At 45.4% G+C, this 54,486-nt stretch carries 42 protein-coding genes and 1 tRNA gene; 35 read left to right on the top strand and 8 right to left on the bottom strand.

Going from position 1 to position 54,486, the window contains the following annotated elements; all coding sequences use genetic code 11:
* Window positions 1-640: 640 nt before the first annotated feature.
* On the bottom strand, window positions 641-1,210 hold the full coding sequence (pdxT, locus tag ACLTL4_RS02010; protein WP_173867026.1) for a pyridoxal 5'-phosphate synthase glutaminase subunit PdxT: 570 nt from the start codon (window positions 1,208-1,210) through the stop codon (window positions 641-643).
* A complete protein-coding gene (pdxS, locus tag ACLTL4_RS02015) occupies window positions 1,210-2,091 on the bottom strand; it encodes a pyridoxal 5'-phosphate synthase lyase subunit PdxS (protein ID WP_022118464.1) in 882 nt (293 codons plus the stop codon). Before pdxS ends, pdxT begins: the two co-directional genes overlap by 1 nt.
* A gap of 169 nt (window positions 2,092-2,260) precedes the next feature.
* Here pdxS and ACLTL4_RS02020 point away from each other — a divergent pair, with 169 nt between their 5' ends.
* From ACLTL4_RS02020 to ACLTL4_RS02090, 15 genes are all read left to right on the top strand, one after another.
* A complete protein-coding gene (locus ACLTL4_RS02020; RefSeq protein WP_412290367.1) occupies window positions 2,261-3,625 on the top strand; it encodes a PLP-dependent aminotransferase family protein in 1,365 nt (454 codons plus the stop codon).
* Between the two features lie 7 nt (window positions 3,626-3,632).
* Window positions 3,633-6,800 (top strand): ATP-binding protein, encoded by a 3,168-nt coding sequence (locus tag ACLTL4_RS02025; RefSeq protein ID WP_412290365.1) that lies wholly within the window; start codon window positions 3,633-3,635, stop codon window positions 6,798-6,800.
* A gap of 103 nt (window positions 6,801-6,903) precedes the next feature.
* Complete coding sequence (locus ACLTL4_RS02030; RefSeq protein WP_412290364.1) at window positions 6,904-7,836, top strand: recombinase family protein; 933 nt, start codon at window positions 6,904-6,906, stop codon at window positions 7,834-7,836.
* A gap of 91 nt (window positions 7,837-7,927) precedes the next feature.
* Complete coding sequence (locus ACLTL4_RS02035; protein WP_022118460.1) at window positions 7,928-8,248, top strand: PadR family transcriptional regulator; 321 nt, start codon at window positions 7,928-7,930, stop codon at window positions 8,246-8,248.
* Window positions 8,245-8,868, top strand: a complete 624-nt coding sequence (locus ACLTL4_RS02040; RefSeq protein WP_412290362.1) for a DUF1700 domain-containing protein — start codon at window positions 8,245-8,247, stop codon at window positions 8,866-8,868. The genes ACLTL4_RS02035 and ACLTL4_RS02040 overlap by 4 nt, the downstream gene beginning before the upstream one ends.
* Window positions 8,861-9,754, top strand: coding sequence for a DUF4097 family beta strand repeat-containing protein (locus ACLTL4_RS02045; protein ID WP_022118458.1), 894 nt, complete (start codon window positions 8,861-8,863; stop codon window positions 9,752-9,754). Before ACLTL4_RS02040 ends, ACLTL4_RS02045 begins: the two co-directional genes overlap by 8 nt.
* Window positions 9,755-9,811: 57 nt before the next feature.
* A complete protein-coding gene (locus tag ACLTL4_RS02050; protein WP_022118457.1) occupies window positions 9,812-10,684 on the top strand; it encodes a S8 family serine peptidase in 873 nt (290 codons plus the stop codon).
* A gap of 505 nt (window positions 10,685-11,189) precedes the next feature.
* Entirely contained in the window at window positions 11,190-11,552 is a 363-nt protein-coding gene (locus ACLTL4_RS02055; protein ID WP_022118455.1) for a GntR family transcriptional regulator, read from the top strand.
* Window position 11,553: 1 nt separating this feature from the next.
* Window positions 11,554-12,270: an ABC transporter ATP-binding protein gene (locus ACLTL4_RS02060; RefSeq protein ID WP_215660941.1), complete on the top strand. Its 717-nt coding sequence runs from the start codon at window positions 11,554-11,556 to the stop codon at window positions 12,268-12,270.
* Window positions 12,264-13,004 (top strand): hypothetical protein, encoded by a 741-nt coding sequence (locus tag ACLTL4_RS02065; protein WP_412290360.1) that lies wholly within the window; start codon window positions 12,264-12,266, stop codon window positions 13,002-13,004. Before ACLTL4_RS02060 ends, ACLTL4_RS02065 begins: the two co-directional genes overlap by 7 nt.
* Window positions 13,005-13,106: 102 nt before the next feature.
* Window positions 13,107-14,132, top strand: coding sequence for a threonine aldolase family protein (locus ACLTL4_RS02070; RefSeq protein WP_412290359.1), 1,026 nt, complete (start codon window positions 13,107-13,109; stop codon window positions 14,130-14,132).
* A 145-nt stretch (window positions 14,133-14,277) separates the two neighbouring features.
* On the top strand, window positions 14,278-15,774 hold the full coding sequence (locus ACLTL4_RS02075; RefSeq protein WP_412290356.1) for a hypothetical protein: 1,497 nt from the start codon (window positions 14,278-14,280) through the stop codon (window positions 15,772-15,774).
* Window positions 15,775-15,971: 197 nt separating this feature from the next.
* Window positions 15,972-16,385, top strand: coding sequence for an IS200/IS605 family transposase (gene tnpA, locus ACLTL4_RS02080; protein ID WP_412320180.1), 414 nt, complete (start codon window positions 15,972-15,974; stop codon window positions 16,383-16,385).
* Between the two features lie 4 nt (window positions 16,386-16,389).
* Entirely contained in the window at window positions 16,390-17,508 is a 1,119-nt protein-coding gene (gene tnpB, locus ACLTL4_RS02085; RefSeq protein ID WP_173867089.1) for an IS200/IS605 family element RNA-guided endonuclease TnpB, read from the top strand.
* 131 nt (window positions 17,509-17,639) lie between these two features.
* On the top strand, window positions 17,640-18,356 hold the full coding sequence (locus tag ACLTL4_RS02090) for a hypothetical protein (RefSeq protein ID WP_412290354.1): 717 nt from the start codon (window positions 17,640-17,642) through the stop codon (window positions 18,354-18,356).
* 130 nt (window positions 18,357-18,486) lie between these two features.
* Here the strand turns inward: ACLTL4_RS02090 and ACLTL4_RS02095 are convergent, their stop codons facing one another.
* The 4 genes from ACLTL4_RS02095 to ACLTL4_RS02110 all read right to left on the bottom strand — a co-directional run bounded on the left by ACLTL4_RS02095 (window position 18,487) and on the right by ACLTL4_RS02110 (window position 23,834).
* Window positions 18,487-19,509 (bottom strand): LacI family DNA-binding transcriptional regulator, encoded by a 1,023-nt coding sequence (locus ACLTL4_RS02095; protein WP_173865948.1) that lies wholly within the window; start codon window positions 19,507-19,509, stop codon window positions 18,487-18,489.
* A 169-nt stretch (window positions 19,510-19,678) separates the two neighbouring features.
* Entirely contained in the window at window positions 19,679-20,434 is a 756-nt protein-coding gene (locus ACLTL4_RS02100) for a response regulator (RefSeq protein WP_022118449.1), read from the bottom strand.
* The gene (locus ACLTL4_RS02105) at window positions 20,431-22,158 is read right to left on the bottom strand and encodes a sensor histidine kinase (RefSeq protein ID WP_412290352.1); all 1,728 of its coding nucleotides are present in this window, start codon (window positions 22,156-22,158) and stop codon (window positions 20,431-20,433) included. Before ACLTL4_RS02105 ends, ACLTL4_RS02100 begins: the two co-directional genes overlap by 4 nt.
* The gene (locus tag ACLTL4_RS02110) at window positions 22,155-23,834 is read right to left on the bottom strand and encodes an extracellular solute-binding protein (RefSeq protein WP_022118447.1); all 1,680 of its coding nucleotides are present in this window, start codon (window positions 23,832-23,834) and stop codon (window positions 22,155-22,157) included. Before ACLTL4_RS02110 ends, ACLTL4_RS02105 begins: the two co-directional genes overlap by 4 nt.
* Before the next feature lie 211 nt (window positions 23,835-24,045).
* Between ACLTL4_RS02110 and ACLTL4_RS02115 the strand changes: the two genes are divergently transcribed.
* The 10 genes from ACLTL4_RS02115 to ACLTL4_RS02160 all read left to right on the top strand — a co-directional run bounded on the left by ACLTL4_RS02115 (window position 24,046) and on the right by ACLTL4_RS02160 (window position 44,223).
* Window positions 24,046-30,483 (top strand): Ig-like domain-containing protein, encoded by a 6,438-nt coding sequence (locus ACLTL4_RS02115; protein ID WP_173865944.1) that lies wholly within the window; start codon window positions 24,046-24,048, stop codon window positions 30,481-30,483.
* 223 nt (window positions 30,484-30,706) lie between these two features.
* Complete coding sequence (locus tag ACLTL4_RS02120; protein WP_412320181.1) at window positions 30,707-34,432, top strand: glycoside hydrolase family 2 TIM barrel-domain containing protein; 3,726 nt, start codon at window positions 30,707-30,709, stop codon at window positions 34,430-34,432.
* 77 nt (window positions 34,433-34,509) lie between these two features.
* Complete coding sequence (locus ACLTL4_RS02125; RefSeq protein WP_412320182.1) at window positions 34,510-37,833, top strand: Ig-like domain-containing protein; 3,324 nt, start codon at window positions 34,510-34,512, stop codon at window positions 37,831-37,833.
* Window positions 37,834-38,158: 325 nt separating this feature from the next.
* Window positions 38,159-38,232, top strand: a tRNA-Pro gene (locus ACLTL4_RS02130).
* A 416-nt stretch (window positions 38,233-38,648) separates the two neighbouring features.
* Complete coding sequence (locus ACLTL4_RS02135) at window positions 38,649-39,221, top strand: transglutaminase-like domain-containing protein (RefSeq protein ID WP_412290350.1); 573 nt, start codon at window positions 38,649-38,651, stop codon at window positions 39,219-39,221.
* Between the two features lie 15 nt (window positions 39,222-39,236).
* Window positions 39,237-39,746, top strand: a complete 510-nt coding sequence (locus tag ACLTL4_RS02140; protein ID WP_412290348.1) for a hypothetical protein — start codon at window positions 39,237-39,239, stop codon at window positions 39,744-39,746.
* 17 nt (window positions 39,747-39,763) lie between these two features.
* Complete coding sequence (locus ACLTL4_RS02145) at window positions 39,764-41,170, top strand: MBOAT family O-acyltransferase (RefSeq protein WP_412290346.1); 1,407 nt, start codon at window positions 39,764-39,766, stop codon at window positions 41,168-41,170.
* Window positions 41,171-41,179: 9 nt separating this feature from the next.
* Window positions 41,180-42,586 (top strand): alginate O-acetyltransferase AlgX-related protein, encoded by a 1,407-nt coding sequence (locus tag ACLTL4_RS02150; RefSeq protein WP_412290344.1) that lies wholly within the window; start codon window positions 41,180-41,182, stop codon window positions 42,584-42,586.
* A gap of 98 nt (window positions 42,587-42,684) precedes the next feature.
* Entirely contained in the window at window positions 42,685-43,365 is a 681-nt protein-coding gene (locus ACLTL4_RS02155) for an SH3 domain-containing protein (RefSeq protein ID WP_412290342.1), read from the top strand.
* A 48-nt stretch (window positions 43,366-43,413) separates the two neighbouring features.
* Window positions 43,414-44,223 carry a transglutaminase domain-containing protein gene (locus ACLTL4_RS02160; RefSeq protein ID WP_412290340.1) on the top strand — a complete coding sequence of 270 codons (810 nt, stop codon included), beginning with the start codon at window positions 43,414-43,416 and terminating at the stop codon, window positions 44,221-44,223.
* A 114-nt stretch (window positions 44,224-44,337) separates the two neighbouring features.
* Here ACLTL4_RS02160 and ACLTL4_RS02165 read toward each other — a convergent pair whose 3' ends face one another.
* Window positions 44,338-45,279 (bottom strand): transketolase family protein, encoded by a 942-nt coding sequence (locus tag ACLTL4_RS02165; protein WP_412290338.1) that lies wholly within the window; start codon window positions 45,277-45,279, stop codon window positions 44,338-44,340.
* Window positions 45,267-46,103: a transketolase gene (locus ACLTL4_RS02170; RefSeq protein WP_022119482.1), complete on the bottom strand. Its 837-nt coding sequence runs from the start codon at window positions 46,101-46,103 to the stop codon at window positions 45,267-45,269. The genes ACLTL4_RS02165 and ACLTL4_RS02170 overlap by 13 nt, the downstream gene beginning before the upstream one ends.
* Before the next feature lie 445 nt (window positions 46,104-46,548).
* Between ACLTL4_RS02170 and ACLTL4_RS02175 the strand changes: the two genes are divergently transcribed.
* From ACLTL4_RS02175 to ACLTL4_RS02220, 10 genes are all read left to right on the top strand, one after another.
* Window positions 46,549-46,884, top strand: a complete 336-nt coding sequence (locus tag ACLTL4_RS02175; protein ID WP_022119483.1) for a hypothetical protein — start codon at window positions 46,549-46,551, stop codon at window positions 46,882-46,884.
* Window positions 46,885-46,899: 15 nt separating this feature from the next.
* On the top strand, window positions 46,900-47,373 hold the full coding sequence (locus tag ACLTL4_RS02180) for an acyl-CoA thioesterase (RefSeq protein ID WP_226911813.1): 474 nt from the start codon (window positions 46,900-46,902) through the stop codon (window positions 47,371-47,373).
* A gap of 24 nt (window positions 47,374-47,397) precedes the next feature.
* Entirely contained in the window at window positions 47,398-48,444 is a 1,047-nt protein-coding gene (locus tag ACLTL4_RS02185; protein ID WP_215660935.1) for an L-threonylcarbamoyladenylate synthase, read from the top strand.
* Window positions 48,445-48,447: 3 nt separating this feature from the next.
* Window positions 48,448-48,909: a phosphotyrosine protein phosphatase gene (locus ACLTL4_RS02190; RefSeq protein WP_147631887.1), complete on the top strand. Its 462-nt coding sequence runs from the start codon at window positions 48,448-48,450 to the stop codon at window positions 48,907-48,909.
* Window positions 48,903-49,334: a ribose 5-phosphate isomerase B gene (gene rpiB / locus ACLTL4_RS02195; protein ID WP_147631888.1), complete on the top strand. Its 432-nt coding sequence runs from the start codon at window positions 48,903-48,905 to the stop codon at window positions 49,332-49,334. The genes ACLTL4_RS02190 and rpiB overlap by 7 nt, the downstream gene beginning before the upstream one ends.
* Before the next feature lie 35 nt (window positions 49,335-49,369).
* On the top strand, window positions 49,370-49,999 hold the full coding sequence (gene upp, locus ACLTL4_RS02200; RefSeq protein WP_147631889.1) for a uracil phosphoribosyltransferase: 630 nt from the start codon (window positions 49,370-49,372) through the stop codon (window positions 49,997-49,999).
* 42 nt (window positions 50,000-50,041) lie between these two features.
* Window positions 50,042-50,524, top strand: a complete 483-nt coding sequence (locus tag ACLTL4_RS02205) for a deoxycytidylate deaminase (protein ID WP_147631890.1) — start codon at window positions 50,042-50,044, stop codon at window positions 50,522-50,524.
* A gap of 70 nt (window positions 50,525-50,594) precedes the next feature.
* A complete protein-coding gene (locus ACLTL4_RS02210; RefSeq protein ID WP_022119489.1) occupies window positions 50,595-51,536 on the top strand; it encodes an AAA family ATPase in 942 nt (313 codons plus the stop codon).
* Window positions 51,537-51,548: 12 nt separating this feature from the next.
* On the top strand, window positions 51,549-52,643 hold the full coding sequence (locus ACLTL4_RS02215; RefSeq protein ID WP_412290333.1) for a DUF58 domain-containing protein: 1,095 nt from the start codon (window positions 51,549-51,551) through the stop codon (window positions 52,641-52,643).
* A 3-nt stretch (window positions 52,644-52,646) separates the two neighbouring features.
* Window positions 52,647-54,486, top strand: a 1,840-nt coding sequence (locus ACLTL4_RS02220) for a transglutaminase-like domain-containing protein (RefSeq protein WP_412320183.1), incomplete at its 3' end; no start/stop codon positions are given.

Below are 54,486 nucleotides of genomic sequence, written 5' to 3' on the forward strand. Positions count from 1 at the left end.
CTATTTCTTATCATAAAGATTTACTTTCCATAGACACAAGAATTTTTACACCCTCGAAAATAAAAATTGACCGTTGGTTTCCCGGCAGGTGTAAAGAACTGAAATGCCGCACATTTTAAAATAGTGTTTGCAAAAGAATAGTATTGCATGTGCAAATGAACGAATTCCCCGAAGGGCACGTAAAAGTGCCTTCTTGGGAATTGTTCATTTTGCACATTGCTGTACGTTTTTGAACGGCCATAGTTTTTAAAAACACTTCATATCATATTTTACACGCTGGCAGGAAACAGCCTTTTGCCACGCTGGTGCACGCAGAAAGTTTTTAGAATCAAAACGTTCCGCATCAAGATAGTAAAAAAGCAGAGGCACCGTGACGGAAATTTACTACCGTTACAGTATCTCTGTTTTTTCGTGTTTTGTAATTTGGCCTGAAAGGACTGTTCCGCTTAAGCACCCCCCGGCAAGCCAGGAGCTTTTAGCAATGTGCAAAATGAACAATTCCAGAGAAGGTACTCGAACATGGCCGGTACTTAGCAACCGTATTTTGGTTGCTTACGTACCGCTGCCAATGTGAGGTAGCGAGAGCGTGCCTTCGGGGAATTCGTTCATTTGCACATTTATACAAACCTCCGTAAATTTTTTATTTGTCTCGAACCATCGCTGCAAACTTCTCATGAATCCTGGTATCGTTATCCAGTTCCGGGTGAAATGCAAATGCCATTTGATTTTTATACTGCACACCGACAATTTTCCCATCGACCGTGGCAAGGACTTCCACGCCATCTCCTGTCTCTGCGACATATGGTGCACGGATGAAGGTCATCGGGACTTCTCCAACGCCTTTTACTTCAGCGACGGTATGGAAGCTTCCAAGCTGTCTGCCATAGGCATTGCGGCGAACGCACATCGGGATTGTTCCAAAGTGACATCCTTCCTGGCCTTCCACCTCTGAGGCAAGCAAAATCAGCCCGGCACAGGTTGCAAGGACCGGCATGCCGTTTTCTATCTGTTCTTTTATCGTATCAAACATGCCCAGTTCTTTTAAAAGCTTTCCCTGGACGGTGCTCTCGCCGCCGGGAAGAATGATGCCGTCATAAGGTGTTTCCAGGTCTTTTGCCTGGCGAAGCTCGATACAGTCGACACCGAGACGTTTCAATACATTTTCATGTTCTGCGAAAGCACCCTGAAGTGCCAAAACTGCAACGGTCATTATTTTCCTCTTTCTGCCATCAATAAGGCGATTTCCTGTTCATTGATGCCGACCATAGCTTCCCCGAGGTCTTCGGAAAGTTTGGCGATCAGTTTTGCATCAGTATAATTAGTAACAGCTTTTACGATCGCAGCTGCTCTCTTTTCTGGATTTCCGGATTTGAAGATACCGGAACCTACAAAGACACCTTCCGCACCGAGCTGCATCATCAGAGCAGCATCAGCAGGAGTAGCGACACCGCCGGCTGCGAAGTTTACAACCGGAAGTCTGCCGTTGTCATGTACATAGGCAACCAGTTCATAAGGAACCTGCAGTGTTTTTGCAGCTTCAAACAGTTCATCTTCACGCATACTGGTCAGCTTTGCGATTTCACTGTTCATTTTTCTCATGTGGCGTACGGCCTGCACGATATCCCCGGTTCCCGGTTCCCCTTTGGTACGGATCATGGAAGCACCTTCGTTGATACGTCTTAAAGCTTCTCCGAGGTCTTTTGCACCACAGACAAACGGAACACGGAAGTTGCGTTTGTTGATATGATAAACATCATCGGCAGGGGAGAGTACTTCACTCTCATCAATGTAGTCGATTTCGATCGCTTCGAGAACCTGAGCCTCCACGAAATGTCCGATACGGCATTTTGCCATAACCGGGATAGAAACAGCATTCTGGATGCCCTGGATCATTTTCGGGTCGCTCATACGGGAGACGCCGCCCGCTGCACGGATATCAGCCGGGATACGCTCCAGAGCCATGACTGCACATGCACCTGCAGCTTCGGCAATCTTTGCCTGTTCTGGTGTGGTGACGTCCATGATAACGCCGCCTTTTAACATCTGTGCCAGTTCTTTGTTCAATTTATATCTTTCATTTGTTGTATTCATGTTTAAACCTCCTGCTTTGTTTTTTGCAATCTTTACTTTTTACTGGTTTCGAATTATAATGGAAAAGTGACTATTATAAAATTGCCAAAATAGATATATTCAGTAAGGTCAGATTGGAGAAAATAATCAGATGCTGACATACAGTTTTACAAATACAGGGTCAGATTCGATGTATGAATATTTATATAAATGCATTCGAAACGACATAACACAAGGGAAGATTAAGGCAGGGGAGAAGCTGCCGTCAAAGCGTACTTTTGCAAAAAATCTGGGCATAAGCGTGATCACAGTGGAAAATGCCTATGGACAATTATTAGCAGAAGGTTATATTTATTCCATGCCAAAGCGGGGATTTTATGTCTCAGATCTGAGCAGTGCGACCATGGAAAAGAAGAAGGTCAGAAAGGAACAGCTGACGCTGACAGGGGGAGCGACTTCTTATTTTGCAGATTTTTCCAGCAATCAGACGGACAGCGAGATCTTTCCGTTTACCATCTGGTCAAAGACGGTGCGGGAAGTTTTAAATGACAATCAGAAGCAGCTGATGATCAATCCGCCCTGCGGGGGGATCCTGGAGCTGCGACAGGCGATTGCCCGGTATTTAAAGGAGTTCCGTGCCATGCAGGTCGAGCCGGAACAGATCATCATCGGAGCCGGGACAGAATATCTGCATGGACTTCTGATACAGCTTCTTGGAAATCACCGGATCTATGGAGTAGAGAATCCGGGCTATCATAAAATTGCCAGGATTTATGAAAATATGAAGGTAGAATATGCCAAAGTTACGCTGGATCAGGATGGTGTATCCATCCGGGAACTGGAAGAAAAAAGAGTGGATGTCATTCACACATCACCGTCGCATCATTTCCCAACCGGGATCGTGATGCCGGTCAGCAGGCGTTACGAATTGCTTGGCTGGGCGGCCAAATCGCCGGATCACTATATCATTGAAGATGATTATGACAGCGAACTGCGGCTGACCGGGAAACCATTTCCGACGCTGCAGAGTATTGATGTGTCAGATCGTGTTATCTATATGAATACGTTTACGAAAACGCTGGCATCAACCGTGCGTATCAGCTATATGGTGCTGCCGCTGACGCTGACGGAGATCTTTTATCAGAAACTTTCGTTCTATTCCTGTACTGTTTCCAATTTTGAACAGTATACATTGGCAAAATTCATGGAAAACGGCAGTTTTGAAAAGCATATCAACCGGCTCAGGAACTACTATCAGACAAAGAGAGATGCGATTCTGCAAGTATTTCAGAAAGAGCCGCTTGGAAAATATGTCACCATCCGGGAAGAAGGGGCTGGGGTACATTTTCTGATGCAGATCCGTACAGAAAAAAGCGAGGAAGAGATCGTAACGGAAGCAAAGGGAAAAGGCATCAAACTGGCACCGCTGTCCCACTATTTTGATGGTGAAAGAGATGGGAATTTTGAAAACACGTACGTGATCAATTATTCTTCGGTGGATCTGACAAATATTGAAAAAGCAGCACAGATACTGGGCAAGATTGCGGGGGCATAGGAGAAAAATGGATAAAAATAAAGACAAAAAGCAGACTTATGTGTTGCGAGTACTGATGATGATATCCACTGTTGTCCTGATCATTCTGTTTTTTGCCACGATGTCCATGGTAGGGAAAATTCAGGGAACAGCACGCGTGGTCAACTATGCAGGGCTGGTACGTGGAAAGACGCAGCGTATCATTAAAATGGAAGATGCAGGTCAGGAAGAAGATGCGATGATAGATGATGTGGCAGCGTTTATTGACGGGCTGAGAAACGGAAGTGATTCGCTGAATCTGGTTCGTCTCGATGACTATGCTTTTCAGAGCAAAATGGAGGAACTGGATGACTATTTTCAGTCTCTTGAGCAGGAGATTTATCTGGTACGTGAAAAAGGCTATGAAAATAGCGAAATCATCGCCAAAAGTGAACAGTTTTTCCAGATCTGTGACGAAGCGACCGGACTGGCGGAGGCTTATTCGCAGAGAAAAGCATCTGCCCTGAACATTCTGGAAAAGATTGTTATGGCGGATATCGCGATTCTGATCGGGATTCTTGGCATCGAACTTTTCAAGGCTCTGAGGTATGCCGCCCAGAACCGGATTTTACAGAAAAAGGTTTATCTGGATGAAGCAACCGGACTGCCAAACAAAAACAAATGCGAAGAGATTTTAAATGACGAAACGGTTTTGGATGAGAAATATGTGACGGCGGTCTGTGTGTTTGATCTGAACAATTTAAGGACGATTAACAACAATCTCGGACATGATAAGGGAGATGAATATATCCGTAGTTTTGCACAGCAGATGCGTCTTGCAGTCCCGGAGCAGTATTTTGCCGGACGTAACGGTGGGGATGAATTTCTTGCAGTGCTGACGGATGTCAATCATACAGAAGTGGAAGAATGCCTGGAGGCGATACGCAGGCAGACGGAAAAATATTCCAGACTTCATCCGGCAATGCCGATCAGCTATGCGGCGGGATATGCACTGTCGAGTGATTTTAAGGATGCCACGATGCGGAGTTTGTTCCGGCATGCAGATAAAAACATGTATATTGATAAAAACCGTGCCAAGATGCAGGAGGCTGCAGAAAAGCAGAAAATGAAGCGAAAGCTTCTGGAAGAGGTCCGAAAGAAGGGGTACCATTTTTCGGACTGTCTTTACTGCGATGCCCTGCTGGATCAGTACGAAGTGCTCCGCTCCGGCGATGGATTTTTTCTGGCACAGGACGGCAATTATTCCGGTGCGGTGGAGCAGATCGTGAAAGAATTTTCAACAGAAGAGACAAGACGCCAGATCTGGTCAGGACTTCAGCTTGCACATATCAGTGAAACACTGACAGGCGAAAACCGGAAAACGGAAATTCTGTACTGCAAAGAGCTGGAAAATGGCAAGGTGAAAAGAGGCAGACTGACCTTATTGTTTGGCAATGACACGGGTGAGGGAAAACTGCATCATTTTCTGCTGGTATTTGAGACGTTCAGCGACAGCAGAACGGAAGAAACCAATGAAAAGTCACAGCTGATGCGTTATTATGAGCAGATGAAACAGTCCATTTTGGAAAACGGCAATTATGTGGATGCCCTGATGGAGACAGCACAGGCCGTTTATATGGTTGACCTGACACATGACCGGCTGGAAAAATTTTTTGAACATTCAAAAGAAAAAGAATTTAAGCTGGATCAGGAAACGCCGTGTTCTTACGGGGAATACTGCAAAAAGAGAAGTGCCTTTGTTACAGAAGAGACACTGGAAAATTACCGGATCGTAGATTCATCGGAAAAGCTGCTGAAGCGTTTTGGAGAAGGAACCAAACAGGTGACCGTAGAATACCGGGAAAAAGGTGTGGCAGAGGTTCTGGTGTGGCTACAGAAAACGGTTCTGATGTCACAGGAACTGGTATTTGATGAGAAAACAGGACAGGAAAGTGTGATGATCCGTGGTATTATTCTGTTCAAAAACACCTCTGCTTTCCATGAAAAAGAAGAGGAAGAAAAAGAACGTTTGCAGTCCGCTTTCGAGGCGGCTGATTCGGAGAGCAAGGCGAAGACCGAATTTATGAACCGCATGAGTCATGATATCCGCACACCGATCAACGGTATTATGGGAATGCTGCATATCATCCGCAAAAGTGAGAAAGAGCCGGAAAAAGTAGAAGAATGTCTGGGAAAAATTGAACTTTCCACCAGTCATCTTTTGGCACTTGTCAATGATGTGCTTGATATGAGCAAAATTCAGGCAGAAGAAGTCGAAGAATCAGAGGAGGCATTTGATCTTGTTGAGTTGATGGATGAAGTGGCAAGCGTGATGGATGCCCAGATCACAGAAACCGGGATTTTACATAAGAAACATCGTAAAAATATCCGCCATACGCATCTGATCGGAAATCCGCTGCACCTGCGTCAGATCATGCTGAATCTGTTCAGTAATGCCGTGAAATACAACAAGACAGGCGGGTGTGTAGACACTTATGCGGAAGAAATTTCAGACGATGGAACCACAGCCATGTATGAATTTAAGATTGTGGATACCGGGATTGGTATGAGTCCGGCCTTTGTGAAAGAAGAGCTTTTCAAGCCATTTACGCAGGAAAAATCAGCAGATGCCAGAACACAGTACAAAGGCACCGGGCTTGGCATGTCGATCGTGAAAGGGCTGGTTGAAAAAATGAACGGAACGATCCGGGTTGAGAGCGAGCCAGATCAGGGAACGACGTTTATTTTCCGGATGCCGTTTCAGATTGATACGAGTGTATCCGGTCAGATGGGTCCGGAGAAAAAAGAGGAAAATGTAGATTTTTCCGGTATGAACATTCTGCTTGTAGAAGATAATGAGATCAATATGGAAATCGCACAGTTTTATCTGGAAGAGGCCGGGATAGAGGTTGATCCGGCGTGGGACGGACAGGAGGCAGTGGAGAAATTTGCACAGTCGGAGCCGTATGCTTATGATATGATTCTGATGGATATCATGATGCCGGTGATGGGCGGACTTCAGGCGACAGAAAAAATCCGCAGCATGGAGCGTGCGGATGCAAAAACCGTTTCCATTCTGGCAATGACTGCACAGGCTAATGCAGAAAGCAGCAGTGAATGTCGGAAGGCAGGAATGAATGATTATATCGAAAAACCGATAGAGGCCGAAAAACTGTGGGAGATTATTTCAAAAAATCTGACCGAAAAAACGTTATGATGGGCAGAAAAGTGACTGCACGGAGTACAGATCCATTTGCATGGCATCTTTTGGGCATGATATCATATTTATAGTAGAAATATCGTTTTTCGGGGACCGCAGAATGTTATATCGTATGGCCGGATATTGCCGTCTGTCTAAAGAAGACGGGGAAAACAGAATAAGTGAAAGTATCGAAAATCAGAAAAAACTGATTTTGGAATATGTGGATAAAGCCGGGGATATGCAGCTCGTCCGAATGTATGTGGACGATGGATATTCCGGGCTTTATTTTTCGAATCGACCACAGTTTCAGCAGATGATGGCAGATATTTACAGGGGGGAGATCCAGGGCGTGATCACAAAAGATATTTCCAGACTGGGACGTGAACATATCGAGACAGGCCATTATATCGAGCGGGTGTTTCCATCGCTGGGGATTCGTTATGTGGCGATTCTCGATGGCGTGGATTCGCTCTGTCACAGTAACGAAGAGCTGGCACAGTTCAAGGCACTGCTCAACGATATGTACAGCAGAGATATTTCAAAAAAAATAAGAGGAGCCTTTCAGGTGCAGAAAAAGCAGGGAAAATATATGTCCGGTTTTGCACCTTATGGCTATCGAAAAGACCCGGCTGACCGTCATCGCTTTCTGATTGATGAGGCAGCAGCGGAAACAGTGCGTAACATCTATACTCTTTATCTGGAAGGCGTTTCCGTACAAAAGATAGCAGAACGGTTGAACAGACAGCAGATTTTGCCGCCGACCGAGTATAAAAGAAAAATCCAGAAATTAAGTTATGTAAACCGTCAGGGAAAAAATCAGGTGCAGAAATGGAATACACCAACGATTTATAACATTTTGAAAAATCAGGTATATACGGGTGCAATGGTTCAACATAAAACAGAGAAAATATCTTATAAAATTGAAAAATGCAGAAACATTCCGATGGAAGAACGTTATGTGGTGGAAGGAATGCACGAGGCGATCATTTCAAAAGAATTATTTGCAAGGGTACAGGAAAAACGGCAGAGATTTAAAAACAGAAATTCCTGAAAAACAGTTATTGACAAATGGTAAAAGTATGGTAACATATATATAAAATAATTATATATAAAAATTTTATATATACAAAAGGGGTGAGTATATGTACTATTATCCGGTGTCAGCTGTTCTGACGGAATGTCTGATCCTTTCGGTCGTGGAACAGCAGGATTCCTACGGTTATGAGATCAGCCAGACGGTGAAGCTGGTTGCGGCGATCAAGGAATCGACGCTATATCCTATTTTGAGAAAGCTGGAGACGGGCGGATATCTGACTACTTATTCCGAGGAATTCCAGGGGCGGAAACGAAAGTATTATTCCATCACGGAAGAGGGACGCAGGCAGCTGGCATATCTGAGGAAAGAATGGCGGGAATATCGCAATACTGTAGATGATATTGTGGAAGGGAGAGTGAAAAAATGACGAGACAAGAATATATGGAAGAGCTGAAGAAATATCTGAAGCGGCTTCCGCAAGAAGATTTTGACAATGCCATAGAGTACTTTTCGGAATATTTTGAAGAGGCAGGTCCTGAGAAGGAACAACAGGTTATGAGAGAACTTGGTGAACCAAAAGAGGCAGCAAGAGAACTGTTTCTCAATCTTTTGCAGGAGAGCGTAGAAAAGGATCAGGATATTGTGGAAGAGAAAGCACCGGTCTTAAAAGGAAAGAGACGTTCTCCGGGCAAGATCATTCTTCTTGTATTCCTGGTTCTATGTGCATCACCGGTCAGCCTGGCACTTCTGGCATTTGTTTTTGCAGTGCTGTGTGCGGTGATCCTCACTGTTGCGGCAGTGATTTTTTCGATTGGTATTACCGGCATTGCGGCGATAGCCGGAGGTATTGTGACCATCGGGGTTGGGGGCTCTTTGATCCTGAAATCTGCTGCAGCAGCCTGTATGATGGTCGGAGGTGGATTCCTGATGACGGGAATTGGAATCCTCGCAGGTCTTTTGACTGTATATATCTGCAAATGGTGTGCAAATGGGACCGGACGTCTGGTCAACAGACTTGTAAGAAAGAAGGTGCATAAGAATGAATAAGACTGCAAAAACAGCAATGATAACAGCTCTAACGCTCTGTGTGGTGGGAATGGTTCTTTCAACAGCAGGATATTTTGCAGGTGGAAAGGATTTCAACGATAGTTCCGGACATGTATATGTATCCGGTGGAACAGATTCTGCAAGGAAAAATCTTGAGGTTATGGAAAAGCAGCAGATAAATGCTTTTACAAAACTGAATGTAGATTTTCAAAATTTTGACCTGGATATCAGAAAATCAGGTGATGACTGCTATTACATGGAATATCGAATGGAAAAAGGCGGTAATGAAAATCCACTGACATGGGAAAACAAAGATGGTGAGCTTACGCTTCAGGAAACTTCCGGCGGAAAAGGAAGTTATTATATAAGTTATGATCTTGGAAATCTGCTGCATCATACCGAGACGCAGAAACAGGAAGAAATCAATACAGTGATTCTCTATGTACCGCAGGATGCACGGTTTTCCGAAGCCAGGATTCAGCTTGCCGATGGAGATCTGACTGCAGAACAGTTCTCATGCAAAAATATGACAGCAAACTTTTTGGATGGAGATATGATACTGGATCAGGGAAAATTTGCAGATGGAGTCATTACACTTGCCGATGGCGATCTGAAGACAAATCACAGCAGCTTCAGCGGTAATCTGGAAATAAACAATTCAGACGGAGATGTTTTCATACAAATGGAAAACGGCAATGCAGCAAAGATGAATATTCACCTGAAAACCACAGATGGAGATGTGATCACAGACAATCTGCCGCAGGGCAAATCGGAACGCAAAGAAGACAGCTCTCTTTACGAAAACAATGTCGATGGTGCCACATCAACGCTGAATGTAATATGCAGGGACGGAGATATTACTTTGATCGAATCTGCAAAACAATAAAAGTTATCTCTATATGGCTCACATGACGGGACTTCACTTCTGGAAACATACATCGACATGATTTCCGGTATGTGGAAGAATGTGATCTGTGTGGGCACCGGAAATGAAGGGAACACAGGCGGGCATATTTCAGGAAAGCTTGGTCAGCAGGAAGAGAGAATCCTGGAATTCGGGATTTCGCAGCAGGAGCCGGTGATGAACATTCAGCTCTGGAAGTCGTACGTTGATCAGTTTCAGATTATATTGATTCATCCGGATGGTGAAAGCTTCGGACCGCTTCAGGAGCGTCTTGGAGCACAGAGAATCCTGGCCGGGAATACAGAGATTCTGATCTATTACGGAGAGCCGAAGCCCTACACTACCGCTCAGGAGATTTATTTTGATTTTATCCCAAAAGGTTCTTATGTCGATGACGGCGTCTGGAAGATCCGTCTGATTCCGCAGAAGATCGTGGAAGGAAATTATCATCTGTGGATGCCGTCTGCCGCTCTTTTAAATCCATTGACGCACTTTTTTTCGCCAACGGTTGACACGACTCTGACCATTCCTTCAACGGCAAGGAATGTGGTTGCAGTCGGAGCTTACAATGCACGCCTTATGACATATGCTCCGTTTTCCGGCCGTGGTTACACAAGAGGAAACACACAAGTAAAGCCGGATATCGTGGCACCTGGCGTAGATATCGTGACAACCGCTGTGGGAGGTTCCTACACAGGTGTGACCGGAACCTCTTTTGCCACGCCGTTTGTGACAGGGTCAGCGGCACTGATGATGCAGTATGGCATCGTACAGGGAAATGACCCGTTTCTTTATGGAGAGAAAATCCGGGCATATCTTCAAAGAGGTGCACAGAGATTAACAGCACTTGTGGGATATCCGAATGAGATTGTGGGGTATGGGGCATTGTGCGTAGCGGAGAGTATTTTATGATATCGTTATCAGTCTGAAAGAGGAAACGCTCGTAAGGATTTGTTGAAGCTATGGGATGGGTTGGAGATGTTTGGAGTATGGAACAGGTGGAAGAAGCAAAAGAACATCATACTCTTGTTTACATCACAAGAATGTGCTAAAATAAACCAGAATTATAGAAGATATGCAAAACAGAAACTGCTTCAGTATTTTTACCGGTACTGCTTATACAGCACGCATCCTAGAATGTGGTATTGTTCCGGGATACGGAGATTGCAGCCAATTTCCTGATTCTTGGATTTTCAGGTAAGTTAAAAACAGAATTACAGTAAATGATCAAAAGAAAAGATGGCATGAAAAATATGCTGTCTTTTCTTTTTTTATGATAGCAGGGGCAAAAGCCTGAAACCAAATTGTGGTAGTAAGAAACAATTTGCATGTTATCTTTTCGTTTTTATATTGACAAAACCAGAAAACTAGTGTACTATATAGCTATGACAGTGATACAAGAAAGAAGGAAGAGCTTATGGAATACAATTCATCGCTGCCAATCTATCTGCAGGTAGCTAATTTGATCAAACGTGATATTGTCACAGGGAAACGGGAACTTGGGGAAAAGCTTCCCTCCGTACGGGAACTGGCGGTGTCTTACACCATCAATCCGAATACGGTCAGCCGTGTATACAAAGAGCTTGAGACGGAAGGTGTCTGTTTTACCAGACGTGGCATGGGAACTTTTGTGACAGAAGATTCAGAGAAGGTGAAAAATATGAAAGAAGAGATGGCGGGGACGCTGATCCATGAATTTTTAGAAGGAATGCAGCAGCTTGGATTTACCAAAACGGATGTGATCCGGATTCTGAAAAAAAAGGAAGAAAGTGGTGAATGATATGGAAAATGTACTGGAAAGTATTGGAGTAACCAAAAACTATGCCGGTAAGGCAGCGGTTGAAAATGTATCGTTAAAACTGGAGACAGGGCTTGTCTATGCGATGCTCGGGCCGAACGGAAGCGGCAAGACTACCTGGATGAAGATGGTGGCAGGCCTTGTCAAACCTGGAAAAGGGGAGATTTTATATAAAGGCAAAGCCATCGGAAAAGAGAGCAAGAAAGAGATTGCCTATATGTCCACGGAGCCATATTTTTATAGCTGGATGACGGTTGCAGATGTCGGCAGATATTATCAGGACTTTTTTGAGGATTTTTCAATGGAAAAATATCATCAGATGCTCAAAAGAATGGAGCTGACAGAAGAGCTGAAAACCAAAAAACTTTCCACCGGTATGATGGCAAAGTTAAAGATCGCAGTCACAATGGCAAGAAATGCAAAACTGTATCTGCTGGATGAGCCATTAAACGGCATTGATCTTCTGGCAAGGGATGAGATCATGAAAAGTATTCTGGAAGTCATTGATCCGGATGTCACACTTGTGATCTCCAGCCATCTGGTAGATGAACTGGAGCGAGTGGCAGATGCGGCCATCTTTATGAAAGAAGGAAAAATGGTCAGACAGTGTATGGTTGAGGAACTGAGAAGCAGCGAAAAAAAATCTGTTGTTGATCTGTATCGTGAAATTTACGGACATGGGGGAGAGGAACTATGTTAAAATTAATGAAGTATGAATTCCGGAAGAGTGCATCTTCCAAGCTTATTCTGCTGGTGCTTACAGCAGTTTTTGAACTGGCATTTCTGGGGGGCGTATTTTTTAAAGGATATAATCTGATGGGGACAGGTATGATGTTCCTGATCTTGTGTGCATTTTTCGGTGTGTTTTACATTGGACTGGAAGGTATCATGACACTGTATCGGGATCTGAACAGCAAACAAAGTTATATGCTGTTTCTGACACCAAAGAGCAGTTATGAGATTTTAGGTGCCAAAATCCTGGAAAATGGCATTTCAATCCTTATGGCAGGAGCATTTTTTATCGTACTTGCCGTGTTTGACCTGACTGTGGCAACGCTCTGTATCGGCGGGGCAAAAGAACTCATGGATACCATAAGACAGATTATGGATATAAGACTGAACATCAAGATAGCATCAGATGCAGTGATCCTGTCCGTCTTTGCATCCCTGGTTAGCTGGATCAGTATTGTTGTGATCGCCGATATGGCAGTGATTCTTTCGGCGAGCGTGCTTGCAGGCAAAAAGGGAAGCGGGATCGCGGCATTTGCACTGTTTCTGATCCTTTCCTGGCTGTTCAGTCAGATGCTGAACCTGGTGCCGGCATTTGACAATATGAACCTGACCCTGTTTCTGGAAATCGCAGTATCTCTGGTACTGAGTGTGATTTTCTACTTTATCAGCGGATGGATCATGGAAAAGAAACTGAGCGTCTGAAACAGAAGAATGATAGGTTGACCTTTATCTCCTGTCATCGTAGAATAGTGGTAGAGCAAAAAGCTTTCTATTGATACTGAAAATCTGACAGGAGAAAAAGATATGTTATCATTTGAAAATGATTATTCTGAAGGAGCACATGAAAAGATCCTTCAGAGATTTATGGAAACAAATCTGGAGAAAGTATCCGGATACGGATCTGATCCATACTGTGAAAGTGCAAAACAGAAAATCCGGGAGGCGTGCGAATGTCCGCAGGCAGATGTTTATTTCCTGACGGGCGGTACGCAGACAAATGCCGTTGTGATCAGCTCCATGCTGGAATCTTATGAGGGCGTGGTCGCAGCACAGACCGGCCATGTAGCCTGCCATGAGGCGGGAGCCATTGAGTACAGCGGCCATAAAGTGATCACAGTTCCGCAGTACGAAGGCAAAATGAAAGCAGAAGATCTGAAGAACTGCCTGAAAACATTCTGGGATGACGAAAGCCACGAACATATGGTATTTCCGGGGATGGTTTATATTTCCCATCCTACGGAGTACGGTACTTTGTATACAAAGGCGGAGCTGGAAGAGATCAGCAGCGTGTGCCGCAGTTATAATATCCCACTGTTTCTCGACGGAGCAAGACTTGGCTATGGTCTGATGAGTGAAGAAACCGATGTAACCCTTCCGATGATTGCAAAATACTGCGATGTTTTCTATATCGGCGGGACAAAAGTCGGAGCACTGTGTGGAGAAGCCGTCGTATTTTCGGGCAACAGAACACCGAAACATTTCCTGACGCTGATCAAACAGCGGGGAGCACTGCTTGCAAAAGGCAGACTGCTCGGAATCCAGTTTGACACACTGTTCACAGATAACCTGTACTTTGAGATCAGCAGACATGCGATAGCAATGGCAGATTATTTAAAGAAAGGACTGGCAGAAAAAGGCTGCCGTTTCTATCTGGATTCACCGACCAATCAGCAATTTGTCATTCTCGAAAACCGGAAAATGGCAGAACTCAAAAAAGAAGTAAAGTTCAGTTTCTGGGAAAAATACGATGAAAACCACACCGTAGTACGCTTTGCGACAAGCTGGGCAACGAAAAAAGAAGAGATCGATCAGCTGCTGGATCTGTTCTGAGATTTTAGCAGCACACAAAGGCAGGGTAAGCGATTACCCTGCTTTTTCACAACTCTTTCACAAAATCGGCTGTTTTCTTTCAGCTTGTTTTAAACTTTACGGGATATACTTCTCTTAAATCAAAGAGAAAAGGAAGTGTATTCATATGAAGAAAAAATATATCGCAATCTTACTTGGCATAACTCTTGGAATGACAACACTGGTTGGATGTTCCGGAACAAATACATCAGAAAGCAGCACCATACAGGAATCACAGAGTGTAACCGGTGCAACCGAAAACTCAGACAAAACAGTCGGCGAAGCAGAAACAGCAGATGTATACGGTGAAGTTACAGCCATAAGCGAAGATAGCATTACCATAAAAGTAGGAACCATGAAGCAGATGGAAAAAACGGATGATGCAGGAGTACCGGGGGACTCTTCCAATGCACAGAGTTCCGATGACAAGACAGATTCTGACAGTACAGAAAAAGGATCTGAAAACACAGACAGCAGTGAAAATAAATCAGATAATAGTTCTGACAGTCGAAATGCACAGCCGCCGGAAAATATAGAAAAACCGGACGGAGACGGACAGGGTGCACCATCCATGCTGGATCTGACGGATGAAGAAAAAGAAATCAAGATCACAGATGACACCGTGATCGTCCGCAGCAGCAGGGGCAGCATGGCAGGCGGACCGCAGGGAAATGGCGGAACACCGCCGGAAATGCCGGAAAATAGCAGCGATTCATCCGATAACAGTGACAGCTCCGATAACAACAATCAGCCGCCTGCAAAACCGGAAGGCAGCGACGATTCATCGGACAACAGTGGCAATGGCGGAGCACCGGATATGCAGCAGGAGACAGAGGAAATCTCACTTTCTGATATTTCTGAGGGTGATACAGTAGCGATCACTTATGACGAGGATGGAAATGCAGCCAAAATCACCGTGATCAGTATGGAAATGGGCGGCCAGATGGGGCAGCCGGGAGGTGGTTCTGGAAGCAGCCAGGGCGTGGACAGCTACGATGCAGTCAATGCCTATACTTCCGATACCGAAGTAGATGGAGAGACGATTGCTTCCACCGGAACTGATGAAAATGCAGTCAATGTTTCAGAAGGCGCATCGGTTACACTGAAAGATGTGACCATAACCAGAGATTCTTCCGAAAGCACCGGCGGTGATAACTCCAGTTTCTATGGTGTCGGAGCAGCCGTTCTGGCAACAGACGGAAATGCTTATGTAAAAGGCGGAACCGTTACGACAGACGCAGCCGGCGGAGCGGGACTTTTTGCATACAATAACGGTACTGTTTATGCGGCAGATACCAAAATCACGACCAAACAGGATACATCAGGCGGCATTCATGCAGCCGGCGGCGGAACCTTCTATGGATGGGATTTTGATGTTGAGACAAACGGTGAGTCTTCCGCAGCGATCCGAAGTGATCGCGGAGGCGGAAAAATGGTAGTAGACGGCGGAACCTACACTTCAAACGGAACCGGTTCCCCGGCAATCTACAGTACCGCAGATATCGCAGTAAACGAGGCAACTCTGGCAGCCAACGGCTCCGAAGCAATCTGCATCGAAGGTTTGAATTCCATTCATTTATCCTCTTTCAGCAAGAAGACTCCGACCTCTAAGGGACGCCACTGAAAAAGTCCTTTTTGTGTATAAATCAACACAAAATAAAGTGCATCAATCAACCTTGAGGCACTATTTAGAGTATGCAAAAACAGTTTTTCAGTGGCGTCCTAAGGTGGGAGATGAATTGCTGCCATCATCCTCTTGATATTGTGTTCTAATCATAGTATAATATATTCAGTCGAATCATAAAGAAATGGTGAAATACAATGAATTTAGATAATAATGCACATTCAGTATTCCTGCTGCACTATCATCTTGTGCTTGTGGTCAAGTACCGCAGACAGGTTTTTGATGATACTATGTCTGGCAGGGCAAAAGAGATCTTTGAGTATATTGCTCCAAATTACAATATCACTCTTGAAGAATGGAATCACGACAAAGACCATGTACATATACTTTTCAGGGCACACCCAAATACGGAAATAAGCAAGTTCATAAATGCATATAAAAGTGCAAGCAGCAGACTTCTTAAGAAGGAATTTCCACAGATACGGCAAAAGTTGTGGAAAGAACGTTTCTGGAGTCAGAGTTTTTGTCTGCTTACAACCGGTGGTGCACCCATTGAAGTGCTCAAAAAATACATAGAAAGCCAGGGAGAAAAGGAACGAAAAAGGAAGTGACCGCGTGGCAAACAGAGCCTATAAATTCAGAATATATCCCAATGATGCACAGAAGATTTTGTTTGCCAGGACATTCGGCTGTGTGAGAATGGTGTACAACCACTGGCTTGATAGAAAGATCAAGCAGTATGAAGAAAACAAAGCCAATGTAACCTACACTGTCTGTGCAAAAGAAATGGCTGAGATGAAGAAAACGGAAGCATATGCATTTTTACGGGAAGTAGACAGTATCGCATTGCAACAATCGCTCCGACATCTTGATACGGCGTTCCAGAATTTTTTCAAACAGCCAAAAACAGGTTTCCCAAGGTTCAAATCCAAAAAGCGTAATAAAAGCAGCTATTCAACGATCTGCATCAATGGAAACATAACCATATCGAATGGATATTTGAAATTGCCTAAGATCGGACAAGTCAGATTAAAACAGCACAGGGCTGTTCTGAATGGATACAGACTGAAATCTGTGACAGTAAGCCAGACACCAGGCGGAAAATACTATGCAAGTATTCTTTTTCAGTACGAAGATCAGGTACAGGAAAAGGAGATGCAGCGTTTTTTAGGTCTGGATTTTTCCATGCACGAATTATATCGTGACAGTAATGGGAATGAGCCTGCATATCCGAGGTATTATAGGAAAGCGGAGAAAAAATTAGCGAGAGAACAACGCAGGCTTTCCAAAATGCAAAAAGGTTCGAACAACCGCAGCAAGCAGAGGATCAAGGTAGCAAAACTCCACGAAAAGGTTTCCAACCAACGAAAAGACTTTTTACATAAGCAATCAAGACAGATAACCAATGCCTATGATTGTATATGTATAGAAGATCTGGATATGAAAGCAATGTCACGGTCACTGAATTTTGGAAAATCTGTTTCGGATAACGGATGGGGGATGTTCACAACATTCTTAAAATACAAACTAGAGGAACAGGGGAAAAAGTTAGTGAAGGTGGATAAATTTTTCGCAAGCAGTCAGATCTGTTCCGCCTGTGGTTACAAGAACACAAAAACGAAAAATCTTGCCCTCAGAAAGTGGGATTGTCCGCAGTGCGGGATTCATCACGACAGAGATGTAAATGCGGCTATCAATATCAGAAATGAGGGAATGCGGTTAGTAATTGCATGACAGAAACTCAATAGAATAGAAACCGTGGGACACACGGGGTTAGCTCGCTTATGCTTAGCACGTTGGTACTATCGAACGAGAACCAAACCCGCCGAGGTTAGGGAAGCCCCCACCTCTATAGGTGGGGGAGGATGTCACATGACAGTGATCTGACCGGAAACATGAGCGATGACAGCCGCAATGACTGTACCTGGAATGTCATTCTCTACCAGAGTATGTCCGGAGATTCCGAAGTCGGAAACAGCACTTTTGAGATGGACGGCGGAAGCCTGACCGCAAAAAACGGCGGCATGTTCTATACCACAAACACAGAGTCTACGATCACACTGGATGATGTGGATATTACAAATGCAGAAGACAGTGAATTTTTCCTGAAATGTACCGGAAATGCGAACCAGAGAGGATGGGGAACAACAGGAGCAAATGGTGCGGACTGTCTGTTCACAGCCATTGATCAGACAATGGAAGGAAATGTGATCTGGGACAGCATCAGCGACCTTGATTTCTATATGACAGGCGAAAGCACACTGACTGGTGCAGTCGTGCAGGATGAGAGTAATGCCGGTGGCGGCGGAGACGGCTACTGCAATCTCTATATCGGAGAAGATGCAACCTGGATCGTGACAGGCGACAGCACCGTAAGTGCACTGCACTGTGCCGGAACGATCGAAGATAACGAAGGCAAAACCGTGACCGTCAAAGGAATCGACGGAACTGTATATGTCAAAGGAGATGGCAGCTACACGATTACTGTAACCTCCTACGAAGACAGTGCAGACCTCTCCGGAGCATCCACGACCACATCCTGGAGTGCTTATGAAACAGAGAAACCAGCTGAGTTAGAATAACATGATGCCAGGGTCAAAAGACTTTTTCCAAAAAAATAACAAAAGAATGAGCGGCTATGATCCTTTCGGGAAGGAGAATAGCCGCTTTGTGCGGAAGGAAAGTGCATGCCAAGTCTCACGTGCGTTTTATCTATATCTCACCCGGTATATCCACGACACTGTCTCTGACAGCCAGTGTCGGCGGCAGTACGATCTTATAAGGCAGATGCTGCGGATCATCCAGGCGGTCAAGCAACATTTTCACTGCCATTTCTCCCATGACTTCCAGATGTGCGGTGACGCTGGTCAGCGGTGGCTCGGTCAGGATAGACAGCGGTGTGTCATTGAAACTGATGACAGATACATCCTCCGGAATGCGAAGTCCGACTTCACGCAGGTTGCTGACAGCGGTGATCGCAGATTCTTCATTATAGGCAAGGAGAGCTGTCGGGATATGATCTTTTTGTTCCAGCCATTTGCGGATCTGAGCAGAACCGTCTTTGGCAGAAAGGCCGGTATCAATGATCAGATGCTCGTCGTAAAGACCGGCATTTTTCATATAATCAATAAAATACTGACGTCTTGCCTCCAGGGCAGGGCGTTTTTTCTGGTCTAATTTATAGGCAGGACCTAAGAAACCAATCTTGCGGTGTCCCTTGTAAAGCAGATAATCCAGTGCCTGCTCTACGCCGAGACGGAAGTTTAAGACAACCGAATCAAAGCGGCGTTCATCCGGGGAAGAATCCACAAATACGATGTTCGGGCTGATCTCCAGCAGCTGTGCAATCTGCTGGTCTGAAAAAATGCCGATCGCCAGGATACCGTCAAGCGGGGTCTTTTCCAGTGTCTGATATTTGCCGGACTGCTCAAAAAGATAAGATACATTGCAGTCATGCTCCATACAGTTGCGTACCACATAATTCTTCAGATACAGATAGTACGGATCAGCCAGCTGCTCTTTTAAGGACATCATCTCAACGATGGCGATATGGACGAGGCGGTTTTTATGGGAACGTCTTGTTTTCGGAAGCGTGTAGTGAAGTTCATCTGCCGCTTCAAGAATTGAGACTCTGGTGTTGTCGGTTACGTTCAAAGTCGGATCATTGTTCAGTACACGGGAAATCGTGGTCACTGAGAATCCGGTGTGTTTTGCTAAATCTCGGATAGTTGCCATGCTATTTTCTCCAATACATTTTTTATTTGCACATAACTGCCACAAAACTGACCAAAATCGCATATCAGGCGTTACGTGTATCTGGATTGAATGTTACAGTTATGTTCACTCATTTGTTTACTTTAATACTTTGATTATAAACACACTTTTTTACTTTAGCAAGAAAAATTTAAAGAGACTTCCGGTATTTGCTTGGAGATATTCCCTGCGTTTTTTTGAAAACTTTTGTAAAATAAAAGTAATCGTGGTAGCCGACTGCGTTTGCAATCTCCTCGATGGAGCGGCTGTCGTCTTTTAAAAGTTCTTTCGCCTTCTGCATACGTCTTGCCGTGATATATTCTGAAAAAGACAGTCCCAGTTCTTTTTTGATCAGGGTGCTTAAGCGGCTGGAGCTGATATTGTACATTTCTGCCAGGGAAGTTAAAGAGAGTTCTTCCGTATCGTGTTCCTGGATATAAGCCAGAATTTTTTTGAACAGAGAGGTTCCGGCAGTCGAAAGGTCTGTGATCGTTGCATTTTCCATCGTGTCTTCAGAAGTTTCAGAAGCGGCAGGCTCAAGTTCATTTCGAAGGCGTGACAGGGTTTTGTTCAGAGTTTCCTGCTGGATCGGTTTCAGAAGATAATCAAAAGCACCGCACAGCATTGCCTGTCGTGCATACTCAAATTCGGCATAGCCGGAGATCAGCACGACTTTGGTTGCAAATTGATGTTCTGAAATATAGGACATGACTTCCAGACCGGAAAGCCCCGGCATACGGATATCGGTAAACAGGACATCCGGTTTTAAGGTTTTGATATCTTCAAGTGTAGTCACGCCGTTATGTGCTTCTCCAATCACCTCAAAAGGAAGTCCGGATTTCTGGATCAGTTTTTTCAGACCGATGGTGATCCAGACTTCATCATCTGCAATATAGACACTTATCATAAAATACTCCCTTCTGGTTCTGCTGTCGATTCTCTTGGAATCGAAATCGTAATGCAGGTTCCTTTTTTCAAACTGCTTTTTATATCAAAAGAAAACTTATCATCATAATAAAGTTTCAGACGTTGATAAATATTAAAGACGCCGATTTTTGTTGTATTTTTTTCAATTTCCAAAGATGCGAGGATCTGTTTTAAACGTTCCGGTTCAATGCCGCATCCGTCATCCTCCACAACAAAGCAAAGTGTTGCATGATCGGGGGAAAATACATGCACCCACACCGTACCGTTTTCAATTTTTTGTTCCAGTCCGTGAAAGACTGAATTTTCCACAAGCGGCTGGAGCAGAAGTTTAAATACTTTGCAGTTTAGTATAGCATTTTCTGCATCGATTTCAATGCGGATTTTGCCCATAAAACGGTAATTTATGATCTTTGCATATTCACGGATATGATTCAGCTCATTTTCTACGGTAACCATATCAGTTCCCTTGACGGCAAAACGAAAGACATTGGAGAGAGCCATCGTAAGTTCTGCGATGTCATCCACATCGTAGAACAGAGCCATATCCCGGATACACTCAAACGTATTATAGAGAAAGTGCGGATTGATCTGGCTTCGATAGGCAAGGATCTCTGCCTGTTTTTTGGAAAGTTCCGTTTCATAGGCAAGATATTTTACCTGCTCGATCTCCAGCTGCAACTGCTGCTTTTCATCGAGCATCTGATTCAGGCTTTCTGCGACTGTGCCGATCTCATCCGGACGGTCGAGGGAAAGCCGGGAGTCCGGATTCTGATTGATCTCACGGATAAAAGCAGAAATTCCGGTGATCGGTTTTATGATGCTGTAATTGCAGTACAGAAGCAGAAAGAGCAAAAGACACAGGGAAATGCAATAAACCAGGATTTGTGTTTCTTTCAGGCTCTGATCCGGTTTCCGAAGATCTGATTCCGGAAGGAAACCGGCAATTTTCCAGTCATTGTAGGAAAGTGTCTGAGTGAAAAAATATTTTTCGGAAGTGCTGTGCAGGATCTCAGATGCCAGCGTACTTCCGCAGGACTGCGATGAACCGGCAGAAGCAAGAATGCAGTCCGAGGAATCCAGAAGAAAAACAACGGCATGCTCCGTTGACTGGGCATTTTGAAGTGTATCATCAAAACTTTCCGGTTCCAGGACAAAAACGCAGGTACCAAGCAGCTTCTGGTACTGGATGCTGTTCAGATCATAAACAGGGAAGATCAGCTCATAGTAAGGGCGTTTTTCGTTTGACTTCAGATGTGATGCCCGGATATTCATCACGGCATCGGTGTTCAGTTTGGAAGTATCAATCGAAAAATTTTTCCCCATGGAAGCAATCTGCTTTGCATCTGCATTGTAGAGATAAACACTTAAAATACGGTCATTCAGCAGGAGTGTGTTGGAAAAGACCGAGGCAAGCTCCTGTGTATCCGGAAGTCGGTTCAGAGAATTTACCGAAAAATACTGCTGCACGGTTGGAGAATAACAGAATGCAGTTGTGATATTGTAAAGCGAGTCCCAGTACGCTTCGATACGTGTGGCAGTCTGGGCTGTCAGACGTTCATTCAGGGCGAGCGTGTTTTTACGCACAGATCTTGCATAGTCCACCGACATAAAAAGATAGGCAGACGAAAGCACAGCAAGGATCAAGGCAGCAATCCCGGCCAGCTTAAAGATCAGGTGTCTGCGGTAAGTCTGTAAGAAGTTCATGGTTTTGTTTCTCCGTTTGATTTTGAGGTGTCTTGCATTTGTGGGTTGACTTTCTCTATTTTTTTACCGTAATAGGAAAAATTCTCCTGCATTTGCCGGTTGATCTTCTGATCCAGTTTTTTAGCTCCAAGTTCTTTTTGTGTGGTTACAAAAAGCTGATACTGTTCTTCAAACTCGGTATCCGAAGAAGCAGAGAGGATTTTTGGAATCTGCTCTTTGCGGTAAGCTTCCAGCGTGCTTTCAATCTGACCTTCCTCACTGTTCGGGGAAATGTAATTATCCGGCAGACGAAGAAGGGCAGAATCATAAACATATGTGTCCGGATATCTGGCAAAAGCAGTCTGGATCTGATTTAAACAATCGTCCATGCTTCCTTTTGCAGGTACCGGAAGTAGGCTGTGATCCCAGGCAACATTGTAAAAATTCCAGAACAGTCCGAGCATATCATTAGAATCATGAAAGCGCTGCTGTCCTCTGGCAGTCCGGTGGATATAGCCATCCGAGTCGAAAGTATAATCTTCGTTTTCCACGCCGTAGTTGCTGTAGAGCAATCCTTCGTCAGAAGTCATATAATCAAAAAAGCGGGCGACAAGTTCCGGGGTTTTGCAGCTTTTGGATACAAAAGTCTGCATCCAGCCGGTCGGTACACTCAGGTCGATACTCATCACCGGACGTTTTCCAAAATCGGAGAGGATCGGACCTGCGGAAACCCACCTGGTGGCATCCACACCTGTATTGGAAGTGTTTCCGATATAGCAGAATACACGGTCATCTGCTATCAGATCGCGCATCTGGAGATTATCAAGTGTCAGATCTTCACTGAAAGCATAACCTTTGCGGAAGGCTGTGTTCAGAAAGGCAAAAGCATCTTTGCATTCCGGCTGAAGGAAGCGTTCTGTATAATTTCCATTGTCGTCAATGACTTCAGCACCGAAAGAACCGATCAGGCAGGAAATCGAAGAGTCAAGATATTGATTGCCTTCCAGCAGCAATGGGATGGTGGACTGTCCGTCTTCAGCAGTCAGCTTTTTGACTTTTTCAAAAGCTTTTAAGACCTGAGAGGCAGTCTGTATATCCGAAACGGTCAGGTTAGCACGTGCCAGAAGTTTGCGGTTAAACATAATGCCATGATTGTAACTGTGGGTGAAAAGATCTCCATAATAAGAGGTCTTTTCTTTCCAGGTTTTGCGGGCATCATCGGTATTCAGGTGTGAAAGATAAGCATACCAGTCTCCGTACTGTCGGATATACTCCTGTTTCCGGTCTTTCGGGAAATCTTTCAGCAAATGGGAATCCGGGCAGTAAGTTTCAAAAAAATCCTGCAAAGACCAGACCTTTCCGGAACGGATCAGCTGATTGATCACATTCTTGTCCGTAGCGACGATCAGGTCAGGGAGTTCATCTTTTAAGATCATCAGACTCAGCTTTTTGGATGCGTCCTGTGGCGGAATCGTAAAATCCAGGTATGCTCCGGTTTTCTTTGAGATACCGGCACTGATGCTTCCTTCTTCAAAACTCCAGACTGGAGGATTCCAGAAAGAGACATCTGAAAAAAGAGTAAGCTCTGTATAATTGTTTTCAGCAGAATCCATGTTTTCCTGCGTGGCAGCTGTGCAGCCAGTCAGGAAAAGACAGAAAAATAAAAAGAGGAGAAGTAGTTTTTTTGTACGTTTCATACATACAACCTCCAAAAATTTTTGATTCAACATTATTAGTATAACACAGGAAAAAAGCGAAAGAAATGGAAAACGGTAAAAAAAGTACCAAAAAACAAAAAATAGTACATATGATTTTGGTGAAAAATTTTGTATATTACCAGTAAGCAAAGTGTATAAATTCACTAAACACGATGCGGATAGTGTGAAAAGCAGCAAAAAGGAGGAAAAAATGAACAAAAAAAGAAAAGGTGCGAGACGATGGACGGCGTTAGCCTTGAGTGTTGCCATGGTTTTCAGTGGAATCGGGATTCTTCCGGCTCCAGTGAAAGCAGAAGCGGCAGATGTCGCGGCAGCCGTTCAGAAAACAGGAGCGACAACAGAACGCAGTGAGCGTAAAATGAAATTTGGAGATGACTGGAAATTCAAACTGGTCAATAAGTACAACATTAACGATACTTCCGTTCAGGCGGATGGTGTGGACTACGATGATTCGAGCTGGGATAACGTTGATCTGCCGCATGACTGGGCAATCTATGGTACTTATGAGAACAGCAATGGTGTCAGAGCGGCACAGGGTTCTCTGGCAGGCGGTGTCGGCTGGTACCGCAAGAGCTTCACACTTTCCGATGACTTTAAAGACAAAACCGTTTCAATTGAATTCGACGGTGTGCAGATGATCAGCCAGGTATGGGTGAACGGACATACCGAGGACAACTGGAAGCAGTACCTTGGCTACAACACCTTTACGTATGATATCAGCAAATATCTGAAATACGATGGCAGCGAGAATGTGATCGCAGTCAAAGTACAAAGCAGCAACAGCAGTGCCAGATGGTATGCAGGAGCCGGTATCTACCGTAATGTATATCTGATTTCCACCGAGAAACTGAATGTTCCGGTGAATGGCGTGCAGATCACTACTCCGTTTGAAAAACTGGAAGCAGAAGGTGGCAAATACGAAGAAATCAAGAATGCCACAAAAGCAGGCGTTGACATCAAGACGGACGTAACAAACGATTCTGATACAGAAGCAACTGGTGTTTCAGTAAAATCGACCGTTTATAACAAGGAAAGCGATGTTATTTCCACACAGACCGATGACATTACCGTAGCAGCCGGTAAAACAGAGACGATTAGCCAGAGTGTGGATGTAGCAAACCCGAAACTGTGGTCCGTGGATTCACCGAACCTCTACTGGGTAAGAACGGAGATCATCCAGAATGGCAAAGTTGTGGATCGTACCGACAGCCGTTTTGGTATCCGTTATATTGCTACGAATCCGAACAGTGGATTTTATTTAAACGGTGTGCATACAAAACTGAATGGTGTCTGTGAACATTCTGACCTGGGATCTCTTGGTATGGAGACCTATCAGGCAGCTGTTGACAGAAGAATCCGTACACTGAAAAAATACGGTGTCAATGCGATCCGTACCTCCCATAACCCGGTGTCACCGGAGTTTATCGAGGCGTGTGACCGTCTTGGAATGCTGGTATTTGAAGAAGCCTTTGATCAGTGGCTGTATTCAAAAAACAGTGACGATTATCATAACTACTTCAATAAAGCAGCAGATGGAAAAACTGTCGTTTTTGATAAAGCCGGAAATGATAATACCAACAATGACACTTCTTATATAGAAGTAAAACGTGAGGATCTGCAGTCCAATGCAGAACGTGATATCAAAGCGATGGTAGACCGTGACAAGAACGCACCTTGTATTTTTGCATGGAGTACCGGTAACGAAATCTACGATGCACGTTACAAACATGGTGAAAATACACTGGATATGCTGACCGGCTGGATCAAAGAAATCGACACGACAAGACCGGTCGCAGCATGCCCGCCGACCTGGGACAATTACTGGGCAAATAATGCACAGCAGGAAAAGCATCTGGCAAAAGCAGAAATGTCCGGATTTAACTATGCAACCGGACAGTATGACGGTGCCCACTCCAGATATCCGAATATGGTTATTTTTGGATCTGAGACAGTATCCGCTTATTATTACCGTGGTGTTTACTTCCTGGAAGGAGAAGGAAGCGGCGACAGATGTAATGAATATCCGACTTACTGGACATTTTCATCGGCAACCGCTTCTCTGGAAGCACACAGAGACAAAACTTACACAGCCGGTGAATTCGTATGGACCGGACATGACTACTTAGGTGAGCCGACCCCAAGAAGCTGGCCATCCAAGAGTTCCTACTTTGGTATGATCGACACCGCAGGTTTTGCAAAAGATGTTGTTTATATGTACAAGAGTATGTGGACGGATACACCGACCGTACATCTTCTGCCGCAAAAATGGAATTTCAAGGCAGGACAGAAGGTGCCGGTATACATTTACACAAATGCAAAGAGTGTGGAACTGTTCTTAAACGGAAAATCACTTGGCATTAAGAATTATGACAAACAGACTGCTTCCCCGGTATATATCTACTGGACAAAAGGAACCAGCGGACTGGATTACGAAGCAGGCGAACTCAAAGCAGTCGGCTATGACCAGCCGGACGGAAAAGGAAACGTGATCGCAACCGATGTGGTAAATACATCAGGTGATGCAGCACAGGTAGAACTTTCCGCAGACAGAACGTATATCAAAAACGATGGCGATGATATGGTATTTGTAGAAGCTACGATTGAGGACAATACAGGAATCATGGTTCCTGGAGCAGACAACCGTATCACTTTCGACGTAGAAGGCGGCGAAATCGTATCTGTGGACAACGGTGATCCGCGTGACCATGATCCATACAAAAACACAGACAACCGCAAAGCGTTCAGCGGAAAAGCACTGCTGATCGTAAAAGCAGAAGAAGGAAGCACTGATGACATTGTGATCACAGCGACAGCTGAGAGTGACAATGGTATTCTGAAATCCAATACCATTACCGTAGGTTCTAAAAACGAACTTCCGGGTGACGGAACGGATACACCGAAACTTCAGGACGCATCCGTAGTGATGGGCAAAGGCATTTCTGCAGATTCTGTTCTGCCAAAAACCGTAAAAGTACAGTACAGCAACGGTGTGGTCGATGAGCACCAGGTAACCGGATGGAACCTGGATAACCTGAATGTAAACCAGGCAGGTACTTACAAAGTAACCGGAACGGCAGAAGGCATGGAAGGCACGTTTGAATGTACTGTAACAGTCAAAGATATTAAATCCGCAACGGTAGACAATGTAACAACACTGGTAAATGTAGAACCGTCCCTGCCACAGTTTGCAGCGATCGAGTATGCAGACGGCACAAAAGGTTCTGCCCCGGTAACCTGGGATGAAGTTCCGGCAGAAAATTATGCAAAAGCAGGAAAATTTGAAGTGACCGGAAAGATCGGACCAGAAGTTACTGTAAAAACAGAAGTAAGCGTAAAAGAGATCAAGTCTGTCGAGGAAGTACATGCATCTACCGTAATCGGAACACTTCCGGTTCTGCCGGCAGGTGTGGAAGTAACATTTACCGACGAAAGTAAAGAAATTGTAGGTACAGACTGGCAGATCAAAGCAGAAGATGTGGCAGCAGCAGGAACCTTAAAAGTAAAGAGCAGGATCCTTGGTTCTGATATGGAAGCTGTTGCGAATGTCGATGTGAAATATGCGGTGGCAACAGGTGATCTGGAATACACATCAACAGGAACAGTAAGCAAAGACAAGACCGTAAACGGTGCAGGTTTGAGCGTACGTATCGATCAGGGCGGAAAGCCGACCGAATATGCAGCAGGTTTAAGTATGCTTGGCGGATCAGAAGCCGTTTATAATGTAGAAGGAAAAGGATATGAAGCATTCCGTGCTTATGTCAGCCTGAGTTTTGATAACGGACAGGATGCAGAAGGAGCCGTTTCTTTCGAAGTTTATGTCGATGATGAAAAGACACCAAGATACCGTTCCGGTGTCATGACACATGCCACCAAGAACCTGGCACTTGATGTGGATATCAAAGGTGCAAAAACCGTAAAACTGGTGACAAAAACGGAAGATTCCAGTGTAGATAACAGCAAGAATATCGGTAACTGGTGTGACACGAAATTTGTTTCTTCCAATGTGGAGGTCAAGAGTGCAAAACTGAAAGAAAAAGATTTCTACTATGCAGAAAAAGGGGCACAGCCGTCCCTGCCGCAGACAGCAGAAGTACAGGTAGATGATACCCATACCGGAGCATTCCGTATTGCATGGTCTGAGATTGATACATCAAAAGCAGATGTGGTCGATGTAGAAGGAACAGTTCTTGGGATCGCTGATCCGGAAAATCATAAGGTAAAAGCAAAGGTAATCGTTGATTTTAACAATGTAGTTAAAGTGCCGGCACTGATGAATAAGATCGGTGAATGGGAAGTAAAAGAAGCCTTTGACTATGTTGAGACAACAGGAACAAAGACCAATATCAAAGATATTGAAGATATCACAGCCAAATCGTCCGTTATTTATAAATGGACAAACAATATGCTGATCGAGAATTGCCATAACTATGGTTTTGATTACGGGGTATATCCGGGAACAAACAGTGCAAATCCGGAATATCTGATCGTGCGTGCACCGGCGATCAAAGGTTTTGTCCTTCGAGGAACCGGCTCAACAGATGGAAATGCAAATCAAAACTTTACTTTCTATACTTCGGCAGACGGAGAAAACTGGAAAGAATTCAAAGATTACACAAAAACAACCGATACTTCCGTAAGCGGAAGCTGGCCGAGCAGACTTTATACAGCAACACAGCTGCCGGATGACACAAACTATATCAAGATTGCATATCCGACCGGAAATACATGGCAGTTCAATATGAACAAACTGCAGCTGACCGGTGGCGAAGTAATTCCTGAAGGAAAAGCAGTTGTCAGTCTGGATGCAAACGGCGGAAGCCTTCCGGAAGGAACAAGTACAAAACGTACTCTGAACAAAGGCGACCAAGCAGGAGAACTGCCGACACCGACCAGAAACAGACACAACTTTAAGGGCTGGTTTACACAGCCGGAAGGTGGAGAAAAAGTAACAGAAGAAACTGTGGTTTCAGATTCTATAATCCTCTATGCACAGTGGGAAAAATCAACCAAAGCAGAAGACGTACCTGTTTACTTTGTGGACTGTGGTGCAAATGCTTTCTCAGCAGAAGGAAAAGCTTATAGAAAGGATTACACAGATACGCTGAAAAACACAGTACCGGATCAGGCATACAGTGAAACAAGCGGATGGGGATTCACAAATCCGGCATCCGAAGTGGAAGCAAACGGAAGCGGAGATGCCTATACGACGATCCGCAACTTTAAAGCAGGAAACAATCAGAAGACCATGACCTACAAATTTGCACTGGATGCAGGAACGTATGAAGTGGTAACCGGATTCTGTGATCCATGGGCACAGTGGGCAGGCGATGACCGCCATACAAAGATTACTGTGGCAGATGAAGCAGGAACCGAACTGGCTGTACACGAAGACCACAAGATCAGCGGCAGCAAAGACAGTGTGACACTGGAAAATATCACACTTTCAGAAGCAAGCAATGTGACTGTGAACTTAAGTCCGCTGAAAAAAGTGGACAGCAACATCGACAGCTGTGATGTGCTGGTAAGCTTTATCGTGATCGTGAAAAAAGCAGCAGAGCAGCCGGATATTCCGAAGACAGATACAAAAGCAGGACTGAAGGCAGCCATTGACCTGGCAAAAACGCTGAAAGCAGATGACTATACAGCAGCATCTTACAAAGCACTTTCTGATACGATCGCAAGTGCGGAGAAAGTATATGCAGAAACAGAACCAAGTGCAGAAGCAGTCCAGACACAGATCAATGCTCTGGCAGAAGCAGTCAGAAATCTGAAATCTGCAGCAGCAGATACGAAAAAAGACCTGACACAGCAGATGAAAGAAAAAGATGCAGAATTAGCAGCAAAAGATACCGAACTGAAAACAGCACAGAAGAATGTGTCAGATCTGGATGATCAGCTTAAAAAAGCAGAAAAAGATCTGGCGGATCTGAAAAACGGAAGCGAAGCAGAAAAAGCAGAACTTCAGAAACAGATCAACAGCTTAAAAGAACAGCTCGATGAAGCAAACGCAAAAGTTACGGTTCTGAAAGCAGAAAAAGAGAGACTGACAGAAGAAAAAACATCCCTGCAGACAGAACTGAAAAAAGCTCAGGAAGATGCAGCGAAGAAAAAAGCAGAGGAAGCAGAAGCACTCAAAAAAGCTCAGGAAGAAGAGAAGAAAGCCAAAGAAGAACTGCAGAAACTGAAAGATGCCATGACACTGAAAACAGGTGATACCATTACTGTAAAGGGCGTAACATATCGTGTGACCAATGCAGAAGCAAAGACAGCGGAAGCTTATGGCGTGGTAAACAAAAACCAGAAACACATCGAAGTAGCCGCAACGGTTAAGATCAAAGGAAGTACCTGCAAAGTAACGGCAATCGCAGATCAGGCATTTGCCGGAATGAAAAAAGCAACAAAAGCTGTGATCGGCAAGAATGTGAGCAAGATCGGCAAAAAAGCATTCAACGGCGATGGAAAACTTAAGAGCATCACAGTAAAAAGCAGGAAACTGAAAACGGTCGGTAAACTGGCACTGAAAGGCATCAACAAAAAAGCAGTGATCCGTATACCGAAGTCAAAGAAAAAAGCTTACAGGAAACTTTTCAAAGGCAAAGGACAGAAAAAGAGTGTCATTGTAAAGTAGTAAGTTCATAAATCCAAAACGCATATCACCTTAAAAACAGCAGAAAAACCACAGACAGCGTAAAAACGGTTCTGTGGTTTTTTTGTATCGTACAGAAAAAATTACCAAAAAATAAAAAATATTCCATATGTTTTTGTGAAGAAATTTTGTATAGTTATGGTAAGCAAAATTTTGTTTTTACTAAACACAACAAAGGGAACAAAGAAAAATAAAGGAGGGCAATATGAACTACAAAAAGTATTTAAGTGGTGTTCTGGCAGCAGCGATGGTACTTAATACCGGAGCAGTGAGTGTCCTGGCAGCAGGGACTGATACGTCCGTGCAGGAAGCATCTCAGACACAGACATCATCAACACCGGAAACGGTATACGTCAATTCATATGATGGAAAGGAGCGTTCCGTTTCTTTTAACGATCACTGGAGATTTTATCTGGGAGAATTAAACGGCGCGGAAGCAGTTTCTTATAATGATTCTTCCTGGGATGATGTGACGCTTCCGCATGATTACAGCATCGACCAGGGATTTTCAACAGCAGCACCGGCAGAGCAGGAGAGCGGCTATGTGCTTGGAGGCACCGGATGGTACCGCAAAAGTTTTACACTGGATGAGAGCATGCAGGGAAAGACGGTCAGCATTGATTTTGACGGTGTTTACATGAATGCAACCGTTTATCTGAACGGTGAAAAGCTGGGAACACATCCATATGGTTATACCCCGTTTTCTTTTGTGCTTCCGCAGGACAAACTGAAATTCGGATCGGAAGAAAACGTGATCACGGTCAAAGTAGATCATAAACAGCCGTCCAGCCGCTGGTATTCCGGTTCCGGTATTTACCGTGACGTAAAACTTACCGTTGCAGATCCGGTACATGTGGCAAATTACGGAACGACCGTGACAACCCCGGATATTGAAAGCGGAAAAGGAACCGTAAGCGTGGTAACGGAAGTACAGAATGACAGCAGCGAAGCAGCTGATGTTTCTGTAAAACAGACGGTTTATGAAAAAGGCAGTGACGTCCCGGCAGCAGAGGGCGAAAAGACAAAGGTACAGAGTGTTGCAGCGGGCAAAACAGCCAGGATCGAGGCCAGTGTCACCGTTGCAGACCCAAAGCTCTGGGATACGGAAAATCCAAACCTCTATACCGTAAAAACAGAAGTTTATGTTGGAGATACCTTAAAAGACAGCTACCATTCTGACTTTGGCTTCCGCTGGGTAAACTTTACTACAGAGAAAGGTTTCTATTTAAATGGAAAGAACATCAAACTGCACGGAGTGTCCATGCATCATGACCAGGGTTCTCTTGGATCCGAAGCCTGGGAGCGTTCTGTGGAACGTCAGGTACAGGAGTTAAAACAGATGGGAGTCAATGCCATCCGTGTAACACATAACCCGGCATCCCAGGTACTGATCGATGTGTGCAACCGTGAAGGCATCATGCTGGTGGAAGAAGCCTTTGACTGCTGGCTTTCCGGAAAAGCAGGAAATACCGAGGATTATGGTAAATGGTTCTACCAGACCATTGAGAGCGGCAACCAGATCGTAAATGGCAGAGAGGGCGAAAAATGGGCAGAATTTGACCTCAAAGCCATGGTAAGACGAGGAAGAAACAATCCTTCCATTATTATGTGGAGCCTTGGAAATGAAATCTTTCAGCAGCTGATCGACGGGAATGTAACAGGTCAGTATCCGGAAGTGGCAAAAAAACTGATCACCTGGACCGGAGAAGAAGATGCGACCAGATATGTAACCTTTGGTGACAATCAGGTAAAGAGCAATGTCTGGGCAGACAATAATCAGGTAAACACAGCACTTGTTTTTGCAGAAGCAGCAAAATATGGCGTGCCGGGAGGTCTGGTAGGATTTAACTACGGAAGCTCCGGACAGATCAGCAACGGACACAGCAGAGGATGGCTGGTCTATGGTTCTGAGACAGCCTCTTCCGTAAACAGCCGTGGCGTTTACGACAGGAAGAACAGCAACAGTGACAATGGAAGCGGAGACCGCCGACTGACTTCTTATGATAAAAGTGCAGTAGGCTGGGGACATCTGGCAAGTGCAGGGCTGTGGATCACGATGCAGCAAGAATTTAATGCAGGCGAATTTGTCTGGACAGGTTTTGATTATATCGGTGAACCGACACCGTATAACTGGCAGGGAACCGGTGCAAACGGAACCTGGCCGAACATTGCAAAGAACTCTTACTTTGGTATCATTGACACGGCAGGTATCCCAAAAGATTCCTATTATCTGTATCAGAGCCAGTGGAATGACAACGAAAATACCCTTCATGTTCTCCCGGTATGGAATGAAGATGAGATCATGCTTGATAACAGCGGCAAGGCAGAGGTTGTAGTTTACAGTGATGCTCCTGTTGTGAAACTTTATCTGAACGGCAAAGAAATCGGAAGTGCGACAGCGACACACACCGATACACCGACCGGTGGTTATCAGAATTATACAAGCGGAACAGGATGCTTTGACAGCAGCAAGGCGAACGGACATACTTCCCTGTATGCAACATTCCAAGTACCTTATGAGGTGGGAACACTGGAGGCAAAAGCATTTGAAGCAGACGGTGTGACCGAGATCAAAGACACGGACGGACGTAATGTGGCAGAGACGACCGGAAAGGGATCCAAACTTACTGTAAAAGCAGACCGCAGCGAGATCACGGCAGACGGCAAAGATTTAAGTTTTGTTGAGATCGATGTAACGGACAGAGACGGCAGAGAAGTAAACGGTGCAGAGCCGCAGATCCATGTTGCCGTAGAAGGTGACGGCAAGCTCCTTTCACTTGATAACGGTGTTCAGAACGATACCACTTCTTACAGTGAACCGACCAGAAAAGCCGGTAAAGGAAAACTGATCGCGATCGTTCAGTCCACAAAAGATGCCGGAAGCTTTACCGTAAAGGCAACTTCAGACGGATACACTGCAGCACAGACTGTCATTACCACAGTTGCAGACGGCAGCGGAGTAACCGGAGAAAAGACCGTTGTAAGCTATGAGATCGCAAAGAATTATTATGTAAAACAGGGAACGAAACCAGTTCTCCCATCCGAAGTAAAGATCCATTATTCTGACGATACTTCCGAGACAAAGAAAGTAACCTGGGATGCATTTACCGGAGAAGAAGAAACATATTCGGTATCCGGTACGGTAGCAGATCTGAATATGCGTATCACGGTCAATGTCAGCACGATCGGCCAGACAGCAGGTGTCCTGAATTATTCCGCAGCAGTCGGAAAAGATGCAGAAGTCAGCCTTCCTGCAGCCAGACCGGCAGTTCTTGCAGACGGAACAATCCTGGCAGCAGAATTTCCGGTAAAGTGGGATATTCCAAAAGATCTGACAGCGACAATCGGAACAAAGAATGTAAAAGGAACGGCAACCGTATTTGACCAGAACTTTGAAGTGACTGCAGCAGTCAGAGTTACCAATGGAGAATACAAAGACGGTGCAGAAGCCCTTGGCAACGTGCCGGAAATGTATTACAACGGTACATCCAGCAAAGAAGATGCATCTGTTGCAGATGTCCTGGCGAAACTGCAGGATGATAAGACAAGTGCCGATGATGTGGCATGGAGCGGAAAAGGAACCCTCGATTTCCGTCTGGATACAGCGATTGAATTGAAAGGATTCACAATGTATCTGAAAGATACCGCACCGACTTCCGGAACGATCAAAATCTATGCATCCGGCGACAACGGAGTCAACTGGACGCCGGTAGACTGCACGGTAACAAATAAAAAAGAAAAAGGTGTGACGGTTCGTACTTACAATGTAAAAGAAACCGTTTCCGAAACCTATTTCCGTGTAGAATTTACCAAAGATGCCACCCTGGCGGAATTGGAAATGAATACAAGGATCCCGAGCTTTACGGTAGGGTCAGAAGCAGCACTTTCCAGTCTGAAAGTGGGCGGTCACATGCGGATGAAGCAAGCCTGAAAAAAGGCTGGTTTGGCGTAAATGAAACAGAATTTGATGCGGCAGACCTTACAGCAGAAGGGAAAGACAATGCAAGCGTGACCATTCTTGACAAAGATGCAGACGGTGTGATCCGTATCCTTATTGAATCTGAAGATCATCTGATGCGTGCCATCTATCCGGTTATGCTCGGAAAAGACAATACAGCAAGCGACAGTGCTTCCGATGCATCTATGGATTATGATTATAGGAACATGACACTGCGTGCACCAAGTGAAGAAGGCAGCGGTTCTGTTGCAAAAGCGGCAGATGGAAATACCGGTACCATCTGGCATACAAACTGGGGAAGCGGAAGTGGACCGACAGACCTTCGAAATGATCCGGATAACCGTTACTTGCAGATTGAACTGAAAGAAACAGAAAAGATCAATGCACTGCGTTATCTGCCGAGAAGCAGCGACACAAACGGTATCGTTACAGAGTACAGCATCAAAGTAAGTACAGATGGCGAAAACTGGACGGAAGTTGCAAAATCAGATGCAGACAGCACATGGAGCAAATCCGTAGAATGGAAACTGGCACAGTTTGCACCGGTCGATGCGAAATATATCCGTCTCTATGGTGTGTCAACCGTAGGACAGTCTGCAGCAGAAGTAAATAAATATATGTCTGCAGCAGAAGTAAGGGTACGCTACGCTGCACAGGAAATTTACCGTGACAATACAACCGTAACACTGGAAGATCGCAGCTTTGATTACACCGGAAGTGCACTCACACCGAAACCGGTTGTTACTTACAAAGCATCCGAAGATGCACAGGCAGTGACCCTGACAGAAGGTACAGACTATGAAGTAAGTTATAAAAATAACACAGAACCTGGAACAGCAACGATTGTTGTGACAGGAAAAGGTGCTTACCAGGGTGTTGTAGAAGAAAACTTCGTGATTAATGCAGTAGATATAACTGTAGCGGATTATGAAGCGATCGCAGTTACAACAGCAAAAGGAGTCTGCCCGGCTCTTCCGGGAACCGTCATTGCACATACCAACGTCGGTGATCAGGTACTGGATGTACAATGGGATGAAATCAGTGCAGAACAGTTAAAACAGATCGGAACCTTTAGCACGGGCGGAACCGTGGTTGACACCAATGCACGCATCACAGCAGAAATAACTGTAACTGCCGTAATAGGTGTGCAGCAGGTATCCGTGGCAACAGCAAAAGGGACAACACCTTCCATGCCGGAAACAGTAACTGTATACTACAGCAACGGTGAAAAACAGCAGCAGGAAGTTGTATGGGATCTTGCAGATGCAGATTTCAGGAATCCTGGAATCGTAGAAGTTTACGGAACAGTTGGAAAAGCAGTTACTAGGGAAACTGTACTTCAGGCAAAAGCGTCGGTCCGTGTGGCAGATGTGACAGCAGATGCAAACAATACACCGACCGATACAAACCTGGCACTGAATGCAGACGGTTCCTCTAAAACAAGAGAATGGCCAAGGACTTTCGCATATTTTTCATCTTCCAACGATCTTGTATATAATGCAGTTGATGGAAATAAAAATTTTGACAGCACATCCGGCAAGAAAATCTGGTGTGACTGGGAAAGCGGCAAATATCATACCAACGCAGATGCAGCCGTAGGAGACTCCGATCATCTGCCGTTTGTGATCAGTGCCTTCGGAAAAGAAGATTCCACCGCAGATTCAGATCAGAAGAAATATACCGTAAATAAAGTTTCCATTGGATTTATGGAAGAAGATGGAAGTGCAGCAAACAAAGTCAGACTTCCAAAAGATTACAAGATCGAGTATTACAGTGCGAACGACGGTGTGATCCCGGCAAACAGACTGGGCAACGATTCTGCAAACAGCTGCAGCAATATCAAAGGCTGGGGAGCAGACAACCCTCTGAAAGCACACACCGGCTGGACAGAAGTAGCATATGTCGGCGGCAAACCATCCGTACCGTCTCTTGCAAATTTCAAAGAGATGGTCAATGTAGAATTTGAAGCAGTTGAAACCACAGCGATCCGTATCACCCTGACGCCGCAGGACAACAACTGGACCGGACTGGAAGAATATGAAGTATACTATACCCCGATCGAGAAATATGGAGATTACGAAGTAACTTCTATTAAAGTGGACGGACAGGAAGTACTGGCACAGTTTGATGCAGATACAAAGACCCTAAATCTGGATGCCAGATCAGGTGTGATCACAGCACAGGCAACAAACAATGCATCCGTAACGGTTCTGGATGCCGTAAACGGAACTGCAAAAGTGCTCTTCCGGCCGGAGAACGGCGATGAAAACAAAGCACAGGAATACACCGTAAACTTTAAACAGAGTGAAACACCGGAAGAGGATCACAGCAAAGATGGATTAAAAGCAGTGATTGATCTGGCAGAAAAACTGAATGCAGAAAATTATACGGCAGAAAGCTATGCAAAACTGACCGCAGCACTGGCAGCAGCAAAAGAAGTCTGCGATGCAGAAAATGCAACCGTGGAAGAAATAAGTGCACAGATCAGTGCAATCTCGGATGCAATCAAAGGACTGGAAAGTGCAGACAAGGCGGCAAATGAAGATCTGAAAAAACAGCTGGAAGAAAAGACAAAGCAGCTGGAAGATAAAGAGAGAGAACTGGCAGCAGCAACAGAAAATGTGACAACACTTCAAGATAAAATCAAAGATGCACAGGATCAGCTGGCTGCACTGGAAGGTACGTCAGCCGAAGAAAAAACAGCTCTTGAAAAACAGATCGAAGCACTTCAGGGGAAATTGAATACAGCAAGGGCAGAAGTCCTGACACTGAGCGGCGAAAAAGCTTCTCTGGAAGAAGAAAAAGCAGCTCTGCAGGCAGAACTGAAGAAAGTTCAGGATCAGGCAGCAAAAGACAGTGCAGAAGCTGAGGCAGCAATCAAAAAGGCTCAGGAAGAAGCCCGGAAAGCAAGAGAAGAGATTGAAAAACTGAAAGATTCTCTGACACTGAAAAACGGTGATACCGTTACCGCAGGTGGCGTACAGTACCGTGTAACCGATGCGGCAGCCAAGACAGCAGAAGCATATGGCACTGCAAAGAAGAACATCAAGACCATCAACGTGACAGCAACGGTAACCATCAAAGATGTGACATGCAAAGTGACTGCAATTGCAGATCAGGCATTTGCCGGCCAGAAGAAAGCCACCAAAGCCGTGATCGGTGCAAACGTAACGAAGATCGGCAAGAAAGCATTCTATGGTGACAGCAGACTTAAGAGCATCACTGTGAAGGGCAAAAAGCTGAAAATGGTCGGTAAGCAGGCACTGAAAGGCATCAACAAACATGCAGTGGTTCGCGTACCGAAAGCAAAGAAAAAGGCATACAAAGCACTGTTCAAAGGAAAAGGACAGAAAAAAAGCGTAAAAGTAAAGTAGTAAAGTAATAAAAATGAAATCAGCCATTTGATGTATGCGACAGAAAATGCAGGGTTATCAAAGAAATAAAAGGTGTTGCCGATGATGACCGCCAGATTCTGTCTGGTTAAAATGACCGCCGGACTTTTTAAGAGTCCCGGCGGTCATTTTTTTCGATTTTATTGCTGTCAGAGCCAATCGAACAGCCAGAAGCAAATGCACTCCGGCAGGGACAGAATAAAAAATAAAATAAAAAAACAAAAAAATAAAAAAAACACTTGCATTTTGAAAAGAAAGATGATATATTAATGGAGCTGACGAAAACAGCAGAAAATAAAACAGAAAACGATGCGTGGCTCAGCTTGGTAGAGCGCTACGTTCGGGACGTAGAGGTCGCAGGTTCAAATCCTGTCGCATCGATTCCTTGGCAGGGGCGAGTCGAAAAATCTGGAAAGATTTTCGGCTTCTTTTTTTATTCTATGAGAGAATTGTGGGAGTACGAAGTACGGAACAATTCGTATGGATTCTTTTGACTCCAACATCATTTTGTAAATGAAAAACAGCAGTTGCATTTGTTTGAAATAAAATTCAAACAGATGCAACTTTTTTCTGTTTTTCGAAGTCTAATAAAAGCAGACGGTCATTCTGAGCATTTGCAGGCTACGGTAATTTTGTATCCATCAATGAGCGGGAAAAGTTATTTTTTGACACTCATGTATAGTGATTACTTGTTGAAATAAGCAGATATAACGTGATATAATAGGAAGGCTTCGGAAAAAGTTAAGAAACAGAAGCAAAAATTAAGAAATAAAATGGCTATACGAGGAGAAAAAAAGATGAAAAGAAACATGGCTGAAAAGCTGACAGCATCTATTCTTGCAGCGGTCCTGACCTTTGGTATGATGGCACCGCAGACGGCAATGACCGCAGAGGCAGCAGCAAAGAGCACGCTTGAAAAAGATGTTCAGAAACTTGTAAAGAAGAGCAAAGCAAAGAAAGAAAAGACACAGAAAAAGCAGCTGAAAAAACTGTTCCAGTATGTGGAGAAAAATTACGGCTATGCAAGGGCGATCGGCTTTAAAAACAGCAGAGGCTGGGAGAAAACATTTGCGGCAGAGATGATCAAAAACAAAAAGGGCAGCTGCTATCATTTTGCAGCCCTGTATGCATTTCTGGCAAAAGAATCCGGTGTGCAGGCAAGGATCTGCCTTGGCAGGACCAACGGCTTTAATAAAGCAAGATGGCAGGATCATGCATGGTGTGAAGTAAAAGTCGGAAAGAAATGGTATATCTGTGATCCGAACATGGATAAATTTGCAGCAAACAGCAAAGGCAAATATTTTATGAAGACGGTTTCCTCCATGAAATCAACGTTCAAAAAATCAAAAACGATCAAAGTAAATTTTTAAGAAAAGGAAGAACAAATGAAGAAAATAAAAATACTGATCGCAGCAGCAGTTCTGGGACTTGGCGTTACCGTAAGCAGCATTTCACCGGCAGCAGTTTCCATGCAGACGGCAGAAGCAGCCACGGTAAAACAGGGACTTGTAAAAGTGAAAAACAAGTATTATTACTATAATGCAAAAGGGAAAAAAGTAAAGAACAAATGGGTTACGGTGAAAGTAAAAGGCAAAAAGCAGAAATATTATTTCAATAAAAAGGGAGCTGCCCTGACCGGGACTGCGGCAGTGAAGAACCGTCTTTACTGTTTCGACAAAAAAGGCAGACTGAATCAGAAGAAGAGCAAAAAACTGGCAGCTTACAGGCAGAATTCCGATTTTGCAGGGCTGAAAGCACTGATCGGCGAGCCGAAAAAGGCAGAATATTTTGACAGCTGTATGGGAGCCGGCATGGACGGCATCTTAAAATATCAGGGATTTATCGTGTATACCTACAAAGAGAACGGCAAAGAGATCATTCAGGGCTTTGAATGATCCGGCGGAGGTAGAAAATGGTATTCAGTTCCCTTGTATTTTTATGTATCTTTTTGCCGATTGTATTTTTAGGACATACGATTCTTCCGGGGATCCGTGCGAAAAACGCCATGCTTCTGCTGGCAAGTCTGGTGTTTTATGCATACGGGGAACCGGTCTATGTAGTGCTGATGGTCGCATCTGCACTGTGTAATTATTTGTTTGCACTTTGGATCGAACGGTTTCAAGATCAGAAGAAATGGATCGTCAGTGTGGCGGTGATCCTGAATCTCGCACTTCTGGTGATCTTTAAATATGCAGGCTTTCTTACGGAGAGCGTGAATACGATGTTCGGGACGGGATTTCCGGTTCCGGACATTCGTCTGCCGATCGGTATTTCCTTTTTCACGTTTCAGGCGATGTCCTACGTGATCGATGTGTACCGTGGGGCAAACAAAGCTCAGAAAAATTTTGGAAAAGTGCTTTTGTACATATCCTTTTTCCCACAGCTGATCGCCGGTCCGATCGTCAAATATCACGATGTTGAGCAGGAAATCGAACACCGGACGCAGAGTGCCGATGGCGTAGCAAGAGGTATCCGCCGTTTTATTGCTGGTCTGTCAAAAAAAGTCCTGATCTCAAATGTGATGGGCATGACAGCAGATGCACTTTTTGGAGCAGCGGCCGGGACGCTCGGGGCAGCGACTGCATGGGTGGGAGCACTTTCCTATTTATTCCAGATTTATTTTGATTTCAGCGGCTACAGCGATATGGCGATCGGACTTGGATGGATGTTCGGATTTCATTTCAAGGAGAATTTCAACTATCCTTACAGTTCGACCAGCATCCGGGAATTCTGGAGAAGATGGCATATTTCCCTGTCCAGCTGGTTTCTGGAATATCTCTATATTCCGCTTGGCGGCAACCGAAAAGGCAAAGTGCGTACCTGCATCAATAAATTTATCGTATTTTTGTGTACCGGTATCTGGCATGGAGCCAACGTAACCTTCCTGTTCTGGGGCATTTATCATGGATGTTTCCTGATGCTGGAAGAATTTGTGCCGTTTTTCCGAAAAGAAGGCGGAAAGATCAAAACCGCAGTGATGCGTATTTATACGCTGCTTGTCGTTTGCATCGGTTTTGTCTTTTTCCGGGCAGATACGATGACACAGGGCGTGCAGTGGGTAAAAGCCATGTTTACCGGATTTTCAACGGGAGCGGCATCGACAAGCCTGGCACTGCAGCAGCTCACACCACTTTATCTTGTAACCTTTATAGTGGCATGCATTGCCTCCTTTCCGGTTTTTGAAAAGTGGAAAAGCGATGGCAGATATCAGGCATTCTATAACAATATGGCTTTTGTATGCAGTATCGTCGGACTTGTTTTATGCATGTTAAGTCTTGCGGGCGGCACGTACAATCCGTTCATTTATTTCAGATTTTAGGAGGAACTTATGAAGAAAAAAGGAAACATGATCTATGTCGGATTTTTCTTTGTTCTGTGTCTGATCCCAAGTGTCGGTATGCTGCTTCCGCAGACCCAGGGCAGTGCCACGGAGAACCGCAAACTTGCCATCTGGCCGCAGCTTCGCACGGAAGAAGGATGGAATACCGATTTCCTCTCCGAGGCAGGAGAATATTTCCAGGATCACTTTGGATTCCGTCAGCAGCTTGTCACGGCAAATGCACTGATAAATGGAAAAATATTTGGTGTATCCACAGCCGACGGCGTGATCCAGGGCAAGAACGGCTGGCTGTATTATAAAGATTCCTTAAGCGATTACCTTGGCACAGAGCCGATGAGCGAACGGGCACTTTTCAATGTAGCACATACGCTCAGTATGATGCAGGATTATACAGAAAAAAGCGGAGCGAAATTCCTTTTTACGATCGCTCCGAATAAAAATACGCTGTACGGTGAAAATATGCCGTACTACGACAGCATGATCGTTTCAGAAGATAAAAACATGGACCGGATCGAAGCGTATCTGGAAAAAGAAAATGTGAATTATGTCAATCTGAAAGAGATCTTGGAAAGTTCGGATGAAGTGCTTTATCACGAACGCGACTCGCACTGGAACAACAAAGGTGCGGCACTGGCAGGGGATGCACTGATGACAGCTCTTGACAAAGAGCATACGGATTATACGCAGGAAAGCTATGAAGAGTGCGTGGACTTTACCGGGGATCTCGATGAGATGCTCTACCCGCTGGCACTGACCGAAGAAAAAGAGATTTATTACGACAAGGCAGATGTCTTTGCCTATGTCGGGGAAGTGGAGAGCAATTTTGATCCGAAGATCACAACGGTAAATCCGGGCAGCACGGGAAGTCTGGTGATGTACCGCGATTCCTTTGGAAATGCGATCCTTCCGTTTTTTGCAAACAGCTATGCAAACGCCTACTTTTCCAGAGGTATCCCTTATCAGATGACCGATCTTGCGGAGCATCAGGCCGATACTGTGATCGTGGAGCGTGCAGAGCGATTTCTGCCGGAAATGGCAGAAAATCCGCCGCAGATGGAGGCACCGCAGCTGACGGTCGGAGCAGTTATGGAGCCGGAAATGGAAGAAAATGCACGGGGCACAGTCACCGCAGAAGTGCAGGGAGATTTGGTTAAAGTCAGCGGTCTTGTGGATGAGGCGATTCTGGATACGGATTCCAGGATCGCAATTCGCAGAAACGGGGGCGATACCTTTGAAGCATTTCCGCTGACACTTGGGCAGGAAGACGGAAGCAGCTCAGATTATGGATTCCTTGCTTATTTTGCAGCAGACAGCTGGATGCAGGATCAGGAACAGATCGAGGTTCTGATCGAAAAAGACGGAATCTGGATCTTGGTCGGAACACAGAGTTTATAAAAGGTAAATGTGAGATGAGTCCCGCTTTTGCAGGCGGAAAGTAAGAATGCCCGAGACATTCTTGAACAGATGTAAAACAGAAGAAAAGGAGAAACACAATGAGAAGAAAATGGATGGCAGCACTTTGCGTAGCATCTCTGTCAATGGCTATGATGACAGGATGTGGAAATGGCAGCACACAGGAAACAGCAAAAGAAACACAGACAGAGACGCAGACACAGGCAGAAACACAGAGCGAAACACAGACAGAGACGGCATCCGAGACGGAAAAAGCCACTGAGACGGAAAGCGAAACAGCCAAAGCAGAAAAAGCAGCCGAGACAGAAGCAAAAGAAAAGACCATGTATGTATCCGGCGATGTGTATATGCGTGAAGCAGCAGACAAGGATGCAAAAGCAGTGACCGTTCTGGCAACCGGAAAAGAAATTACTGTTCTCGGAGAAGAAGGCGACTGGTATCAGGTCAAAGTCGATGACAAAGAAGGTTATGTAGTTAAGAAATATATCACCGATTCGAAAGAAGAGGCAGAAGCAGCTGCCAAAGCAAAACAGGATGCAGAAGAAGCTGCGGCAGCTCAGCAGGCAGCAGAAGCAGCAGCCCAGCAGGCGGCAGAACAGGCAGCCCAGCAGGCAGCTCAGCAGGCTTCACAGTCCGCAGGCAGCACGGCAGGCGGCAAGACGGAAGTGAGCCGTCAGGCTTATGATGACTGCGACGGAAGCGGTCATGGTTACTACGAGATCACGTATTCTGACGGAAGTACGGCGATTGAAGAGTACTAAAGTGTCTGACGGAAAGCACAGAGCATGATCAGGAAAGGAAAGATAAAGATGAAAAGCGAAAGAAGAAAAGCAGGTTTTATAAAGATGCTGCTTCTGGTGCTGACATTGGCAGTATTTATGCCGGTAAGTGCAAATGCGGCACCAAAAACAAATCAGTGGGTAAACAAAGGCGGATATCGCTATTACTACAATCAGAAGGGCAAAAAAGTAAAGAATAAAGTAAAGCAGATCGGAAAATTCAGGTATTCGTTTGATAAGAAGGGAAGAATGCAGACCGGCTGGCAGATTTTCGGCAGCAAAAAAGCATATTTTTCCAAGAAGAGCGGAAGAATGCAGGTCAATAAAAAAGTAGACGGTGTCAAGATCGGAAAAAGTGGCTATGTAAAACGGAGCAAGACGGAGCTGAAGGAACAGAAAGCCCTGGAGAAAGCCAAGCAGATTCTTGCTAAGATCACAACTTCTAAAATGAGTAAGAGCCAGAAGCTTTACGCAGCTTTTCAGTATATGACAAGCCGTGCGAATTTCAGTTACCGTACCTGGAGAGGATTCTCTGTGTATGACGGATGGGAATACGACTATGCCCTGGAAATGTACGAAAAGAGAGCCGGGAACTGCTACAATTTTGCATGTGGATTTGCCATGCTCGCCAAAGCAATCGGCTATCAGCCACAGGTCATTGCCGGCCGTGTCCCGGGCGGCGTAGATGGTGCACCGGATGGGTTTACCAGACATTCTTTGGTCAAGATCAACGGACTTTACTATGATCCGGAGGCACAGTTTGACGGTTGGGCAAGGGGCGTTTACGGACTTGGCTACTATCCGATGTATCTGCAGATTCTTTCTATCCGAACTATCTAAAATAAAAAGTATTTTACACAGACAGACCGAAAAACAGAAAAATAAAAACGACTTTCCGAATGGAAAAACCATAGCGGAAAGTCGTTTTTGTTTTTTTCCTTTTGTTTAAAGAGTTTACGCAAGAAAAGCTTTTACTTTCTTGTAGATGCTCTCTGCATCCAGACCGTATTTTTTCACCAGCTGTACTGCAGGACCGGACTCGCCGTATACATCGTTGACACCGATTTTCAATACCGGAGTCGGATAGTTTGCACAGAGTGTGTCGCATACCGCACTGCCGAGTCCGCCGATGATGGAGTGTTCTTCAACGGTAACCACTTTTTTGCATTCTTTTGCGGAAGCGACTACCAGCTCTTCGTCGAGCGGTTTGATCGTGTGGATGTTGATGACTTTGGCATTGATGCCGTCTGCTGCGAGCATTTCTGCGGCCTGCATGCTTTCATAAACTTCCAGACCGGTTGCAAAGATCGCAACATCGCTGCCTTCACGAAGGACAACACCTTTGCCGAGCTCAAATTTATAGGTACTCTCATCATTGAATACCGGGATTGCCAGACGGCCGAAACGCATATAAACCGGACCGACATATTCATAAGCAGCTTTTACGGCAGCTTTTGCTTCCACATCATCGGCAGGGTTGATGATCACCATGCCCGGGATCGTACGCATCAGGGCAATATCTTCGTTGCACTGATGTGTAGCACCGTCTTCGCCGACAGAAATACCGGCGTGTGTAGCACCGATCTTGACATTCAGATGCGGATAGCCGATGGAATTGCGGATCTGTTCAAAAGCACGGCCTGCTGCGAACATGGCAAAAGAACTTGCAAACGGGACTTTTCCGGTGGCAGCAAGACCGGCTGCAACGCCCATCATATTGCCCTCTGCGATACCGCAGTCGATGTGTCTTTCTGGGAATACTTTCTGGAAAATAGCGGTTTTGGTAGCTCCGGCAAGGTCGGCATCCAGTACAACCAGATCTTCATGTTCTTTTCCGATTTCAACAAGAGCATTTCCGTAGCTCTCTCTTGTAGCGATTTTCTTTACTTCTGACATAATGCTTCACCTGCTTTCTCAAGTTCTTCCATAGCGAGTTTGTACTGTTCATCGTTTGGAGCAACACCATGCCAGGAAGCCTGATCTTCCATGAAGGAGACTCCTTTTCCTTTGATGGTCTTTGCGATGATGGCAGTCGGCTGTCCTTTTACGGTGCGAGCCTCATCAAAAGCCTGTTTCAGTGCATCAAAGTCGTGCCCGTCTACGTTGATCACATGGAAACGGAACGCTTCGAATTTTTTGTCGATCGGGTAAGGAGAGTTTACATCGTCGATCTTACCGTCAATCTGCAGACCGTTGTTGTCTACGATCACAACCAGGTTGTCCAGTTTTCTGTGGGCTGCAAGCATGGCTGCCTCCCATACCTGTCCTTCCTGGATCTCGCCGTCACCAAGCAGTGTATATACACGGTAATCATCGCCGGAGAGTTTGGCAGAGATTGCCATACCAACGGCAGCGGAAACACCCTGTCCAAGAGAACCGGTTGACATATCAACACCAGGGATATGTTTCATATCCGGATGACCCTGAAGATAAGAACCAATGTGACGCAGTGTCTTTAAATCTTCCACCGGGAAATATCCACGGTTTGCAAGAGCTGCGTAATAACCAGGTGCAGCATGTCCTTTGGAAAGGACGAAACGATCGCGATCCGGTTTTTTCGGATTTTTCGGATCTATATTTAATTCTTCAAAAAAAAGATAACTGTAAATGTCTGCTGCGGATAAAGAACCGCCCGGATGACCGGATTTTGCAGAATAAACGCCGGTGATTGCACCTTTGCGGATTTCATTTGCAGTTTTCATAAGCTCTGACTTGTTCATGGTGTCCTCCTAATTCAGTATTTTGTACCAAAAACGCCCTGCGGGCGTAACAATAACCGGAGTTCATTATAAACAAGGAAACAGGGTTCGTCAACAATTCTTCACAAGAATGTACACACTTTCCTGCTGTTTTGTTTAGAATGTTTGGAAATGATTTAGAATTTCATAACAATACTTTCACCGTTCGAACACACTTTATTCACAGAATGCCGTTATGATAGTACTTGTACAAAGGTTCATTCCTTTTTTACATATATTTCATTTTTTCTCTTTCCTAATGCCAGACTTGTAACAAGTCTGGCTTCCTTTTTATTTCACAAAAAATAGGGTTTTGCACAGGGCTTTCTTGTGTTATAATAAAAAAAGCGTAAAACAACGATACCGGGAGCACAAAGCACAGAATGATTCACAGGTATCATAACATCAAAAAGCAGGAGGAACAAATATGCAGGTATTATATAAAGATGAAGAAGGATTTCTGGCAGTTATGGAAGTGACCAAAGCTGCCTATATTGAAGACGAAGAACTCATGGAGATCTGCGGCCCGGAGGAAGACATCGCAGTTGCCATCGATGCAAAATCAGCAGAAAAAGCGATCCGTGAGCTGTATGCTAACGGCAAGGCAGATTTAAGTGCCTATGAATATCAGGACAGAGACTTTGATGACGACGATTTTGATGATGATGACGAAGACGATGAGGATGACCTGTTTGATCGCATGATCGATATGGATTTCCGTACCCTTGGCAAAGATGGCGTGATCTTCAGAGACGACGAATAATCCGGGGTGATCATTTTGGATAAGAAAAAAAGAGTTCAGGATTCTATGACAGAGCAGACGTATCTTCTGATGCACCGCCATATCAATGGATATGGAAGGCTTTTCGGCGGACAGCTGATGCAGTGGATCGATGAACTGGCAGGGATCGTTTCCATGCGGCATGCGGGAGGACGGATCACGACGGCCAGCATTGACAACCTCAACTTCAAAGCCGGAGCTTATTTAAATGATACGATCGTTCTGATCGGACGTATCACTTATGTGGGACGCACTTCGATGGAGGTACGTGTCGATACTTATGTCGAGGATCTTGAAGGAATGCGTCGCGTGATCAACCGTGCCTATGTGGTGATGGTGGCGATCGACGAGGAGGGACATGCAGTGGAAGTCCCGGGACTGATCGTTGAGAGCGAGAGTGAAAAGGCAGAGTGGGAAGCAGGACAGAAACGCTATGCACTCCGCAAACAGAGACGCAGAGAAGGTTTTTAGAAGAAAAAGGACGGAAGCAGGATTATGAAGACAATCACAGCGAACATAAAAGAAGGGATCGATCAGGAGATCATTACAGAAGCCGGCGGCATCTTAAAAGACGGCGGTCTTGTGGCGTTTCCGACGGAGACGGTATACGGACTTGGCGGCAATGCACTGGATGAACAGGCGGCGGAGAAAATTTACGCTGCGAAGGGAAGACCTTCCGACAATCCTCTTATCGTACATATTGCAGAATTTGAAGCATTAAACAAAATTGCGGCAGAAATTCCAGAAGAAGCAAAAATGCTGGCGGATGCCTTCTGGCCGGGACCGCTTACGATGATTTTTCAAAAGACGGATCTGGTTCCGATGGGGACGACAGGCGGATTGAATACGGTCGCAGTGCGTATGCCGGATCATCCGGTGGCACTGGCATTGATACGGGCAGCGGGCGGTTATATCGCAGCACCGAGTGCCAACACTTCCGGAAGGCCAAGTCCGACCTGTGCGGCACATGTGCAGGAGGATCTGGACGGCAGGATCGAGATGATCCTTGACGGAGGTCCGGTAGGGATCGGGCTGGAGTCTACGATCGTAGATTTGAGCGAGGGCGTTCCGACGATCCTGCGTCCGGGCTATATCAATCAGCAGATGTTAGAAGAAGTGATCGGAAAGACGGAGATCGACCGTGCGATCCTCTCGGATGACAGCGGCATCAAACCAAAGGCACCGGGCATGAAGTACCGTCACTATGCACCGAAGGCAAGTCTGACGATCGTTGAGGGAGAGCAGGAAAAGGTTACGGCAAAGATCAACGAACTGTTAAAAGAAGGAGAAGCGGCAGGCGAGAAGATCGGCGTGATCGCTTCAACGGAGACAGCAGCAGACTACCTGGGCGGAATTGTCCGCACGATCGGCAGCCGCAGCGATGAGCTCAGCATTTCACGCCATCTGTTTGGCATATTAAGAGATTTTGACACGCTTCAGGTGGATCGCATCTATTCAGAGAGTTTTGAGACACCGCAGATGGGGCAGGCGATCATGAACCGTCTGATGAAAGCAGCAGGCCATCAGGTGATGGAGGTATAGCCTATGAAGAAATACGACAGACTGATCTTTGTCAGCAACAGCGATACCTGCAGAGGACCGATGGCGGAAGCGATTCTGAAAAGCAAATTTCTGCTCTCAGAGCTGGAGGTGGAGTCCAGAGGACTTGTCGTGCTCTTTCCGGAGCCGGTCAATCAGAAAGCAGAAGCAATCCTGGCAAGCCACGGGCTGACCATGAAAGATCATACGGCGAAGATGCTGGAACAGGAAGATTTTGATGAGCGGACGCTGATCCTTGTGATGGAAGACGCTCTCAAACAGAGGATTTTCCAGGAGCATGAGAATGTTCAGAACACTTGGCAGCTTTCCGAATATATAAAAGAAGAAACTGATGTTACAGAACCGGTGGGCGGAAGTCTTGCGGACTACGGAGCCTGCTATGAGCTGCTTGACAGCATGATCAGCAGCCTGGTTGTTGTGTTGAATGAGGAGGAACTACTATGTTAGCACTTGGATGTGACCACGGCGGTTACGAACTGATGCAGGAAGTAAAGAAGCATCTGGAAAACAGAGGAATTGCATACCACGATTTCGGCTGCAGCAGCACAGAGTCGGTAGATTACCCGATCTACGGCAAAAAAGTGGCAGAGGCTGTTGCAAGAGGAGAATTTGAGAAAGGAATCCTGATCTGCGGAACCGGAATCGGTATTTCCATCGCAGCCAACAAGGTAAAAGGCATCCGTGCTGCACTTTGCACCGACTGCTTCTGTGCAGAGGCAACGAGACTGCACAACGATGCCAACATTCTGGCAATGGGCGGCCGCGTGGTAGGTCCGGGACTTGCCCTGAAGATCGTAGATACGTTCCTTGATACCCCATTTTCCGGGGATGAGCGTCACATCAGACGTATCGAAATGATCGAAGACAAATAAGAGAAAAGACAGGAAGTAAGAATGAGGAGAACGTTATGTCAAAAGTAAAAGTTATGGATCATCCGCTGATCCAGCATAAAATCGGGGTGATCAGAAGAAAAGACACCTGTAGCAAAGATTTCCGTACGATCATCAGTGAGATCGCAATGCTGATGTGCTATGAGGCAACCAGAGAACTGAAACTGACGGACGTAGAGATCGAAACACCGATCTGCACGGCAACCGTAAAAGAATTACAGGGTAAAAAACTGGCTGTTGTGCCGATCCTGAGAGCAGGTCTTGGCATGGTTGACGGTATGCTTTCCATCATTCCGTCCGCAAAGATCGGTCATATCGGTCTGTACCGTGATCCCAAAACACTGGAGCCGGTGGAATATTACTGCAAACTGCCGGCAGATTCTGAAGAGCGTGAAGTTTTTGTCGTAGACCCGATGCTGGCTACCGGCGGATCTGCAACCGCGGCGATCCAGATGCTCAAAGACAAAGGCGTAAAGCACATCCATTTCATGTGCATCATCGCAGCACCGGAAGGTGTAAAGAAGATGCAGGAATGTCATCCGGATGTGGATATGTACATCGGTGCATTGGATGAACAGCTCAATTCCCACGGCTATATCGTACCGGGACTTGGCGATGCAGGAGACCGTATCTTCGGCACAAAATAGACGTTGCCTGAGTCTGACGGAGAACGTCATTTGGAGGAAAGTATGGACAAAAGAACCGACTATATTTCCTGGGACGAGTATTTTATGGGGGTTGCACATCTTGCGGCACTCAGATCCAAAGATCCAAATACACAGGTTGGCTGCTGTATTGTGAGCGAGGATAATAAAATCCTGTCCATTGGATATAATGGATTTCCAAAGGGATGTTCTGATGATGAATTCCCGTGGAGAAGAGAAGGAGATCCGTACGATACCAAGTATTTTTATACAACGCACAGCGAACTCAATGCAATCCTCAATTACCGGGGAGGCAGCCTGGAGGGAGCAAAGCTTTATGTTTCGCTCTTTCCGTGCAACGAGTGTGCCAAAGCGATCATTCAGTGCGGGATCCGAACCGTAGTATACGACTGCGATAAATACGATGGTACGCCGAGCGTGCGTGCATCCAAACGTATGATGAATGCGGCAGGCGTGCGGTATTATAAATATCAGAAAACCGGAAGAAATATTGAAATTTCAGTATAATGTGACAAAAATGCCGCAGGACAATCTCATAGAGAAGAGAGGGTTCTGTGGCATTTTTCAGGAGGAAACTATGTATCTGGTAAATGCATTAAATGTAATTGACGAAGTCAAAAAAGCAGTCATTGGAAAAGATTCCTGCGTGGAAATGGTGATGATGGCCATTCTTGCGAGGGGACACATTCTGATCGAGGATATCCCGGGTGTGGGAAAGACCACGATGGCACTGGCATTTTCAAGGGCATGTGCCATGAGCCAGAACCGTGTGCAGTTCACACCGGATGTGCTGCCGGCAGATATCACAGGATTTTCCATTTACCGCAAGGACACCGGCAAATTCGAGTACCAGCCGGGGGCGGTGATGTGCAACCTGCTTCTGGCAGACGAGATCAACCGTACATCCCCGAAAACACAGTCCGCACTGCTAGAAGTGATGGAAGAAGGAAATGTGACGGTGGATGGCATTACAAGAGAAGTGCCGAAGCCGTTCATCGTCATGGCGACACAGAACCCGATCGGCTCATCAGGAACACAGATGCTGCCGGAATCCCAGCTGGACCGCTTTATGATCTGTATTTCCATGGGCTACCCGGATATCCGAAACGAAATTGCCATTTTAAAAGACCACAGAAGCGGCAGTCCGGTAGATCGCATTTCACCGGTGATCCAGATGAACGATCTGCTGACAATGCAGGAAGAAGTCGACAAAATCTTTATCCATGATGTGATCTACAATTATATTGCAGAGCTGATCGCAAAGACCAGACAGCATCCGATGCTGGAGCTTGGTGTAAGCCCACGAGGAACGATCGCTCTGGCGGGGATGATCAAGGCGGCTGCTTATCTGGCGGGAAGAAATTATGTCGTGCCAAACGATGTGGAGAAGGTATTTCTGGCAGTCAACCATCACCGAATCCGTTTAAACTCCAAGGCAAGAGCCAACCATGTGACAGCAGAAGGAGTTCTGGAAGAGATTTTCGCCGGCGTGGCAAAACCATCACCGAAAAAGAATTAGCGGAGGTATGGTATGATAAGAAAAGTATGGTATATGATATTGGTTCTTATCACGATATATCTGGAGATCATGTATGACAGCACCTGGATGCTTGCGATGCTGGCATTTGAACTGCTTCTGGCAGCAGTTATGTTTCTGATGTCCTGGTATCTTAAGCTGCATATCCGTGTATGGCTGGATATGAAAGTGCCGGTATCTGCAAAGAAGCAGACGTTTGAGATGGAGCTTCATATAAAAAACAGCGGACTGCTGCCGGTATCTGCTGTATATACCATTCTGGAATGTGAGAACCGCAGCGGCGGATGCAGTGAAAAAAGGATCGTGGATGAGAGTGTGGCGGCAAAAGCGGAAAAAACGATAAAAATCAGTGCAAAAGCAGATTACTGCGGTAAAATGGTCTTTTCACTCAAAAAAGTGCAGGTGAGTGATTATCTGCATCTTTTTGCAAGAAAGGTCAGAGTACGGTCTCAGATAAATGTTAATGTATTGCCTGATATCCACACGTTTCCGGTGGAGGTTTCCATGAAAACCAGAAATTTTCCGGTGGAAGGCGATGAATATGAGAAGGAGCGAAGCGGGGATGATCCGTCCGAGATTTTTCAGATCCGCGCATTCCGACCGGGAGACCGGATGCAGCAGATTCACTGGAAAAGCAGTGCAAGAAGCGGCGAGCTGATGACAAAAGAATACAGTATGCCGTGCGGCTGCAAGGTATTGCTTCTTTTGGAGCTTAGTCAGAAAGAAGGCGGTGCAAAAAGAGCAGATCACTTTTTTGAGCTGGCGGCTTCGCTTTGTTTTTCCATGCTTGAGGCAGAATGTCCGCATTTTGTGGCGTGGTACGATGAAAAAGAAGGACAGATCCGGCGTCATGCAGTGAAAAAAGAACAGGATCTCTACGAAATGCTGGATCTTCTGATGCAGGACTCCTTTTATAAGCAGGAATATGATGTGAAAGCAGCTTATTTTTCCTCCTATCCGGAAGGAACTTACAGCACCGTTCTGATTCTGGACAAAGAAGGAAATCTGCAAAGAGACGAAGAAGATACCGTAACATTTGGAGAAGAGGAGTTGAAAGAGAGCCTTTCAGGCTTTGTATTGGAAGTGTAAGATATGAAAAAAAGAAAAAAAGATACAGGCCTCTCTTTGCAGGCAAGTATCTCCGAAAAAGAAAAGAGAACGGTAACATCCGGATTTCTTGCGATCGTTCCGGTCTGCTATATGATCCTTGGTGTTTTCGGATGGATGAAGACGGCTCTTGGAATCATAAACGTTGTGTATGATGCGGATCTGCTGTATGGTGTGCTGCTGGCAGCCGGGATCTGGATGGGCATACTCTATCTGATGAAAAAAAGGCAGTTTCTGCTGCTTTTGCTCACACTGGCGGTCACGCCCATTCTTGTGTGGATGCGTTTTTCCGTGATCCTAGAAGGATTCGCGGAGATCAGCAGGGTTTTCCAGTCAGGAATGACAGTGCCTGGGGGTGTTTATCAGGGGATCGGTAGTGAATATGAGATCACCTGTGCCCTGATCGTGGTCGTTTTTTTGCTGTATGATCTGTTTTTTATCTGTCTGAGCACAGAAATCGGCAAATATCTGGCGGTCTTACTTCTGGTGCTTCCATTCTGTGCGGCATTTGTTTTCGGACAGGTTCCGGATGGCATGGGGACATTCTGTATGCTGCTGTGTGCACTGGGACTGATCGCATCCTCCGCAGAAGAACACGACAGGCAGCGAAATGGCAGTGCTTTCTTTCTGGGGATTCTATCGCTGCTGTTGCTCTTGATCGGATTTTCAGCCGGAAAATCCCTTCTGGAGCCGCTTTTTGAGGGAAAAGAACAGACGAGAGCCAGGATCCAGCAGACGTCCTTTATAAAAGAGATCGAGAAATGGACGGCTCCGCTTCAGAGCCAGATGCCACAAATAGCATCCGGCGGCGTGAGCGAAGGTACGATCAACGATGCTGATTTTTTCCTGAATACAGGCGAAGTGCTTTTTTCAGTCAGCCAGGATCAGCAGCCGCAGGGCAGCCTCTATCTGAAAGTGTACACCGGTACGAAATACTCGAATAGCAGGTGGAAAGCAAACGACGATCCGGAAGAGAAAGCAGAAATTTTCTGCCAGAGAGCGGCAGCCTGGTCGAATACACAGGGATATGATGGGGCAGTCCGTCTGACAGTTGGCTTTCCACAGGGGAAAAGCGATGCCAGTCATCCCTACGCTCCTTATTTTTCCCAGGGTATGTCTGATGACGGCACAGAAAAGGAATATCGTTATTATCCAATCGAGAGAATTGCATATCTTTTCACTGAACCGGCTGACAGCCTGACGGACGATTACCGCGACTATGTGTATCAGCATTATCTGGATTATCCGACAAAGGGAACAGAGCGGATGCAGCAGTTTGTGGCGGACAATCCAGGGGCGGATATCGAGGAAATCTGCAATATCGTGCGGACGTTTCTCGATGAGAGTGCTGTTTATAATCCACAGGTCGGACGTTTTCCGAAAAATCAGAATTTTGCAGAATATTTCCTGTTTGAAAAACACGAAGGGTACTGCGTGCATTTTGCGACGGCAGCTGTGCTTCTGATGCGGATGTACGGCATCCCGGCACGTTATGCGACCGGATTTGCCATTCCGGCAGCCGATTTTGACTGGCAGGATGGAGCCGGATGGCTCGCAAATGTAGAAGACAGCAGGTCACATGCCTGGGCAGAAATTTATACGGACTACTATGGCTGGATTCCATTTGAGACAACGCCGTCCTATGATTCCGGTGCAGATTTATCCTACTATGGCGAAAGTCCGCAGGAAAAACAGCAGCAGAGCGAAGAAGTGGCGTCCCGTCTGGAAACACAGCAGACAGAGAGTATGGATACAGAAGATGGAACGCAGAACAACGATAAAAATGAGGATCAGACTCCGGATACGAGGAAACAAAGTGCAGACC

Source organism: Hominisplanchenecus sp. (assembly GCF_046967715.1).
GTDB lineage: Bacteria > Bacillota > Clostridia > Lachnospirales > Lachnospiraceae > Hominisplanchenecus > Hominisplanchenecus faecis.

What these genes read in the sequence shown, in the direction of transcription:
- pdxT (WP_173867026.1), bottom strand. Translation starts at nt 1,210, where the DNA reads ATGACCGTTGCAGTTTTGGCACTTCAGGGTGCTTTCGCAGAACATGAA.
- pdxS (WP_022118464.1), bottom strand. Translation starts at nt 2,091, where the DNA reads ATGAATACAACAAATGAAAGATATAAATTGAACAAAGAACTGGCACAG.
- ACLTL4_RS02020 (WP_412290367.1), top strand. Translation starts at nt 2,261, where the DNA reads ATGTATGAATATTTATATAAATGCATTCGAAACGACATAACACAAGGG.
- ACLTL4_RS02025 (WP_412290365.1), top strand. Translation starts at nt 3,633, where the DNA reads ATGGATAAAAATAAAGACAAAAAGCAGACTTATGTGTTGCGAGTACTG.
- ACLTL4_RS02030 (WP_412290364.1), top strand. Translation starts at nt 6,904, where the DNA reads ATGTTATATCGTATGGCCGGATATTGCCGTCTGTCTAAAGAAGACGGG.
- ACLTL4_RS02035 (WP_022118460.1), top strand. Translation starts at nt 7,928, where the DNA reads ATGTACTATTATCCGGTGTCAGCTGTTCTGACGGAATGTCTGATCCTT.
- ACLTL4_RS02040 (WP_412290362.1), top strand. Translation starts at nt 8,245, where the DNA reads ATGACGAGACAAGAATATATGGAAGAGCTGAAGAAATATCTGAAGCGG.
- ACLTL4_RS02045 (WP_022118458.1), top strand. Translation starts at nt 8,861, where the DNA reads ATGAATAAGACTGCAAAAACAGCAATGATAACAGCTCTAACGCTCTGT.
- ACLTL4_RS02050 (WP_022118457.1), top strand. Translation starts at nt 9,812, where the DNA reads ATGATTTCCGGTATGTGGAAGAATGTGATCTGTGTGGGCACCGGAAAT.
- ACLTL4_RS02055 (WP_022118455.1), top strand. Translation starts at nt 11,190, where the DNA reads ATGGAATACAATTCATCGCTGCCAATCTATCTGCAGGTAGCTAATTTG.
- ACLTL4_RS02060 (WP_215660941.1), top strand. Translation starts at nt 11,554, where the DNA reads ATGGAAAATGTACTGGAAAGTATTGGAGTAACCAAAAACTATGCCGGT.
- ACLTL4_RS02065 (WP_412290360.1), top strand. Translation starts at nt 12,264, where the DNA reads ATGTTAAAATTAATGAAGTATGAATTCCGGAAGAGTGCATCTTCCAAG.
- ACLTL4_RS02070 (WP_412290359.1), top strand. Translation starts at nt 13,107, where the DNA reads ATGTTATCATTTGAAAATGATTATTCTGAAGGAGCACATGAAAAGATC.
- ACLTL4_RS02075 (WP_412290356.1), top strand. Translation starts at nt 14,278, where the DNA reads ATGAAGAAAAAATATATCGCAATCTTACTTGGCATAACTCTTGGAATG.
- tnpA (WP_412320180.1), top strand. Translation starts at nt 15,972, where the DNA reads ATGAATTTAGATAATAATGCACATTCAGTATTCCTGCTGCACTATCAT.
- ACLTL4_RS02090 (WP_412290354.1), top strand. Translation starts at nt 17,640, where the DNA reads ATGTCACATGACAGTGATCTGACCGGAAACATGAGCGATGACAGCCGC.
- ACLTL4_RS02095 (WP_173865948.1), bottom strand. Translation starts at nt 19,509, where the DNA reads ATGGCAACTATCCGAGATTTAGCAAAACACACCGGATTCTCAGTGACC.
- ACLTL4_RS02100 (WP_022118449.1), bottom strand. Translation starts at nt 20,434, where the DNA reads ATGATAAGTGTCTATATTGCAGATGATGAAGTCTGGATCACCATCGGT.
- ACLTL4_RS02105 (WP_412290352.1), bottom strand. Translation starts at nt 22,158, where the DNA reads ATGAACTTCTTACAGACTTACCGCAGACACCTGATCTTTAAGCTGGCC.
- ACLTL4_RS02110 (WP_022118447.1), bottom strand. Translation starts at nt 23,834, where the DNA reads ATGAAACGTACAAAAAAACTACTTCTCCTCTTTTTATTTTTCTGTCTT.
- ACLTL4_RS02115 (WP_173865944.1), top strand. Translation starts at nt 24,046, where the DNA reads ATGAACAAAAAAAGAAAAGGTGCGAGACGATGGACGGCGTTAGCCTTG.
- ACLTL4_RS02120 (WP_412320181.1), top strand. Translation starts at nt 30,707, where the DNA reads ATGAACTACAAAAAGTATTTAAGTGGTGTTCTGGCAGCAGCGATGGTA.
- ACLTL4_RS02135 (WP_412290350.1), top strand. Translation starts at nt 38,649, where the DNA reads ATGAAAAGAAACATGGCTGAAAAGCTGACAGCATCTATTCTTGCAGCG.
- ACLTL4_RS02140 (WP_412290348.1), top strand. Translation starts at nt 39,237, where the DNA reads ATGAAGAAAATAAAAATACTGATCGCAGCAGCAGTTCTGGGACTTGGC.
- ACLTL4_RS02145 (WP_412290346.1), top strand. Translation starts at nt 39,764, where the DNA reads ATGGTATTCAGTTCCCTTGTATTTTTATGTATCTTTTTGCCGATTGTA.
- ACLTL4_RS02150 (WP_412290344.1), top strand. Translation starts at nt 41,180, where the DNA reads ATGAAGAAAAAAGGAAACATGATCTATGTCGGATTTTTCTTTGTTCTG.
- ACLTL4_RS02155 (WP_412290342.1), top strand. Translation starts at nt 42,685, where the DNA reads ATGAGAAGAAAATGGATGGCAGCACTTTGCGTAGCATCTCTGTCAATG.
- ACLTL4_RS02160 (WP_412290340.1), top strand. Translation starts at nt 43,414, where the DNA reads ATGAAAAGCGAAAGAAGAAAAGCAGGTTTTATAAAGATGCTGCTTCTG.
- ACLTL4_RS02165 (WP_412290338.1), bottom strand. Translation starts at nt 45,279, where the DNA reads ATGTCAGAAGTAAAGAAAATCGCTACAAGAGAGAGCTACGGAAATGCT.
- ACLTL4_RS02170 (WP_022119482.1), bottom strand. Translation starts at nt 46,103, where the DNA reads ATGAACAAGTCAGAGCTTATGAAAACTGCAAATGAAATCCGCAAAGGT.
- ACLTL4_RS02175 (WP_022119483.1), top strand. Translation starts at nt 46,549, where the DNA reads ATGCAGGTATTATATAAAGATGAAGAAGGATTTCTGGCAGTTATGGAA.
- ACLTL4_RS02185 (WP_215660935.1), top strand. Translation starts at nt 47,398, where the DNA reads ATGAAGACAATCACAGCGAACATAAAAGAAGGGATCGATCAGGAGATC.
- ACLTL4_RS02190 (WP_147631887.1), top strand. Translation starts at nt 48,448, where the DNA reads ATGAAGAAATACGACAGACTGATCTTTGTCAGCAACAGCGATACCTGC.
- rpiB (WP_147631888.1), top strand. Translation starts at nt 48,903, where the DNA reads ATGTTAGCACTTGGATGTGACCACGGCGGTTACGAACTGATGCAGGAA.
- upp (WP_147631889.1), top strand. Translation starts at nt 49,370, where the DNA reads ATGTCAAAAGTAAAAGTTATGGATCATCCGCTGATCCAGCATAAAATC.
- ACLTL4_RS02205 (WP_147631890.1), top strand. Translation starts at nt 50,042, where the DNA reads ATGGACAAAAGAACCGACTATATTTCCTGGGACGAGTATTTTATGGGG.
- ACLTL4_RS02210 (WP_022119489.1), top strand. Translation starts at nt 50,595, where the DNA reads ATGTATCTGGTAAATGCATTAAATGTAATTGACGAAGTCAAAAAAGCA.
- ACLTL4_RS02215 (WP_412290333.1), top strand. Translation starts at nt 51,549, where the DNA reads ATGATAAGAAAAGTATGGTATATGATATTGGTTCTTATCACGATATAT.